The 55,799-nt window shown below is 68.3% G+C and carries 52 protein-coding genes and 1 pseudogene (1 of these 53 running past the window's edge); 31 read left to right on the plus strand and 22 right to left on the minus strand.

The genetic code is table 11. The annotated features are described in order from the left end of the window. Nucleotides 1–340 precede the first annotated feature (340 nt). The 13 genes from ACODRX_RS13570 (at nt 341) to ACODRX_RS13630 (ending at nt 14,916) form a co-directional block, all read left to right on the plus strand. Nucleotides 341–1,249 (plus strand): MurR/RpiR family transcriptional regulator, encoded by a 909-nt coding sequence (locus ACODRX_RS13570; RefSeq protein WP_488872045.1) that lies wholly within the window; start codon nt 341–343, stop codon nt 1,247–1,249. Beyond that, nucleotides 1,246–2,226, plus strand: a complete 981-nt coding sequence (locus tag ACODRX_RS13575; RefSeq protein WP_488872046.1) for an isoaspartyl peptidase/L-asparaginase family protein — start codon at nt 1,246–1,248, stop codon at nt 2,224–2,226. Before ACODRX_RS13570 ends, ACODRX_RS13575 begins: the two co-directional genes overlap by 4 nt. Before the next feature lie 40 nt (nt 2,227–2,266). After that, entirely contained in the window at nt 2,267–4,144 is a 1,878-nt protein-coding gene (locus ACODRX_RS13580; protein ID WP_488872047.1) for a dipeptide ABC transporter ATP-binding protein, read from the plus strand. A 125-nt stretch (nt 4,145–4,269) separates the two neighbouring features. After that, the gene (gsiB, locus tag ACODRX_RS13585; RefSeq protein WP_488872048.1) at nt 4,270–5,829 is read left to right on the plus strand and encodes a glutathione ABC transporter substrate-binding protein GsiB; all 1,560 of its coding nucleotides are present in this window, start codon (nt 4,270–4,272) and stop codon (nt 5,827–5,829) included. 188 nt (nt 5,830–6,017) lie between these two features. Beyond that, on the plus strand, nt 6,018–6,938 hold the full coding sequence (gene gsiC, locus ACODRX_RS13590) for a glutathione ABC transporter permease GsiC (RefSeq protein ID WP_488872049.1): 921 nt from the start codon (nt 6,018–6,020) through the stop codon (nt 6,936–6,938). Nucleotides 6,939–6,948: 10 nt separating this feature from the next. Then, nucleotides 6,949–7,845: a glutathione ABC transporter permease GsiD gene (gsiD, locus tag ACODRX_RS13595; RefSeq protein WP_488872050.1), complete on the plus strand. Its 897-nt coding sequence runs from the start codon at nt 6,949–6,951 to the stop codon at nt 7,843–7,845. Next, entirely contained in the window at nt 7,842–8,870 is a 1,029-nt protein-coding gene (locus ACODRX_RS13600) for a P1 family peptidase (RefSeq protein ID WP_488872051.1), read from the plus strand. Before gsiD ends, ACODRX_RS13600 begins: the two co-directional genes overlap by 4 nt. Before the next feature lie 57 nt (nt 8,871–8,927). Continuing rightward, the gene (locus ACODRX_RS13605; protein ID WP_488872052.1) at nt 8,928–9,746 is read left to right on the plus strand and encodes a M55 family metallopeptidase; all 819 of its coding nucleotides are present in this window, start codon (nt 8,928–8,930) and stop codon (nt 9,744–9,746) included. Beyond that, nucleotides 9,743–10,483 (plus strand): aspartate/glutamate racemase family protein, encoded by a 741-nt coding sequence (locus tag ACODRX_RS13610; RefSeq protein ID WP_488872053.1) that lies wholly within the window; start codon nt 9,743–9,745, stop codon nt 10,481–10,483. Before ACODRX_RS13605 ends, ACODRX_RS13610 begins: the two co-directional genes overlap by 4 nt. Nucleotides 10,484–10,647: 164 nt before the next feature. Beyond that, a complete protein-coding gene (gsiB, locus tag ACODRX_RS13615; protein ID WP_488872054.1) occupies nt 10,648–12,192 on the plus strand; it encodes a glutathione ABC transporter substrate-binding protein GsiB in 1,545 nt (514 codons plus the stop codon). 70 nt (nt 12,193–12,262) lie between these two features. Further along, nucleotides 12,263–13,645 carry a tRNA uridine-5-carboxymethylaminomethyl(34) synthesis GTPase MnmE gene (gene mnmE, locus ACODRX_RS13620; RefSeq protein ID WP_488872055.1) on the plus strand — a complete coding sequence of 461 codons (1,383 nt, stop codon included), beginning with the start codon at nt 12,263–12,265 and terminating at the stop codon, nt 13,643–13,645. Between the two features lie 24 nt (nt 13,646–13,669). Further along, on the plus strand, nt 13,670–13,804 hold the full coding sequence (locus tag ACODRX_RS13625) for a hypothetical protein (RefSeq protein ID WP_488872056.1): 135 nt from the start codon (nt 13,670–13,672) through the stop codon (nt 13,802–13,804). Nucleotides 13,805–13,902: 98 nt separating this feature from the next. Next, entirely contained in the window at nt 13,903–14,916 is a 1,014-nt protein-coding gene (locus ACODRX_RS13630; RefSeq protein WP_488872134.1) for a PDDEXK nuclease domain-containing protein, read from the plus strand. Nucleotides 14,917–15,067: 151 nt separating this feature from the next. Here the strand turns inward: ACODRX_RS13630 and ACODRX_RS13635 are convergent. From ACODRX_RS13635 to ACODRX_RS13650, 4 genes and pseudogenes are all read right to left on the minus strand, one after another. Further along, nucleotides 15,068–15,277, minus strand: a pseudogene (locus ACODRX_RS13635) (hypothetical protein); the annotation flags it as partial. A 24-nt stretch (nt 15,278–15,301) separates the two neighbouring features. Then, nucleotides 15,302–16,447, minus strand: a complete 1,146-nt coding sequence (locus ACODRX_RS13640; protein WP_488872057.1) for a hypothetical protein — start codon at nt 16,445–16,447, stop codon at nt 15,302–15,304. After that, nucleotides 16,444–17,262, minus strand: a complete 819-nt coding sequence (locus ACODRX_RS13645; protein WP_488872058.1) for a Fic family protein — start codon at nt 17,260–17,262, stop codon at nt 16,444–16,446. Before ACODRX_RS13645 ends, ACODRX_RS13640 begins: the two co-directional genes overlap by 4 nt. A gap of 106 nt (nt 17,263–17,368) precedes the next feature. Further along, nucleotides 17,369–17,638 carry a hypothetical protein gene (locus tag ACODRX_RS13650; protein WP_488872059.1) on the minus strand — a complete coding sequence of 90 codons (270 nt, stop codon included), beginning with the start codon at nt 17,636–17,638 and terminating at the stop codon, nt 17,369–17,371. 224 nt (nt 17,639–17,862) lie between these two features. Between ACODRX_RS13650 and ACODRX_RS13655 the strand changes: the two genes are divergently transcribed. Genes ACODRX_RS13655 through ACODRX_RS13675 form a run of 5 tightly spaced genes read left to right on the plus strand, consistent with a single transcriptional unit; the run spans nt 17,863 to nt 24,663 of the window. Next, nucleotides 17,863–19,308, plus strand: coding sequence for an MFS transporter (locus ACODRX_RS13655; RefSeq protein WP_488872060.1), 1,446 nt, complete (start codon nt 17,863–17,865; stop codon nt 19,306–19,308). A gap of 12 nt (nt 19,309–19,320) precedes the next feature. Further along, nucleotides 19,321–20,865, plus strand: a complete 1,545-nt coding sequence (locus tag ACODRX_RS13660) for an FGGY family carbohydrate kinase (RefSeq protein ID WP_488872061.1) — start codon at nt 19,321–19,323, stop codon at nt 20,863–20,865. Further along, on the plus strand, nt 20,862–22,544 hold the full coding sequence (locus tag ACODRX_RS13665; protein ID WP_488872062.1) for a glycerol-3-phosphate dehydrogenase/oxidase: 1,683 nt from the start codon (nt 20,862–20,864) through the stop codon (nt 22,542–22,544). The genes ACODRX_RS13660 and ACODRX_RS13665 overlap by 4 nt, the downstream gene beginning before the upstream one ends. Continuing rightward, nucleotides 22,538–24,079 (plus strand): FAD-binding oxidoreductase, encoded by a 1,542-nt coding sequence (locus ACODRX_RS13670; protein WP_488872063.1) that lies wholly within the window; start codon nt 22,538–22,540, stop codon nt 24,077–24,079. Before ACODRX_RS13665 ends, ACODRX_RS13670 begins: the two co-directional genes overlap by 7 nt. Before the next feature lie 20 nt (nt 24,080–24,099). Then, a complete protein-coding gene (locus ACODRX_RS13675) occupies nt 24,100–24,663 on the plus strand; it encodes a glycerol-3-phosphate responsive antiterminator (protein ID WP_488872064.1) in 564 nt (187 codons plus the stop codon). 18 nt (nt 24,664–24,681) lie between these two features. Here the strand turns inward: ACODRX_RS13675 and ACODRX_RS13680 are convergent, their stop codons facing one another. Further along, complete coding sequence (locus ACODRX_RS13680) at nt 24,682–25,485, minus strand: IclR family transcriptional regulator (protein ID WP_488872065.1); 804 nt, start codon at nt 25,483–25,485, stop codon at nt 24,682–24,684. A gap of 148 nt (nt 25,486–25,633) precedes the next feature. Here ACODRX_RS13680 and ACODRX_RS13685 point away from each other — a divergent pair, with 148 nt between their 5' ends. From ACODRX_RS13685 to ACODRX_RS13705, 5 genes are read left to right on the plus strand one after another with little or no spacing between them, the layout of a single operon-like run. Then, nucleotides 25,634–26,692 carry a cyclase family protein gene (locus ACODRX_RS13685; protein ID WP_488872135.1) on the plus strand — a complete coding sequence of 353 codons (1,059 nt, stop codon included), beginning with the start codon at nt 25,634–25,636 and terminating at the stop codon, nt 26,690–26,692. A gap of 11 nt (nt 26,693–26,703) precedes the next feature. Next, nucleotides 26,704–28,353 (plus strand): AMP-binding protein, encoded by a 1,650-nt coding sequence (locus tag ACODRX_RS13690; RefSeq protein ID WP_488872066.1) that lies wholly within the window; start codon nt 26,704–26,706, stop codon nt 28,351–28,353. Then, nucleotides 28,350–29,519, plus strand: coding sequence for an acyl-CoA dehydrogenase family protein (locus ACODRX_RS13695; RefSeq protein ID WP_488872067.1), 1,170 nt, complete (start codon nt 28,350–28,352; stop codon nt 29,517–29,519). The genes ACODRX_RS13690 and ACODRX_RS13695 overlap by 4 nt, the downstream gene beginning before the upstream one ends. Before the next feature lie 10 nt (nt 29,520–29,529). Continuing rightward, complete coding sequence (locus ACODRX_RS13700) at nt 29,530–30,270, plus strand: SDR family oxidoreductase (RefSeq protein ID WP_488872068.1); 741 nt, start codon at nt 29,530–29,532, stop codon at nt 30,268–30,270. A gap of 53 nt (nt 30,271–30,323) precedes the next feature. Further along, nucleotides 30,324–31,547: an ABC transporter substrate-binding protein gene (locus ACODRX_RS13705; RefSeq protein ID WP_488872069.1), complete on the plus strand. Its 1,224-nt coding sequence runs from the start codon at nt 30,324–30,326 to the stop codon at nt 31,545–31,547. A 13-nt stretch (nt 31,548–31,560) separates the two neighbouring features. Here the strand turns inward: ACODRX_RS13705 and ACODRX_RS13710 are convergent, their stop codons facing one another. Beyond that, nucleotides 31,561–32,406 carry a siderophore-interacting protein gene (locus ACODRX_RS13710; RefSeq protein WP_488872070.1) on the minus strand — a complete coding sequence of 282 codons (846 nt, stop codon included), beginning with the start codon at nt 32,404–32,406 and terminating at the stop codon, nt 31,561–31,563. 180 nt (nt 32,407–32,586) lie between these two features. On the opposite strand from ACODRX_RS13710, the gene ACODRX_RS13715 reads away from it, so the two are divergent. Then, complete coding sequence (locus ACODRX_RS13715) at nt 32,587–33,000, plus strand: VOC family protein (protein ID WP_488872136.1); 414 nt, start codon at nt 32,587–32,589, stop codon at nt 32,998–33,000. A 7-nt stretch (nt 33,001–33,007) separates the two neighbouring features. Here the strand turns inward: ACODRX_RS13715 and ACODRX_RS13720 are convergent, their stop codons facing one another. The 5 genes from ACODRX_RS13720 to ACODRX_RS13740 form a co-directional block, all read right to left on the minus strand. Further along, nucleotides 33,008–34,753 (minus strand): FAD-dependent oxidoreductase, encoded by a 1,746-nt coding sequence (locus ACODRX_RS13720; RefSeq protein WP_488872071.1) that lies wholly within the window; start codon nt 34,751–34,753, stop codon nt 33,008–33,010. Next, nucleotides 34,735–36,264, minus strand: coding sequence for a polyamine aminopropyltransferase (locus ACODRX_RS13725; protein WP_488872072.1), 1,530 nt, complete (start codon nt 36,262–36,264; stop codon nt 34,735–34,737). The genes ACODRX_RS13720 and ACODRX_RS13725 overlap by 19 nt, the downstream gene beginning before the upstream one ends. Before the next feature lie 211 nt (nt 36,265–36,475). Then, nucleotides 36,476–38,158 (minus strand): RNA/DNA-binding domain-containing protein, encoded by a 1,683-nt coding sequence (locus ACODRX_RS13730; RefSeq protein WP_488872073.1) that lies wholly within the window; start codon nt 38,156–38,158, stop codon nt 36,476–36,478. A 10-nt stretch (nt 38,159–38,168) separates the two neighbouring features. Further along, a complete protein-coding gene (locus tag ACODRX_RS13735; protein ID WP_488872074.1) occupies nt 38,169–38,387 on the minus strand; it encodes a DUF350 domain-containing protein in 219 nt (72 codons plus the stop codon). A gap of 31 nt (nt 38,388–38,418) precedes the next feature. Further along, a complete protein-coding gene (locus ACODRX_RS13740; RefSeq protein WP_488872075.1) occupies nt 38,419–39,996 on the minus strand; it encodes a DUF4178 domain-containing protein in 1,578 nt (525 codons plus the stop codon). 100 nt (nt 39,997–40,096) lie between these two features. Here ACODRX_RS13740 and ACODRX_RS13745 point away from each other — a divergent pair, with 100 nt between their 5' ends. Further along, the gene (locus ACODRX_RS13745; RefSeq protein ID WP_488872076.1) at nt 40,097–40,369 is read left to right on the plus strand and encodes a hypothetical protein; all 273 of its coding nucleotides are present in this window, start codon (nt 40,097–40,099) and stop codon (nt 40,367–40,369) included. 94 nt (nt 40,370–40,463) lie between these two features. Here ACODRX_RS13745 and ACODRX_RS13750 read toward each other — a convergent pair whose 3' ends face one another. The 10 genes from ACODRX_RS13750 to ACODRX_RS13795 form a co-directional block, all read right to left on the minus strand. Beyond that, nucleotides 40,464–41,432 carry a 2-hydroxyacid dehydrogenase gene (locus ACODRX_RS13750; RefSeq protein ID WP_488872077.1) on the minus strand — a complete coding sequence of 323 codons (969 nt, stop codon included), beginning with the start codon at nt 41,430–41,432 and terminating at the stop codon, nt 40,464–40,466. A gap of 13 nt (nt 41,433–41,445) precedes the next feature. Beyond that, nucleotides 41,446–42,402, minus strand: coding sequence for a sugar kinase (locus ACODRX_RS13755; RefSeq protein ID WP_488872078.1), 957 nt, complete (start codon nt 42,400–42,402; stop codon nt 41,446–41,448). A gap of 21 nt (nt 42,403–42,423) precedes the next feature. Continuing rightward, nucleotides 42,424–43,206: a sugar phosphate isomerase/epimerase family protein gene (locus ACODRX_RS13760; protein ID WP_488872079.1), complete on the minus strand. Its 783-nt coding sequence runs from the start codon at nt 43,204–43,206 to the stop codon at nt 42,424–42,426. A gap of 1 nt (nt 43,207) precedes the next feature. Further along, entirely contained in the window at nt 43,208–43,966 is a 759-nt protein-coding gene (locus ACODRX_RS13765; protein ID WP_488872080.1) for an amino acid ABC transporter ATP-binding protein, read from the minus strand. Nucleotides 43,967–43,992: 26 nt separating this feature from the next. Continuing rightward, nucleotides 43,993–44,787, minus strand: coding sequence for a transporter substrate-binding domain-containing protein (locus tag ACODRX_RS13770; protein ID WP_488872081.1), 795 nt, complete (start codon nt 44,785–44,787; stop codon nt 43,993–43,995). A 46-nt stretch (nt 44,788–44,833) separates the two neighbouring features. Beyond that, nucleotides 44,834–45,487 carry an amino acid ABC transporter permease gene (locus ACODRX_RS13775; protein ID WP_488872082.1) on the minus strand — a complete coding sequence of 218 codons (654 nt, stop codon included), beginning with the start codon at nt 45,485–45,487 and terminating at the stop codon, nt 44,834–44,836. 31 nt (nt 45,488–45,518) lie between these two features. Then, the gene (locus ACODRX_RS13780) at nt 45,519–46,190 is read right to left on the minus strand and encodes an amino acid ABC transporter permease (protein ID WP_488872083.1); all 672 of its coding nucleotides are present in this window, start codon (nt 46,188–46,190) and stop codon (nt 45,519–45,521) included. Between the two features lie 112 nt (nt 46,191–46,302). After that, the gene (locus ACODRX_RS13785; protein ID WP_488872084.1) at nt 46,303–47,412 is read right to left on the minus strand and encodes a LacI family DNA-binding transcriptional regulator; all 1,110 of its coding nucleotides are present in this window, start codon (nt 47,410–47,412) and stop codon (nt 46,303–46,305) included. A gap of 213 nt (nt 47,413–47,625) precedes the next feature. Then, nucleotides 47,626–48,582: a LysR family transcriptional regulator gene (locus tag ACODRX_RS13790; protein WP_488872085.1), complete on the minus strand. Its 957-nt coding sequence runs from the start codon at nt 48,580–48,582 to the stop codon at nt 47,626–47,628. Nucleotides 48,583–48,706: 124 nt separating this feature from the next. After that, nucleotides 48,707–49,684: a bifunctional helix-turn-helix transcriptional regulator/GNAT family N-acetyltransferase gene (locus ACODRX_RS13795; protein ID WP_488872086.1), complete on the minus strand. Its 978-nt coding sequence runs from the start codon at nt 49,682–49,684 to the stop codon at nt 48,707–48,709. A gap of 156 nt (nt 49,685–49,840) precedes the next feature. On the opposite strand from ACODRX_RS13795, the gene ada reads away from it, so the two are divergent. After that, nucleotides 49,841–50,908 (plus strand): bifunctional DNA-binding transcriptional regulator/O6-methylguanine-DNA methyltransferase Ada, encoded by a 1,068-nt coding sequence (gene ada / locus ACODRX_RS13800; protein ID WP_488872087.1) that lies wholly within the window; start codon nt 49,841–49,843, stop codon nt 50,906–50,908. 60 nt (nt 50,909–50,968) lie between these two features. Then, nucleotides 50,969–51,832, plus strand: coding sequence for a methylglyoxal synthase (locus ACODRX_RS13805; protein ID WP_488872088.1), 864 nt, complete (start codon nt 50,969–50,971; stop codon nt 51,830–51,832). Between the two features lies 1 nt (nt 51,833). Here ACODRX_RS13805 and ACODRX_RS13810 read toward each other — a convergent pair whose 3' ends face one another. Further along, a complete protein-coding gene (locus ACODRX_RS13810) occupies nt 51,834–52,619 on the minus strand; it encodes an IclR family transcriptional regulator domain-containing protein (protein WP_488872089.1) in 786 nt (261 codons plus the stop codon). Nucleotides 52,620–52,831: 212 nt separating this feature from the next. On the opposite strand from ACODRX_RS13810, the gene ACODRX_RS13815 reads away from it, so the two are divergent. The 4 genes in view from ACODRX_RS13815 to ACODRX_RS13830 are tightly spaced (at most 16 nt apart) and all read left to right on the plus strand, a layout consistent with a single transcriptional unit that may run on beyond the window. Further along, on the plus strand, nt 52,832–53,812 hold the full coding sequence (locus ACODRX_RS13815) for a tripartite tricarboxylate transporter substrate binding protein (RefSeq protein ID WP_488872090.1): 981 nt from the start codon (nt 52,832–52,834) through the stop codon (nt 53,810–53,812). A gap of 16 nt (nt 53,813–53,828) precedes the next feature. Continuing rightward, nucleotides 53,829–54,761 (plus strand): SDR family NAD(P)-dependent oxidoreductase, encoded by a 933-nt coding sequence (locus tag ACODRX_RS13820; RefSeq protein WP_488872091.1) that lies wholly within the window; start codon nt 53,829–53,831, stop codon nt 54,759–54,761. A gap of 7 nt (nt 54,762–54,768) precedes the next feature. Beyond that, nucleotides 54,769–55,641, plus strand: coding sequence for a MaoC/PaaZ C-terminal domain-containing protein (locus tag ACODRX_RS13825; RefSeq protein WP_488872092.1), 873 nt, complete (start codon nt 54,769–54,771; stop codon nt 55,639–55,641). Nucleotides 55,642–55,652: 11 nt separating this feature from the next. Next, nucleotides 55,653–55,799: the start of an AMP-binding protein gene (locus tag ACODRX_RS13830; protein ID WP_488872093.1), read on the plus strand. 1,404 nt of this gene lie beyond the right edge of the window; the window shows 147 of its 1,551 coding nt (coding positions 1–147); its start codon is at nt 55,653–55,655; the stop codon falls past the right edge of the window.

A 55,799-nucleotide genomic window follows, 5' to 3' on the forward strand; every position in this document is an offset into this window, starting at 1 on the left:
CTTCTACAACCGCAATACCCCCCGCGCCTCATAGGCCGGGGGGTTTTGTCTTTGGAGCCTCCAAAGCGGCCTCTTGACCGTGATTGACGCTCATTGACCACTGTTGGCCGCAGTGGCCCGCAGCTTCCAGTGTTGTTGCCACTTTTGCGGCCAGCCATGCTTGGCTCTGCGCCCAGAGCATTCCCGTTTCTTCTTCTGCCTGCTTCTTCCATCGAGGGTGTCATGCCGCGTCGCCCTGGTGATTACCCCAATCTGAAACCGGTCCCTCCCTCTTGAATGATGGAAAATTTTCTTTAAGATGTGAGTTTGCAAATTTTTTATCAAAAGCAGACTCCCTCCCATGTCCACGCTGCCGAATGCCGCCCCTGAAACGGTTTCGATCGCTACGCGCATTGGCCGCGCCCGGCCTGCGCTGACGCGCTCGCACCAGCAGATGGCCGACTATGTGCTGGCCCGGCCGCTGCAGGCCGCGACCATGCCCATCGATGAGCTGGCGGCGGCGGTGGGCGTGTCCGTCGCCACGGCGAATCGCTTTGCCCGCGCGATCGGCCTGGATGGATACCCGATGCTGCGTGCGGAACTGGTGCGGGGCTTCGAGGCCATGCTGGCCCCGGTGGAGAAGCTGCGCGTGCGGCTGGAAAAGCCCGGCTCGGCGCACGATGCCTTCGTGGCGGTGCTGGAAGAGAGCCAGCGCAATATCGCCGCCACGCGCGAGGCATTGCAGCCGGCGGCCTGCGTGGAAGCGGTGGGCGCCATCCTGGCCGCCCGGCGGGTATATGTGGCGGGTTTTGGCTCCAGCGGCTGGCTGGCTGGCTTGCTGCAGCACGGCCTGGTGGCGCATTGCGACAATGTGCATCTGCTGGCCAGCGCCGGCGGCGCCTCGCATGGTGCGCGCCAGCTGTCGCGCATGGGTGCGAACGACTTGTTCATTGGCATCAGCTTTCCGCGCTACCTCAGCGAGACGGCCCGGCTGGCACATGCCGCCGCCGAGCGCGGCGCACGCGTGCTGGCCTTGACGGATGGACCCCAGTCGCCGCTGGCGGAGGCCGCGCACATCAGCTTGTTTGCCCAGACCGAGAGCCACTACGCCTCGAATTCCGAAGCCACCGTGCTGGCCTTGATCGAGGCCCTGACCAGCGCTGTTGCACTGCAGGCGAATGCCTCGGTGCAGAGCGCGGCGTCCGTCACCGAGGCCGTGCTGCCCTGGCTGCACGGCGGCGGCCAGACCCCTATCTCCCGAACACCATGAGTCCTTCCTTTTCTCCCGTGATCGCCATCCACGGCGGCGCGGGCACTTTGAGCCGCGCCCATATCAGCCCCGAGCAGGAGCGGGCCTACCACGCCGCGCTGCAGGCGGTGCTGCGTGCCGGCCAGGCGGTGCTGGCGCAGGGCGGCTCGGCCATGGAGGCGGTTTGCGTGGCGGTGCAGGGGCTGGAGGACTGCCCGCTCTTCAATGCCGGCCATGGCGCGGTCTTCACCGCCGATGCCACGCACGAGCTCGATGCAGCGGTGATGGATGGCGCCACGCTGGCCGCCGGTGCGGTGGCGGGTGTGGCGCGGCTGCGCAATCCGGTGCTGGCGGCGCGCGCGGTGATGCGCGACGGCCAGCATGTGCTGATGATCGGCGGCGGCGCCGAGCGGCTGGCCGGCGCCGCCGGGCTGCCCCTGGTGGAGCCGGGCTACTTTTCCACCGCGGCGCGGCGGGCGCAGCTGCAGGCCGCCCAGGCCCGCGCCGTGGGCGCGGTGCTGGACCATGACGGCGCGGCCGCACTCGCGAGCCACTCGGGCGGCAGCCCGCTGCACGAGGGCCGCAAGATGGGCACGGTGGGCGCGGTGGCGCTGGATGCGCATGGCCACCTTGCCGCGGCCACCTCCACCGGCGGGCTGACGAACAAGCGCCCGGGCCGGGTGGGCGATACGCCGCTGATCGGCGCGGGCACCTATGCCGACGACCGCACGGCCGCGGTGTCTTGCACCGGGCATGGCGAGAGTTTCATCCGCGTGGCCGCGGCGCACGATGTATGCGCGCGCATGGCCTACGGCGGCCTGTCGCTGCAGGCCGCGGCCGAGGCGGTGGTGCACGGCGCGCTGCCGGCGATTGGCGGCAGCGGCGGCCTGATTGCGGTGGATCGCGGCGGGAATGTCTGCCTGCCGTTCAACACCGAGGGCATGTACCGGGGCGTGGCCTGCGTGGGGCAGGCGCCCGAATCCTTTATCTACCGCTGAGCGGTGCCGGCCCTGGCATCAGCCTTGCTTGAGTTTGTCCATGACCATGACATCCACTTCTCTCCTGGCGCTGGCTGAGCAGCGCGTGCTGCAAGTGAGCGATCTGACGATCCGCTTCGCCACCTCCGAGCGCACGGTGGAGGCGGTGCGCAACCTGTCCTTCCATGTCGAGCGGGGCGAGACGCTGGCCATCGTCGGCGAATCCGGCTCGGGCAAGTCCGTCACCTCGCTGGCGCTGATGCGCCTGGTGGAGCATGGCGGCGGCAAGATCGTGAGCGGCTCGGCGCTGCTGCGCCGCCGCGATCGTGGCCAGGGTTCTCAGGTACTGGATGTGGCGCAGGCCTCGCAGGCGCAGATGCGCAGCGTGCGCGGCGCCGACGTGGCGATGATCTTCCAGGAGCCGATGACCTCGCTGAACCCGGTGTTCACCGCGGGCGACCAGATTGCCGAGTCCATCCGCGTGCACCAGGGCATGGACCGCGCGGCGGCGCGCGCCGAGGCGCTGCGCATGCTGGAGCTGGTGCGCATTCCCGAGGCGCGGAACGTGCTCGACCGCTTTCCGCACCAGCTCTCGGGTGGCATGCGCCAGCGCGTGATGATTGCGATGGCGCTGTCGTGCAAGCCGCAGCTCTTGATTGCCGACGAGCCGACCACCGCGCTGGATGTGACCATCCAGGCGCAGATCCTGCAGCTCATCCGCCAGCTGCAGGAGGAGATGCATATGGGGGTGATCTTCATCACCCACGACATGGGCGTGGTGGCGGAGGTGGCCGACCGCGTGCTGGTGATGTACCGCGGCGACAAGGTGGAGGAGGGTGCTTCCGACCAGGTGTTCGCCGCGCCGCAGCATGCCTATACGCGCGCGCTGCTGTCGGCCGTGCCCAAGCTGGGCGCGATGCGGGGCAGCGACCTGCCGCGCCAGTTTGACCTGTTGCGCGCCGACGGCAGCACCCTGGCTGGCCAGTCGTCGCCGCTGGATACCCGGCCCGCCGGCGCCCAGCCGATACTGCGCGTCAAGAACCTGGTCACGCGCTTCGATCTGCGCTCGGGCCTGTTCAACAAGGTCACGCGCCGCGTGCATGCGGTGGAGCAGGTCAGCTTCGATCTCTACCCCGGCGAGACGCTGGCGCTGGTGGGCGAGTCGGGCTGCGGCAAGTCCACCACCGGTCGCTCGCTGCTGCGCCTGGTCGAGAGCCAGAGCGGCGCGATCGAGTTCGGCGGCCGCAATATCCTCGAATTGCCGAAGAGCCAGGTGCAGTCGCTGCGCCGCGATATCCAGTTCATCTTCCAGGACCCGTTCGCGTCGCTGGATCCGCGCCTCACGGTGGGCTTCTCGATCATGGAGCCGCTTTTGGTGCACAAGGTCGGCACGCCCGCCGAGGCCCAGGCCCGCGTGGAATGGCTGCTCGAAAAGGTGGGCCTGCCGCGCGAGCATGCGCAGCGCTATCCGCACGAGTTCTCGGGCGGCCAGCGCCAGCGCATCGCGATCGCGCGCGCGCTGGCGCTCAATCCCAAGGTGGTGGTGGCCGATGAGTCGGTGTCGGCGCTGGATGTGTCCATCCAGGCGCAGATCGTCAACCTCATGCTCGACTTGCAGCGCGAGCTGGGCGTGGCCTTTCTCTTCATCTCGCACGATATGGCGGTGGTCGAGCGCATCAGCCACCGCGTGGCGGTGATGTACCTGGGCCGCATCGTCGAGATCGGCCCGCGCCGCGCGGTCTTCGAGAACCCGCAGCACCCCTACACCAGGAAGCTGATGGCCGCGGTGCCGATCGCCGATCCGGTGCGCCGCCACCTCAAGCGCGCGCTGCTCGAAGGCGAGATTCCCAGCCCCATCCGCGCGGTGGGCGACGAGCCGGTGGTGCCGCCGCTGGTGCAGGTCGGCCCGGGCCATTTCGTGGCGCCAGCCGATGCATGAATAAAGATAGCTAATAGCGCTTTCCAGTAAACGTTTTCAATATAAAAACTATTTGAAAGTATGGATATTAAAGCGCTAGCAGCTATTGTTTTGATCAAACTGTTTTTCCAACCCGGAGTTCACCCATGAAGAAAACCGCTTCTGTCCGCCGCTCTGCCCAGGCCCTGCTGGCCTTGCTCGCCATCGCCGCGTCCGCTGCCTCGGGTAGCGCGCTGGCCGCCGGCAACGCGGTGCTGGCCATCTACCAGCAGCCCGAGACGCTGGACCCCTACAACACCAACACCACCATCACCACGGCGGTGACCAAGAGCTTCTACGAAGGCCTGTTCGCGTTCGACAAGGACATGAAGGTCAAGAACGTGCTGGCCGAGGGCTACGAAGTCTCGAAGGACGGCCTGAGCTACACCTTCAAGCTGCGCCAGGGCGTCAAGTTCCACGACGGCACAGACTTCAACGCCGCGGCGGCCAAGGCCAACCTCGACCGCGTGATGGACCCGGCCAACCGCCTGCTGCGCGCCAACCAGTTCAACCGCGTCGCCAAGGTCGAGGCGCTGAACCCGCAGACGCTGCGCATCACGCTCAAGGAGCCTTTCGGCCCCTTCATCAACGCGCTGGCCCACGCATCGGCCGCGATGATCTCGCCCGCGGCGCTGAAGAAGTGGGGCAGCAAGGACATCGCCTTCCACCCCGTGGGCACCGGCCCGTTCGAGTTCGTCGAATGGAAGCAGACCGAGGCCATCGTGGGCAAGAAGTTCGCCGGCTACTGGAAGAAGGGCTATCCCAAGGTCGACCAGGTTACCTGGAAGCCGGTGACCGAGAACAACACCCGCGCCGCGATGCTGCAGACCGGCGAGGCTGACTTTGCCTTCACGCTGCCCTACGAGCAGATCGCCACGCTCAAGAAGAGCGACAAGGTGGAGGTGGTGTCCGCGCCGTCCATCATCCAGCGCTTCCTGACCTTCAACATGCTGCAAAAGCCCTTCGACAACCCCAAGGTGCGCGAGGCGATCGGCTATGCCATCAACAAGGATGCGCTGGCCAAGGTGGCTTTCAGCGGCCATGCCTTCGCGGCCCAGGGCTTTGTGCCCCAGGGCGTGGAATACGCGCTGAAGATGCAGCCCATCCCCTACAACGTGGCCAAGGCCAAGGAGCTGCTCAAGGAGGCCGGCTACCCCAGCGGCTTCGAGTCGGTGCTGTGGAGCGGCTACAACAACACCACCAGCCAGAAGGTGATCCAGTTCCTGCAGCAGCAGCTGGCGCAGGTGGGCATCAAGGTCTCGGTAGAGGCGCTGGAGCCCGGCAAGCGCGTGGAGCTGGTCGATTCCTGGCCCGATCCCAAGACCGCGAAGGCGCGCCTGTACTACATCGGCTGGTCGTCTTCGACCGGCGAGGCCGACTGGGCGCTGCGCCCGCTGTTCTCCACCGAGTCTTGGTCGCCCAAGCTGGCGAACTATGCCTTCTACAGCAACCCGGTGTTTGACGATGCCGTGGCCAAGGCGCTGCTGACCACCAACGGCGCCGAGCGCGCGGCGCTGTACAAGACCGCGCAGGAGCAGCTCGCCAAGGACCTGCCGCGCATTCCGCTGGTGACCGAGGACGTGCTCTACGCCCACGCCAAGCGCCTGTCCGGCGTCTACGTGATGCCCGACGGCAACATCAACAGCGACGAGATCGCGCTGAAGTGAAGCACACCCCCCTGAGCGGCTTCGCCGCTTCCCCCCGCTCTCGCATTGCGGTGCAATGCGGGCAGGGGGACGCAGCCCTCGCTGCGGGGCGGCCCTTGCTCGGCTGCCTGCGCAGGGCCGCGCAGGCTTTCTGTGCAGTGCCATGCAATACCTGAAATGAAGCAACAGGGCGAGAGCCCTCTGACGCCATGCTGAACTACTTTCTCAAACGCCTGCTGGGGCTGCTGCCCACGCTGCTGATCGTGGCGGTGCTGGTGTTCCTGTTCGTCCACATGCTGCCCGGCGATCCGGCGCGGCTGGCGGCGGGCCAGGACGCCGACGAGGCCACGGTGCAGCTGGTGCGCCAGGAGCTGGGCCTGGACAAGCCGCTGCCCGAGCAGTTCGTGCACTTCTTCTCGCGCATGGTGCAGGGCGACTTCGGCGTCTCGATGCGCACGCGCCGCCCGGTGTCGCTGGAGATTGGCGAGCGCTTCATGCCCACGCTGGCGCTTACCATCACCAGCATGGCCTGGTCGGTCATCTTCGGCATGGGCATAGGCATTGCCTCGGCCGTCTACCGCAATCAATGGCCCGACCGGCTGGGCATGACGCTGGCGGTCTCGGGCATCTCGTTCCCCGCGTTTGCGCTGGGCATGATGCTGATGCAGATCTTCTCGGTCAACCTGGGCTGGCTGCCCACGGTGGGCGCCGATTCGTGGCGCCACTACATCCTGCCTTCGCTCACGCTGGGCGCGGCCGTGGCCGCGGTGATGGCGCGTTTCACCCGCGCCTCCTTCGTCGAGGTGGTGCAGGAAGACTTCGTGCGCACCGCGCGCGCCAAGGGCCTGAACGAGCGCGTGGTGGTGCTCAAGCACTGCCTGCGCAATGCGCTGATCCCGGTGGTCACCATGATGGGCCTGCAGTTCGGCTTTCTGCTGGGCGGCTCCATCGTGGTCGAGGCGGTGTTCAACTGGCCGGGCCTGGGGCGGCTGTTGGTCGATGCGGTGACCATGCGCGACTACCCGGTGATCCAGACGCTGGTGCTGCTGTTCTCGCTGGAGTTCATCCTCATCAACCTGGTGGTGGACATGCTCTACGGCTTCATCAACCCCACGATCCGCTACAAGTGAGGCCCGCCCCATGACGACTTCCGTGACCTCTTCCGCAGCCGCCGCGCCCGGGCCGGTGCGCACGCCCTGGCGCGAGTTCTGGCGCAAGTTCAAGAAGCAGCACGTGGCCATGGCCGCCCTGGTCTTCGTGCTGCTGCTGGTGCTGGTGGCCGTGCTGGCGCCCTGGCTCGCGCCCTTCGACGCCGAGAACTACTTCGACTACGACCGCCTGAACGAAGGCCCCTCGGCGCTGCACTGGTTCGGCGTGGACCCGCTCGGGCGCGACATCTTCAGCCGCATCCTGATGGGCGCGCGCATCTCGCTGGCTGCGGGTTTTCTGTCGGTGGCCATAGGCTGCGTGATCGGCACCGCGCTGGGCCTGCTGGCCGGCTACTACGAAGGCTGGTGGGACCGCATCGTGATGCGCATCTCGGACGTGCTGTTCGCCTTTCCCGGCATTTTGCTGGCGCTGGGCGTGGTGGCCATCCTGGGCAGCAGCATGACCAACGTGGTCGTGGCGGTGTCGGTGTTCAGCGTGCCGGCCTTCGCGCGCCTGGTGCGCGGCAATACGCTGGTGCTCAAGCACATGACCTACATCGAGTCGGCGCAAAGCATAGGCGCGAGCGACTGGACCATCATCACCCGCCACATCCTGCCGGGCACGATCTCGTCCATCGTGGTGTACTTCACCATGCGCGTGGGCACCTCGATCATCACCGCGGCCAGCCTGTCGTTCCTCGGCATGGGCGCGCAGCCGCCCACGCCCGAATGGGGCGCGATGCTGAACGAGGCGCGCGCCGACATGGTCAACGCGCCGCACGTGGCGCTGTTCCCCAGCCTGGCCATCTTCTTCACCGTGCTGGCCTTCAACCTGCTGGGCGACGGCCTGCGCGATGCGCTCGACCCCAAGATAGACCGGCAGACATGACGCTGCAGCTCGCCCGCATCGGCCGCCTGCAAAGCGGCCCGCGCAATGCGATCACCGACGTCGCCGGCGTTACCGTGGGCCACGCGACGCTGGCAGACGGCGGCGTGCAGACCGGTGTCACCGTGATCCAGCCGCATGCGCGCGACCCGTTTCGCCACAAGGCGCCGGCGGCGGCGGCCGTCATCAACGGCTTTGGCAAAAGCGTGGGGCTGGTGCAGCTGGCCGAGCTGGGCCAGCTGGAGACGCCGATCGCGCTGACCAACACCTTCTCGGTCGGCGCCGTGGCCCAGGCCCAGATCGCGCAATGCGTGCGCGCCAACCCCGAGACCGGGCGCGCGCTGCCCACGGTGAACCCGCTGGTGCTGGAGTGCAACGACGGCTATCTCAACGACATCCAGCGCATGGCGGTGAGCGCGCAGCACTACGAGCAGGCCTGCGCCAGCGCGGGCGCCGAGGTGGCGCAGGGCGCGGTGGGCGCGGGGCGCGGCATGTCGAGCTTTCAGCTCAAGGGCGGCGTGGGCACGGCATCGCGCCATGTCCCGCTGGCCGGGCATGGCTGCACCGTGGGCGCGCTGGTGCTGGCCAACTATGGCGTGCAGGCCAACCTGGTCTGGGGCGGCGAACGCCTCGGCGAAAGGCTGGCGGCGCAGCCGCAAGCAGCGGTCGAAAAAGGCTCCATCATCATGGTGCTGGCCACCGATGCGCCGCTGGATGCGCGCCAGCTGGGCCGGCTGGCGCTGCGCGCGGCCGCGGGCCTGGCGCGCACCGGTTCGGTCTACGGCCACGGCAGCGGCGACATCGCGCTGGCCTTCTCCACCGCCTACACGCTGCCGCAGTCGCCCGACGAACCCATGCCCGCGGTGGCGATGGTGCACGAGGCCCATCTCGACGGCCTGTTCCAGGCCGCGGCCGACAGCGTGGAGCAGGCCATCGTCCATGCGCTGTGGCATGCCGAGCCGGTGACCGGCCGCGACGGCCACCGCCGCGCGTCGCTGTGCGAAGTGGTTCTCAAAAACAATAGCTGATAGCGCTTGCCGGATAAGCGCTGGAAGCCGATTTGGCTTGATGTTCGAAAGCATTCCATGAAAATCCTCATCTCCGTAGACATCGAAGGCGTGGCCGGCGTCTACCACGCCGAGCAGGTACGGGCCGGCAACCCCGAGTTCGAGCGCGCCCGCCGCCTGATGGCCGCCGAGGCCAATGCCGCCATCGCCGGCGCCTTCGACGGCGGTGCCGCCGAGGTCTATGTGAACGACTCGCACGGCGGCTTTCGCAACATGCCGCCCGATCTGCTCGACGCGCGCGCCCAGGTCATCCAGGGCAAGCCGCGCTACCTGAGCATGGTGGCCGGCGTGGAGCTGGGCCTGGATGGCGTGTGCATGATCGGCTACCACTCGCGCGCCCAGGGGCGCGGCATCCTGGCGCACACCATCAACAGCTTTGCCTTCGCGCGCATCAGCCTCAACGGCCAGGAGCTGGGCGAGATGGGCCTGTACGGCGCGCTGGCCGGCGCCTATGGCGCGCCGGTGATCGCCGCATCGGGCGACGACGTATTCATCGCCGAGCACCAGCCCCTGTTTGCGCAGACCCGCTTCGTGCAGGTCAAGCGCGCCACGGGCTTTTCCAGCGGCATCAGCCTGTCGCCCAAGCGCGCCTGCGCCGCGATCCGCGAAACGGTGGCGCAGGCCGTGCCGCAGGCCAAGGGCGTGGCGCCTTTTTGCATCGCCGGCCCCATCACCGTCGAGCTGGTGGCGCAGACCCCGGCGCTGGCCGAGCTGTTCTGCCAGTGGCCCACACTGGAGCGCACCGATGGCGATGCGCTGCGCTTCAGCGCGCCCGACACCGAGTCGGCGCTGCGTATGATCAACTGCCTCTCGGCAATGTCCAGCATGCTTCGATGAACGAGAACACCACACCCCAGCCCGTCGGCATCCTCGCCGGCATGGGCCCCGCCGCCGGCGTCGATTTCGTACGCCTTTTCGTGGCCGCCTGCGAAGACTGGCTGCGCAGCCATGACCGGCCGGTCAGCGACCAGGCCTATCCCGAGCACTGGATGGCCCAGCTGCCGGTGCCCGACCGCACCCGCGCGCTGGCCGATCCCGCCGCGCCCCAGCCGCTAGAGCCCATGGCGCGCGGCCTGGCCCAATTGGCCGGCCTGGGCGCCCGCGCCGCGGCGATTCCCTGCAACACCGCCCACGCCTGGCATGCCGAGCTGCAGCAGCGCGTGCCGCAGATCGAGCTGCTGCACATGCCGGCGGAGACCGCCGCCGAGCTGCGCCGCCAGGGCCGCAGCCGCGTGGCGCTGCTGGCCACGCAGGGCACTTACCGCCAAGGGCTGTACGAGCGGGCCTTGGCCGATGCGGGCATCGAGTGCATGCTGCCGGGCGAGCCCGCGCGCGAATCACTGATGCAGGGCATCTACGATGGCGTGAAGGCCGGCAACCTGGCGCTGGCGCAGCAGCGCTTTGCCGCCGTGGGCGCGCAGCTGCGCGCCGCGCATGGCGACATCCCGCTGGTCATGGCCTGCACCGAGATCCCGCTGGCGCTGCCGCAGGCGAGCCAGGCCCAGGGCTGGGCGCTGGTGGACCCCAGCGCCATCCTCGCCGCCGCGCTGGCGCGCAAGGCCTACGGCGAGTGAGCGCCCAGGCAGGCGCGTGGGCCTGATTTCGGCCCTGCCGTCGTGATTTGCGATCTGCGCCGATAATCCCGGGTAGTGGTTTCCAGCAAAATTCCTGGCAGCGCTTTGTATACAGGCGTTGATAGCTACTGAATGAATAGCAACTTTTTCAGAAAGCCCTGCCCATGTACCATCGCCGCCGCCATTCCCTCGTTGCCGCTGCCGCAGCCCTGCTGGCGGGCACCGCTGCCGTCTCGGCCCATGCCGCCAAGGACGTGGTGGTGGCCATCCAGTACAACCTCACCACCACCGACCCCTACGACGCCAACGACACGCTGTCGCAGGCGGTGGCCAAATCGTTCTACCAGGGCCTGTTCGACTTCGACAAAGAGCTGAACATCACCCCGGTGCTGGCGCAAAGCTACACGGTGAGCAAGGACGGGCTGGCCTACACCGTCAAGCTGCGCAGCGGCATCAAGTTCCAGGACGGCACCGACTTCAACGCCCAGGCGGTCAAGGCCAACTTCGACCGCGTGACCAACCCCGACAACCGGCTCAAGCGCTACAGCCTCTACAAGAACATCGCCAGCACCGAGGCGGTGGACGAATCCACCGTGCGCTTCACGCTCAAGGAGCCCTTCTCGCCGTTCATCAGCACGCTGGCGCATCCCTCGGCCGTGATCATCTCGCCGGCGGCGCTGGCCAAGTACGGCAAGGACATCGCGCGCAATCCCGTGGGCACCGGCCCGTTCAAGCTGGTCGAGTGGAAAGCCACCGACTACCTCAAGGTCGCCAAGTGGGACGGCTACTGGAAAAAAGGCTACCCCAAGGTGGACAGCATCACCTGGCGGCCGGTGGTGGACAACAACACCCGCGCGGCCATGATGCAGACCAACGAGGCGCATTTTGCCTACCCCATGCCGCCCGAAGCCGTGGCGGCGCTGCGCACCAAGCCCAGCCTGGAGGTGACGGCCACGCCCTCCATCGTGCTGCGCTACATGTCGATGAACGTGCAGCACAAGCCGTTCGACAACCCCAAGGTGCGCCAGGCCATCAACTACGCCATCGACCGCAACGCGCTGGTCAAGGTGGCCTTCAACGGCTTTGCGGTGCCCGCCGACGGCATCGTGCCGCAGGGCGTGCAGTACGCCACCCGGCAGACGCCCTGGCCCTACAACCCCGGCATTGCGCGCGAGCTGCTCAAGCAGGCGGGCTATCCCAACGGCTTCGAGAGCACGCTCTGGTCGGCATTCAACGACACCACCTCGCAAAAGGCGATCCAGTTCATCCAGCAGCAGCTGGCGCAGGTCGGCATCAAGGTGCAGGTGCAGGCGCTGGAATCGGGCCAGCGCGTGGAGCGGGTGGAAAACGCCCCCGATCCGGCCACCGCGCCGGTGCGCATGTTCTACGTGGGCTGGTCCTCATCCACCGGCGAGGCCGACTGGGCGCTGCGCCCGCTGCTGGCGTCCGAATCCTTTCCGCCCAAGCAGTTCAACACCGCCTACTACAAGAACGCCGAGGTGGACAGCGACATCGCCAAGGCCCTGGCCGTCACCGACCCTGCGGCCAAGGCGCGCTTGTATGCCGACGCGCAGCAGCGCGCCTGGAAGGATGCGCCCTGGGCGCCGCTGGCTACCCTCAAGCTGATCTCGGTGCGGGCGCGCAACCTCTCCGGCTTCTACGTGATGCCCGACCAGAGCTTCAACTTCGATGACATCGACCTGAAATAGCGCGCAGGGCCGCCGGCGCAGGGCGGGCCATAATCCCAGGCTTGTGTTTCCGACCTGAAAGCCCCCGCCCATGCTCGCCCGCCACCACGACCCCATCGTTGCCATTGCCACCGCGCCGGGGCGCGGCGCCGTCGGCATCGTGCGCGTGTCGGGCAAGGGTATCGCGCCGCTGGTGGCCGAGCTGTGCGGCAAGCCGCTCAAGCCCCGCGAGGCCACCTACCTGCCGTTTCGCGCGGCCGATGGGCAGGCCATCGACCAGGGGCTCGCGCTGTACTTTCCCGCGCCGCACAGCTACACCGGCGAAGACGTGCTGGAGCTGCAGGCCCATGGCGGCCCCGTGGTGCTGCAGCTGCTGCTGGCGCGCTGCCTGGAGGCCGCGCAGGCCACGCTGCCCGGCCTGCGCCTGGCCGAGCCCGGCGAGTTCACCGAACGCGCGTTTCTCAACGACAAGATCGACCTGGCCCAGGCCGAGGCCATCGCCGATTTGATCGACGCCAGCACCGAGGCCGCGGCGCGCAGCGCCAGCCGCTCGCTCACCGGTGCGTTCTCGCAAGAGATCCACCGCCTGCGCGATGCGCTGGTGCACCTGCGCATGCTGGTCGAGGCCACGCTGGATTTCCCCGAGGAGGAGATCGACTTCCTGCAGAAAGCCGACGCCTACGGCCAACTCGCCCGGCTGCGCCAGATGCTGGCCCAGGTGATGCAGCGCACGCGCCAGGGCGCGCTGCTGCGCGAAGGCATCAAGGTCGTCATCGCCGGCCAGCCCAATGCCGGCAAAAGCTCGCTGCTCAACGCGCTGGCCGGGGCGGAGCTGGCCATCGTCACGCCGATCGCCGGCACCACGCGCGACAAGGTGCAGCAGACCATACAGATCGAAGGCGTGCCGCTGCACGTGATCGACACCGCCGGCCTGCGCGAGAGCAGTGACGAGGTGGAGCGCATCGGCATCGCCCGCGCCTGGGAGGAAATCGCCAGCGCCGACGCGGTGCTCTTCCTGCACGACCTCACGCGCCAGCACATGCCCGAGCATGTGGCTGGCGACCGCGAAATCGCCGCCACCCTGGCGCAGAAGCTGCCGGCCAGCGTGCCGGTGATCGACGTCTGGAACAAGGCCGATGCGGCCGGCGACCGCACGGCCGAGGCCGGCTTGCGCCTGTCCGCCAAGACCGGCGACGGCCTCGATGCGCTGCGCCAGCGCCTGCTGCAGGTGGCCGGCTGGCAATCTGCCGCCGAAGGCACCTACATCGCCCGCGCCCGCCACGTGCAGGCCCTGCAGCAGGTGGACGAGCACTTCGAGCTGGCCGACGCCCAGCTCAACACCGACAGCCCCGCGCTCGACCTGCTCGCCGAAGAGCTGCGCCTGGCGCAGCAGGCGCTCAGCGCCATCACCGGCGAGTTCACCTCGGACGATCTGCTGGGGGTGATTTTCAGCAGTTTTTGTATTGGGAAGTGATGCGGTGTCTATCTAGCCAGGCGTATGTTTGTCAAGGAACTCAAGCCGCTGGCCAGCAGCAACTACCGGGGACGCGACACCCTGGCCAAGCCCTTGGCCAGCAATACGCTGAACCACGCCGTCGGCAGCCCAGTGCCATCGGCCAAACTGGTGTTGTGAGTCCCGCGGGGGCGTTGAGCCTTTCCCTTTGTCGCTTGCATTTTTGATCGCTGATGATTATCAGCCATTGATATACTTGTGAATCAAGGTGTCATTGGATTCGCGATCGTGACTCCACGGTTTCGGGCCTGATCGAGGAAGCCCGCCGCGCCCTGGCACGGCAGGCGAGCAGCACCACGGTCTACCTGTTCTGGCGCATCGGGCAGCAGGTCAACGGCGAAAGCTTGAACCACCAGCGCGCGGAGTACGGGCAGAAGATTGTGTCGTCGTTGGCGACACAATTGGCGGCCAGCTATGGGCGCAGCTTCGAGGCGCGCAACCTGCGCCGCATGATGCAGTTCGCCGAGCAGTTCCCGGACTTTGGGATTGTGTCGCCGCTGGCGACACAATTGAGCTGGTCGCACGTTGTCGAGGTGCTGCCGCTGAAAACGACGGAAGCCCGCCTTTTCTACCTCGGCGAGGCAGCCACCCGCCAGCTCGGCAAGCGCGAACTGCGCCAACTCATCGCCCGCAAGGGGTTCGAGCGCCAGGAGATCGCCAACAGCCAGTTGACGGAAGGCGTCGCCATTCCGCTCGACACCTTCAAAGACCCCTATCTGCTGGATGTGCTTGGGCTGCACGACGGCTTTCTGGAGGCAGACCTGGAAACTGCCGTGCTGCGGGAACTGGAGAGTTTCATTCTGGAGCTGGGCGGGGGGTTCACCTTTGTCGAGCGCCAGAAGCGCATGATCATCGACGGCGAGGATTTTCACCTTGATCTGCTGTTCTTCCATCGCAAGCTGAGGCGGCTGGTGGCGGTGGAATTGAAGATCGGCAAGTTCGAGGCCGCGCACAAGGGGCAGATGGAGCTTTACCTCGGCTGGCTCAACCGCTATGAGCGGCAGGAAGGCGAAAACACGCCGATTGGCCTGATTCTCTGCTCCGGGAAAAACCGCGAGCAGATCGAGCTGTTGCAACTGGATCAGGACAACATCATGGTGGCTGAATACTGGACGGTGTTTCCCGAGCGGCCCGTGTTCGAGCGAAAAATCCACGCCTTGCTGGAAAGCGCACGGGAACAGGTCGCGCGGCGCAAGGGCTTGGTGCCGAACAAGAAGATAGGAGGTGAATGATGCCGACCGACACCAGCAAAATTCAGTGTCCAAGGCGTGGTTGACGGCCTTGATTGCTGAACTGGTTGACTCGCTGCCGTGCAGCCTGTGTCTCCTGCGAGCCCAAGTTCGGATGACAGCCCATCCGACTTCATGTCCGAAGTCGATGAACTCATACGCATTGCGCGTGACCAACATCCCAGCCTGATGGCCGAGCAGGCGCGCGCAAGGGTCCCTGCGCATAGCGGTGCCGTAGCCATTGCATGTGGCTACGGCCAGCCGCCTTGCACTGGCCGCCTGACAGCAGTGGATAGAGGCCGATAGTATGTCGCCCTGCCAAGTGATCGAACAGAACCTGATCGGCCAACGGCAATAGTTGTCGCTGCCGGCAGCCATCGCCTGCGCTTTATCCTGACCACAAGCCCGCGTCGGTCAGACGACGCAGCAGTGCTGCTCGCTTGGCATGAGGGACAAGGAAGCGCCGCAACTGGCGCTCGAAAGCGTCCGGGCCTGCAACCAACGCATACCCTTCGGCAAGCATCTTCAGCAGACTGACCGTTTTTTCGTAGCCGGATGCACTTCCGCGGGATGCTTGTGCGCTCGCTGCTTGCCAGTATTTGTCCGGCGTGTCCATGACATGGCGTAATTCGGCCTCGCGCTTCTGGCGATGTTCCGCCTCACGCTTTGCATGCGCCTCGGCTTCGCGAGCCCGCCTGCGCTCACCCGCCGATTGCGCCAGCTCGCGCAGATCTGCCACTCGACGTCGGGGAACATCCGAAGATGCCGGGCGCTGTGCCTTGAGCCATGCAGCATAGTGAGACTTCACCTGGCGTTCTGCCTCCTGGCCCCGGTCCAATGCAATTGTCTTGAGCACCGCCTGTATCTCCGCTATCTGCCAGGTATCCAGCCAAGTGGAAATTTGCAGCGTCTCATCGTGCGGCGAAGTGGCCATGGCACTGCCCATGCTGGCGGCTTCAAGCAGGTCCGGATCGATTTCCAGAAACTCGACCAAGGCCTGCTGCGCTGGCGAGAGGTCGGCCAACCCACAAGGTACTTTCGGCTCCAGCACGTCATCGTGCAAGGCATCACCAGCAGCCAACCAGCCCAGGTACAGTGGCCGCAAATCGCCACGCATCAACTCCTCGCGCAAGGGAGTCAACCTGCGCATCCAACCGCTGCCGTCGTCTTCGGCAAAGCGATCATAGTCTTCGCTTTCCTCCAGTATCCAACTCACGATCCAGTGCGAATCGCTGGATTCAACCGACAGTGCAGCCGAATGGACGAAAGCATCCAGCTCGGTCTTGCGGAAAACGGCCTTCGGCAGTCGCAGCGACACATGACAACTGCACCAATTGGCCGAATAGACGAATGCATCGAAATAGCGGCGCATCCATTCGGCCGGATTGGCCTTGAGATCGCCCCATTCATAGTGATTGGAGAAGCCGCCGGGTGTGATGACGGCGCGGGTGGAGACAGCGCGAAGTTCGGCCATCTCGATGCGGGTCAATGGTCTGTCGATGGCTGCGAATTCGTAGTACTGGTATTCACTCATGATGCTGATGTTCGATGGGTCTTTCTGGATTCGGCAGGCCGCTCAGCGCAACTTGTACCACGTCCCACGCCCGCCCCCTGCTGAACCAGATGCCCCTGCTCCACCAGCGCCCGGAAGTGTTGCTTGAGCGTGTTACGGTTGCCGCCGGTCAGGCGGATGGCTTCGGCCATGGTGATCCTGCCATGCCCGCGCGTAAATTCGACAATCTGCAATGCCAAATCCGGCAGCTTGGCCAGCACCAGCTTCTCGCGCTCGACCTTGCGTTCCAGGCGACGTACTTGCTGGAATAGTGCGCGCAGGAAGAACACCAGCCAAGGCTGCCAGTTCGGTGCATCGGTGCGGATACTGCCTTGTGTCTGGCGCAGTGCGAGGTAGTAGGCTTCCTGGTTCTGCTCGATCACGCTTTCCAGCGAGCTGTAGGGCACGTACGCATAGCCAGCCTGCAGCAATAGCAAGGTGGTCAGCACCCGACTCAGGCGGCCGTTGCCATCCTGGAACGGGTGAATCTCCAGAAACACCACGACCCAAATGCCAACCAGCAGCAGTGGGTGCAGGCGACCCGTTTCTCGTTCCTCGTTGAACCAGGCCACCAATTCGGTCATCAGGCGCGGCGTATCGAAAGGCGTCGCGGTCTCGAACACCACACCCAGCGGCTTGCCGTTTTCATCGAATGCCGCGACGCTGTTGGTGGTGGTTTTGTAGTTGCCGCGATGCCAGGCATCTTTGTCGCTATGGGTCAGCAAATCGCGATGCAGTTGCCGGATGTGGTTCTCGGTCAGTGCGATGTCCTGCCTGGGCGAAAACACCAGTTCCATGACTTCGGCATAGCCAGCCACTTCCTGTTCGTCGCGAGTCTCGAACGATCTGATCTGCAGATTGGAGAGCAGGCGCTCGACTTCACGGTCCGACAGCCTGCTACCCTCAATCCGTGTCGAGGAACCAATACTCTCGATGGTGGCAAGCCGACAGCCGATCAGGCGCCAGCGTGCCCAGGGCGCGCCAAGCGCACTTGAATTCGTCGATGCCTGCGATCAGGCCGAGGATTTCCAGGGTGATCTGGAGAGAGTTCGGCGGCAATGCCTTTGCGCTGATGCGCAAGGCAGAACGCTTTCTGATCGAGCCGCTAGCGCAATCAAGCGCGCCGTCCGGGCGCTGTGCGAATCGGAGCAGCTGCAACGCATCGGCTCCCATAAGGGCGGCTATTGGCTGGTGCTCGACGGCACTGTGAACAGGAAGCAGCCGCCGCGCTGATGGCTTGCCTCTCCACCAGCAGCTAGTGGTTTATCCGGGGCCCACCCCGGTCTCACTTCTTTAGAATCCACGGCGCAGGTTCAGATTTGAAGACCATCTGTGAGATGGCTTCGTCGCGCCTGTACGGTTTGCATCAGCCTCTTGCAGAGCATCAGGAGACAACAGTGCAAACCAGTTTCTACAAGATTCGCGGCGTCGAGGATGTTCTGTCCTTTATCGATGGGCGCCAGGGCATCACGGGGCGGGCCGGCATCATCTGGTGGCTGGCCTTGGGCGGCCTCTTTCTCGATGCCTTCTCCAATTCCGCTTTGAGCGTGGGCCTGGGCCCCATGACCCGCGACCAGCAGTTGACGCCGGCCGATGTGGCCTGGATGACTTCGCTGGCCTCGTGGGTCTCGATTGCCTTCAACCCCATCGGCGGCTGGATGGCCGATCGCTGGGGGCGCGTGCGACCGCTGGTCATTGCCAAGGTGCTGGCCGTTGCCGGCGCGCTGCTGGTGACCTTCGCGCCCAGCTACGCAACCATCCTGTTCGGGCGCTTCTTCGTGGGCGCTGCCTATGGCATCGACTTTGCCATTGCGATGGCGGTGCTGGCGGAGTTCACGCCCGCCCGGCTCAAGAGCCGGCTCAACGTGTGGCAGGGCATATGGTACATGGCGGTGTGCACCAACCTGGTGTTGGCGCTGTGGTTCAACTCCTGGGGCGTGGGGGATTCGCTGTGGCGCTATTCGGTCGCCGCCACGGCGGTCTTCGGCATCACCATCCTGGTGTTGCAGCTGGCGCTGCTGGTGGAAAGCCCGACCTGGCTGGCGCGCAAGGAGCGCCTGGACGAAGCCGCGCATGCCATGACCCGCATCTACGGCCAGAAGTTTGTGGCGGCCCCGCTGGCCGAGCGCCTGCCGGTGATGAACCAGGCACGGCGCGGGCTGGCCAATGTGCTGCTCATCTTCCGCGGCATCTACCTGCCGCGCACCATTCTCGCCGCCACGGTGCAGATCGGGCAGTCCATCCAGTATTTCGCGGTGGGCTGGTACCTGCCGCTGATCAGCGCGTCGCTGTTCGGCAAGGATTTCCAGCAGGCCACGCTGGGCGCCCTGGTGTTCAATGTATTCGGCATCGTGGGCGGCTTTCTGTCGCCGGCCATCGGCCGGGTGCTCGGGCTGCGGCGGGCCTCGGCCATCGGCTTCGCGCTGGTGTTCCTGATGCTGCTGGTGCTGGGCCTGTTCAACGGCAAGATGCCGGTCTGGGCGGCGGTGGCTGCGCCCTCGCTGTTCATTCTTTTCCACTCCGGGGGGCCGGGGGCCAATGGCAAGAGCCTGTCGACGCTGTCGTTCCGCAGCGAGCTGCGGGCCGGCGCCAACGGGGTCGTCGGCGCGCTGGGCGCCATGGGGGCGGCGCTGGGCCTGCTGGTGTTTCCGCTGTTCCGCCAGCAGTACGGGCTGGAGACCACCTTCCTCATCCTGTCCGTGGTGCCGCTGGTGGCCAGCATCATCTGTTTCTCGATCCGCTGGGATCCCACGCGCACCAGCGTCAACCCCGACAACGAGCCCGATGCGCCGCAGTTCCAGGACGAGGCGGCCCGGGGTGTTGCCGCGCGGCAAGCTGCCTGAGCGAGGAAGAGCATGAGACATGGCGAGGATGTGATTCTGTGCATCGATGAGGGCACGTCGGGCACCCGGGCCGCGGTGGTCGGCAAGGATGGCGTGGTTTCGCAGCAGGCCTATGTGCCGCTCGATGTGAGCTGCCCGCGGCCCGGGGTCGTGGAGCAGGACGCGGATGTGCTGCTGGAAAAAACCATTGCCGTCTGCCGCGAGGCCATAGCCTGCGCCCTGGCCCGCGGGCAGCGGGTGGCGGCGCTGGCGGTGGCCAACCAGCGCTGCTCGGCGGTGCTGTGGGATACGCGCACCGGCAAGGCGCTGGCGCCGGTGATGGTGTGGCAGGATTCGCGCCACCGCGAAGAGCTGGCGCGGCTGGCGCTGGACTGGGATGCCCGGCTGGTCGAGCTGGCCGGCCGCCCCGCCGGCGTGCGCTCGCCCTACCTGTGGGCGGTGCACCAGATCCGCGAGCATGCGCCCATTGCCGAGGCGCTGCGGCACGGGCGGCTGGCATTCGGCACCATCGACACCTGGCTGCTGTGGCATCTGTCGGACGCCCGGCCGCTGGTGACCACGCCGACCAATGTGACTTCGGGCAATGCCTATGTGCTGCGCGAGCACCGCTATTTCGATGCCTGGCTCGATGCGCTGGAGTTTCCGAGGGAGCTGCTGCCGCAGCTCAAGGAGGATGCCGATGCCTTCGGCACCACCCGGCAGGAGGTGCTGGGCATCCGGGTGCCGATCCTGGCCTGCGCCGGCGACCAGCATGCCGCGGCCATAGGCCTGGGCTGCCTGGAGCGCGGGCAGGCGATGTGCGTGCATGGCACGGGCAGCTTCGTGGATGTGCTCACCGGGCGGGTGCTGGTGGGCCACGATGGCGCGCACGAAAGCTCGCTGACCATGACGGCCCGCAGAACCCATGGCGTATCGCGCTTCGCGATAGAGACCTATGTGCCCACCACGGGCTCCGCCTTGAACTGGATTTGCGACAAGCTGCGCTGGTTCGAGCATCCCAGGCAGATCAGCGAGCTGGCCATGGATGCGGTTGCCGCGCCGGAGCTGGTCTTCATCCCCGCGCTCACCGGGCTGCGGATTCCCGCGATGGAGCCCGCGGCCCGGGCGGCGCTGACCGGCATATCGATGGCCACCACGCGCGAGCAGCTGGCGCGCGCCATCCTGGAGGGCATCGCCCATTCCGTGGCCTCGTGCGTCGAGGCCAACCAGGCCGCCTCCCAGACCCGGGTGGCCGAGCTGCTGGTGGGCGGCGGCCTGGCGGGAAGCTCGGCGCTGATGCAGATCCAGGCCAATCTGATGGGCATGCCGGTGGTCCGGCTGGCCGACACCGACAAGGCGAGCCTGCGCGGCATTGCCTTCCTGGCGGGCAGCGCGGGGCTGTTGTGGGACTCGCTCGAACAAGCCTGCGCGACGCTCGCCACCGAGGCGGTGTTCGAGCCGCGCATGGGCGCGGACGAGCGCGCCCACCGCCGGGCCGTCTGGTGCGCCAGGGTCGACGACGAGATGGCGCATGCGCGCCGGTTCACACGCAATGAGCAAAGGGAGAAAGCGCCATGATGGGCCTGCTGTCGAGTGCGTACGGAAAAGACAGTGCGAGCATGGCGCTGGCCGAGCCGCTGCGGCTGGCGCGCGCAGAGCAGCTCGCCCGGCTGGGCGATGAGCAGTTCGACATCCTGGTCGTCGGCGGCGGCGTCACCGGCGCCTATGTCGCCCTGGACGCCAGCCTGCGCGGCTACCGCGTGGCCCTGGTGGAGAAGGACGATTTCGCCTCGGGCACTTCGTCCAAGTCTTCCAAGATGGTGCATGGCGGCCTGCGCTACATCGAGCAGGGCAACCTGGGGCTGGTGCGGCATTCGCTGCTGGAGCGCCAGCGGCTGCGCAGGAACGCCCGGCACCTGGTGCACCGCCTGCCCTTCCTGTTTCCGGTGATGGAGCGCGAGGGCGTGTTCGACCAGCGGCTCGCCAAGGCCTTCAACAGCCTGCTGTGGTCGTACGACCTGGCGGGCGGCTGGCGCGAGGGCATCCTGCACCAGAAGCTGAGCAAGGCCGAGGTGCTGTCGCACTGCCCCAGCTTTCGCGAAGACTACCTGGTGGGCGGCTTCATGTATTTCGATGCCCGCGTGGACGACGCCCGGCTGACCCTGGCGGTGGCGCGCACCGCCGCCTTCCATGGCGCGGCCGTCGCCAACCATTGCAAGGCGGTGGCCGTGACCCGCGATGCGCATGGCAAGGCCGATGGCGCGGTGCTGCAGGCGCAGGGGCGCGAGATCCGGGTGCGCGCCCGCGCCGTCGTCATGGCCACCGGGGTCTGGCTGCGCGACTGGGATGGCCGCAGGCAGGGGCAGGAGCAAACGCTGCATGTGCGGCCCGCCAAGGGCGTGCATGTGGCGATACCGTGGCTGAAGATCCGCAACGACTGCACGGTCACCATTCCGGTGCCGGGGCGCAGCCGGCGGGCCACCATCACGCGCTGGGGCAATGTCTCCTACCTCGGCACCACCGACGAAGACTACGAGGGCAGCCTGGACGAGGTGCACTGCACCCGCAGGGAGCTGGACTTCCTGCTGGAGGGGGCGCGCTCGGCGCTCAAGACCGAGCTGCAGCCCGAAGACGTGGTCGGCAGCATCGCCGGCTGCCGGCCGCTGGTGGGGCCGCCCGGCGGCAAGACGGTGGAGATGAAGCGCAACCACGAGATCCAGGTGGCGGACGACGGCCTGGTGACCATCGTCGGCGGCAAGCTCACCACCTCGCGCCACATGGCCGAGCAGACGGTGGATACGGTCCAGAAACTGCTGGGCCGGCGCGCGCGCTGCGCCACCCGGTCGGCCTACCTGCTGGGCGCGGCCGGCTACGACGCGCAGGCCATCACCGCCACCGGCGGGCTGTCAGCCCACCTGGGCGAGCGCTACGGCACCGAGGCCCGGTTCGTGAGCGACATCATGCAGGCCAGCCCGGCGCTGCTCCAACCCATCGTGCCGGGGCTGCCCTACACCGAGGCCGAGGTGGTGTATGCCGTGCGCCATGAAATGGCCTGCACCGTGGCGGACGTGCTTGAGCGGCGCATGCGCGCGCGGCTGATGGCGCGCGATGCCTCGGCCCAGGCTGCTGCGCGGGTGGGCGAGATCCTGCAGGCCGAGCTGGACCTGCCCGCGGCCGAGATCGGCCGCCAGGTCGAGGAATACCGCCACTCCGTGGCCCGTGAAAAACAGATTCTTACAGGAGCAATCGAATGCTGAGCAAGGAAGCCATCAAGCGCGGCTACAACCGCCGCAACTATGTCGTCGGCGCACACACCCCGCCCGGGTATGCCGCCACGGTGGCCAGGGCCGACGGCCCGGCCGACCTGCAGCGCGATGCCATACCCGTGGCGCCCGCGCAGGTGGCCGCGCTGGAGAAGGTTGCCGACCGGGTGCAGACCGCGCGCGAGGATGTGATCGCCGGCACGCGCGACTGGTGGGCGCGCTCCATGGTCGCCGAGACCGCGGGCCGCCCGGCCACGCCCGAGGCGGTGATCGTCCACGTCTCCACGGTGGAGCAGGTGCAGGCGGTGATGCGTATCGCGCACCGGCATGCGATTCCCGTCACCGTGGCGGGCGGGCGCAGCAATGTCACCGGCGCGGCCCTGCCGGTGCGCGGCGGTATCGTGCTGGACGTGTGCCGGCTCAACCGGCTGATCGATTTCGACGCAGAGAGCCAGATCGTGCAGGTCGAGGCCGGCATGTTCGGCGACGTGTTCGAGGAGACCATCCAGGGCCGCTACGGCATGACCATGGGCCACTGGCCGTCGTCGTTCGGCATCAGCACCGTGGGCGGCTGGGTGGCCTGCCGCGGGGCGGGGCAGCTGTCCACGCGCTACGGCAAGATCGAGGACATGGTGTTCAGCATGGACGTGGTGCTCGCCGACGGCCGGCTGGTCACCGTGGGCGGCTATGCCAGGGCGGCCATGGGGCCCGACCTGCTGCAGCTGTTCGTCGGCTCCGAGGGCACGCTGGGCATCATCGTTCGCATCCGCTTCAAGCTGCACCGCCTGCCCGACTATGGCAAGGCCATCGCCTACGAGTTCGGCAGCTTCGCCCAGGGGCTGGAGGCCTGCCGCCAGATCATGCAGCAGGGCGCCAATCCGGCCGCGCTGCGGCTCTACGACGCGCTGGAAAGCGGCGTGCAGTTCAACCGCCCGCACACCCATGTGCTGATGATCGCCGACGAAGGCGCGCCCGAGATGGTGGACGCGGTGATGGCCATCTGCGCGCGGGTGTGCCGCCAGCAGGGCACCGAGCTCGACGGCGCGGCCATCCTGGAGCGCTGGCTCGACACCCGCTACCTCACCGGCAAGAGCGCCGAGGGCTTCAAGAAAAGCCCCGGTTTCGTCGCCGATACGCTGGAGATGTGCGGCCCCTGGAAAGACCTGCCCGCGATCTACGACGAAGTGGTCGCGGCCATCGCCGCCGTGCCCGGCACGCTGGCCGGCTCGGCCCACCAGTCGCATGCCTATGTGGATGGCGCCTGCCTGTATTTCTCGCTGCGCGGCGAGGTCGAGGTGGAGCAGCGCGCGCGGTGGTACCGCGCCGCCTGGGATGCGGCCAATGCGGTGCTGCTTCGCTACAATGCCACGCTCAGCCACCACCATGGCGTGGGGCTGCTGCGCGCGCCCTACATGGCCGACGCGCTGGGCACGGCGTTTGCGCTGCTGCAGGCGGTCAAGCAGACGCTGGATCCGAAAAATATCCTCAACCCCGGCAAGCTCGGTCTCTCTGACGCGGTGGCTTGCTGACATCCTGATGCGTTGACAGCATGGACTGCTCACTGGGCGCAAGGCTTGCGCGGCAACCCGTCATCGCCACGCTGTACGGCGCGGAGCAGATGGGCGCGTTCCTCGCCAGCCGGGCCGAGGTGGCGATCGTGGCCAACATCGAGCTCAGGAAGCTGCGCCTGGTGGTGTCCACGATCACCAAGGCCGGCAGGATGGCCATCGTCAACATCGACAGCTGCGACGGCATCTCGCAGGACAAGGGCGGCATCGACTACCTGGCCGACCTGGGCGCGACCAGCCTGCTGTCGACCCGGATGGCCACCATCCAGCGGGCCAACCGCGCCGGGCTGCTCACCATGCTCAAGGTGTTCGTCACCGACCGCTCCACCTGGCCGCGCAGCGTCAAGGCCATAGAGCAGAGCGATCCCAACCTGGTGCAGATCATGCCGGCCCCGATGCTGGCGCACATCAGCGCGGCCGAGAAGCGCTGCATGCCGCCCATCGTGGCCTCGGGCTTCGTGTGCAGCCAGGAGCAGGTGCAGCAGGCGCTGCGCGCGGGCGCGATCGCGGTGTCGAGCAGCGACACCGAGCTGTGGTCCTCTTGAGGGTGGCGGCGGGAGGTATCAGGCCGCGCCGGCCAGCGGCCGGATGCCCACCCGGCAAAGCTCCTGCTGCAGCACATCGAGCACCTGCGCCTTGTGCCCGGGCGTCATCCGGGCGTGGTGGGTGGCCACGCTCATCGCCGCCACATGCTCGGTCTGGAAGGCGATGGCCAGGCCCACGCCGGCGGCGCCCGTGGTCAGCAGGTTCAGGCTCTCGGCATGCTGGAGCCGGCGTGCCTGCCGCACCATGTCCTGCAGCCGCTGCTGGCTGATGCCGGCGGCTTCATAGTCCAGGCGGCGGCGCTGGTAGATCTGGTCGAGCTCCTTGTCGCGCAGCGTGGCGGCCAGCGCCAGGCTGGCCGTGCCCTGGCCCAGCAGCCGGATCTGGCCCGTCATCAGGCTGTGCGCATGCAGCGGGTGGCTGCCGGGCTCCACATGCAGGCAGTGCGCGAAATCGCCGATACGGATGATCAGGAACACCGTGTCGCCGGTGCGCCGGGCAATGTTCACCATCGCGGGATGGCAGGCCTCGAACACCGGTGCCTTGGCCATGGCGGCCATGCCGGTCAGCATGGCCTCGACGCCGAGGCGGTAGCGCCCGCTGTGCTCGTCCTTCGCGGCGAAGCCGGTCTGCACCAGCACCATCAGCAGCCGCCGGGCGGTGGAGCGGTCGAGCCCCGACAGGTCTGACAGCTCGCGGATCGACAGGCCCTGCACATGGTGGCGGGCGATGTGCTGCAGCACCGCCACCAGGCGCGCCGGGCTCTTCGCTCCGGGAAACCCCGAGTTCATATCGTGAACATCGCCGCCGTTTGCCTTTGTCATCCTGCCGTTCTGCCGCCGATAGTGGGTGCCGCGATAGTGGGCGCCGCCCGAGAACCCGGCGCGGTTTGCCGAAATGCCGCACAGGATAGCGGCTCGCCGCCTCGCCCGCCACCAGGAGACAGAGATGAATGCATACCGACCGGTGCACATGCCGCACGTTCCGCCCATCGTGGGCAGCCGCCAGGGCCCCCGCTGGACCAGGCGCCCGCCCCTGTCGAACTGGGGCGATTTCGGCCCCGACGACCAACTCGGCCGGCTCAACTACCTCACCGCCGAGAAGGTGAAGGAGGCGGCGCTGGAGATCCAGACCGGCCAGCGCTTTTGTCTCAGCCTGCCGCTGGATGTGCCCGGCGGCAATGCCCTGAATCCGCGGCGCCACCCGCCGGTGATCAAGCCCTCGCGGCGCCCGCTCGGGCCGGGCATGAACTTCGCGCTGTCGCGCGAGAATCCGAACTACACCGACGTGGTGAGCGACGACTATGCGCAGATCTACCTGCAGTATTCGACGCAGTGGGATGCGCTGTCGCACGTGGGCAGCCACTTCGATGTGGATGGCGACGGTATCGACGAGCTGGTGTACTACAACGGCTTCCAGGCGGGCGTGGACATTCTTGCGCCGCAGGACCTGCCCGAGCTCGACGGCCAGTCGCGCGCCCGGGCGCTGGGCGTGGAGCGCCTGGCCGAGCAGGCCATCCAGGGGCGGGGCGTGCTGCTCGATTTGCGCCGGCATTTCGGCGACGGCCACACGCTGGTGTCGGGCCGCATGCTCAAGCAGGTGATGGAGCAGGACGGCATCCGCGTGGGCAAAGGCGACATTGTCGCGCTGTACACCGGCTTCAGCGAGCTGCTGCTGGCCTGCAACCGGCAGCCGCCGGCCGACATGCCGCAAACCGTGGGCGCGGTGCTCGACGGCCGCGACCCGGAGCTGCACCAGTGGATCATCGACAGCCAGATCACCAGCCTGGTGGCCGACAACTATGGCGTGGAGGCCGTGCCCGGCCGGCCGGTGGATGGCGCCTGTGCCTTCCTGCCGCTGCACGAGCTGTGCCTGTTCAAGCTCGGCATGCCGTTCGGCGAGCTGTGGTACCTGCACGAGCTGGCGCAGTGGCTGCGCGCTGCCGGGCGCCACCGCTTCATGCTCACCGCGCCGGCGCTGCGCCTGCCGGGTGCGGTGGGCTCGCCCGTGACGCCGGTGGCCACGGTATGAGGGGCGCAGCCATGGATACCGCCCCCGCCACCTTGGCCGGGATGCTGGCGCAGGCGCCGCAGCAGGCCGTGGCCGTCAGCTTCGCTGGCACGCAGCTGAGCTATGCCCAGCTGCGCGAGCAGGTGGGCCGCGTGGCTGCGAGCCTGCAGCGCCTGGGCCTGCGCGAAGGCGATGTGCTGGGCATCTGGCTGCCCAATACGCCGCGCTGGCTGGTGCTGCACCTGGCCTGCGCCTCGCTGGGCGTTGCCAGCCTGAGCCTCAACCTGAAGCTGGGCGTGCAGGAGCTGGTGGGCTTCATCGACCGCGCGCGCTGCAAGGCCTTGGCATTTGATGGCGCGCTTGCCCTGCCGGCGCAGGGCGCCCAGCTGCTGCCGCAGGTCTGGCAGCAGCATGCCGGCTCCATCGGGCTGCTGGTCGATGCCTCGCGCGATGCGGGGGCGGGTGCTGGCGTCGGCGCCGCGCTGGCGGCCCGGCCCATGCCGCGCTTCGCCCGGTGGGACGATCTGCTCCATGCCGTGGCCGGCGCTGCAGCTGATGCAACTGATGCAGCCGCTGCAGCCGATGCATTGGCGCCGGCCCGCCGGCCGTGCATCATCCTGTCGTCGTCGGGCACCACCAGCACCCCCAAGCTGATCGTGCACAGCCAGTCCAACGTGGCGCTGCATGCCCGGGACGCGGCGCATGGCTTTGGCGTCGAGCGCGGCTGCGGCACCTTGCTGGCGCTGCCCCTGTGCGGCGCCTTCGGCTACACCGCCGCCATGATGACCCTGGCCGCCGGCGCCCGGCTGGTGCTGCACGAGGTGTTCGATCCGGTGGCCGCCGCCCATGCCCTGGAGCGCGAGCCCATCACCCACATGTTCGGCACCAACGACATGGTGGACAAGCTGATCGCGCCGCTGGCCCCCGGCTGGCGGCCGCAGGCGCTGCGCTTTTTCGGCCACGCCAACTTCGTGCCCGGCCTGGACGGCCTGCCGGCCCGCGCCCAGGCGCTGGGCATTCCGATGGTGGGGTGCTTTGGCATGAGCGAGATCCTGGCGCTGTTCGCGCACCAGGACCCGGCCGCGCCGCTGCCGCGCCGGGCCCAGTCCGGCGGCTTCGCGGTGAGCCCGGCGGTGCAGGTGCGGGCGCGGGTGCCGGAGACGGGCGCGCTGGCCGCGCCGATGGAGCCGGGCGAGCTGGAGTTCCGCGGCCCCTACATGCTGCAGGAGTACCTGGGCAATCCCGAGGCCACGGCCCAGGCCTTCACCGCGGACGGCTTTCTGCGCTCGGGCGATCTCGGCTACCTCAATGGCGACGGCGGCTTCACCCACGTCGCCCGCCTGGGCGACGTGCTGCGCCTGGGCGGCTTTCTGGTCAACCCGGCCGAGATCGAAGAAGCGGTGCTGCAGCACACCGGCGCCGAGGCCTGCCAGGTGGTGGCGGTGAATGCCGCGGGCAGCTCGCGCCCGGTGGCATTCGTGGTGCCGGCCCAGGGGCGGGCGATAGACGCCGAGGCGGTGAAGGCGCGGCTGCAGCGGCAGATCGCGCGCTACAAGGTGCCCATCCGCATCTTCAGCGTCGAAAATTTCCCCTACACCATGGGGCCCAACGGCAGCAAGGTCAAGCGCAACGAGCTGCGCGAGACCGCCCAGTCCTGGCTGGTGCGGGAGGGCGTGCAATGAAAGCCGAATGGACCCTGCCGGACACCCCGTTCTTTGGCGGCGCCCATGCCGAGGTGGTGCAGGCGCTGAACCTGTGGGTGGCGCGCCAGCGCCATGTGCTGCACACCGAGCCGCCGGGCGGCCTGCACCAGCAGTGCGCCTACTGGCTGCGCTCGCTGGCCGAGGCTGGCCTGCTGCGCCATGCCGTTCCTGCCAATTACCCGGAGCAGGCGCCGGCGGTGGATCTGCGCAGCATCTGCCTGGTGCGCGAATGCCTGGGCTACTACGCGCCGCTGGCCGATTTCGTGTTCAGCATGCAAGGCATAGGCGCGGCGGCGCTGTGGCAACGCGGCCGGGCCGCGCTGTGCGCGCCCTATGTGCAGGCCTGTGCGCAGGGCCGCAAGGTGGCGGCCTTTGCGCTCACCGAGCCCGAGGGCGGCTCGGACGTGGCCGCCACCCGCACCAGCGCCACGGCGGACGGCGACAGCTATGTGCTGGAAGGCGCGAAGTCGTATATCTCCAATGGCGGCATTGCCGACTTCTATGTGGTGATCGCCCGCACCGAGCCCGGCCACGGCGCGGGCGGCCTGTCGGCCTTCCTGGTCGATGCGGACACCCCCGGCCTGCACATCCACCGGCAGATCGACATCCTGGCGCCGCACCCGCTGGCCGAGATCCATCTGCGCGCCTGCCGCATTCCCGCCAGCCGGCTCATTGGCGAGCGGGGCGAGGGTTTCAAGGCCGCCATGGCGGTGCTGGACATCTTCCGCAGCTCGGTGGGCGCGGCGGCGATCGGCATCGGCCAGCGCGCGCTGGACGAGACGGTGGCCCGCGTCACCACCCGGCAGCTGTACGGCAGGCCGATGGCCGAGATGGACACGGTGCGCCACAAGGTGGCGGACATGGCCGTCCAGCTGGAGGCGGCGCGCCTGCTGGTGCACAAGGCGGCCTGGACGCGCGACGTGCGCGGGCGCCGCATCACCACCGAGGCCGCGATGGCCAAGCTGCAGGGCACCGAGGCCGCCTTCCAGGTGGTGGACGCGGCGGTGCAGCTGTGGGGCGGGCTCGGCATCACCTGCGGCTCGGTGGTGGAACGCCTGTACCGCGAGATCCGCCCCATGCGGATCTACGAAGGTGCCAGCGAGGTGCAAAAGACCATCGTGGGCCGCCAGATTCTCAAAGCCTGAAAGGAAGACCATGACGATATCCATTCCAGCCGGTGCCCGGGTGCTGGTGACCGGCGCCAGCCGGGGCATAGGCCGGGCCACCATGCGCTATCTGGCCGAGGCGGGCTACGAGGTGACGGGCCTGGCGCGCAGCGCCCCGGCGGAGCTCGGCCCGCGCGAGCATTTCGCGCCCTGCGACCTGGCCGACCCGGATGCCACCCGCGCGGCGCTGCAGCAGCTGCTGCGCGCAGGCCCTTTCTACGGCCTGGTCAACAACGCGGCGCTGGCCCACACCACCAGCATCGCCGACACCAGCGTGGCGGACATGCACCAGGCCTTGGCGCTGAACGTGAATGCGGCCCTGGTCTGCATGCAGGCCCTGATGCCCGGCATGGTGCAGGCACGCGCCGGCCGGGTGGTCAACATCTCGTCGCGGGCCGCGCTGGGCAAGCCCAACCGCACGGCCTACAGCGCCACCAAGGCCGCGCTGATCGGCATGAGCCGCACCTGGGCGCTGGAGCTGGCGCCGCACAACATCACGGTCAACGCGATTGCGCCGGGGCCGGTGGCGACCGAGCTCTTCCAGCAGGCCAGCCCGCCCGAGGCGGCGCAGACCCAGGCCCTGCTGGCCTCGGTGCCGCTGCAGCGCGTGTCCGAGCCGCTGGAGATGGCGTTCGCCATCGGCTTTCTGCTGCACCCGCTGGCCGGCTACATCACCGGCCAGACACTGCACATCGACGGCGGCCTGACCATCAGCGCCACGCGGCTTTAGACCGTGAAAACGTTCTTAGGCCTATCGATCACAACCACAGCCAGGAGACAGGCATGAGCACAGTATTTCGAAAAATCATTCGGGCATTGCCGGCCGCCGCGGCGCTGGCATGCGCCGCCGCCAGCGGTATCGCCCAGGCGCAGGAGGCGGTGCGCATCGGCATCATCGCGGACCAGTCCGGCGTGTACTCCGCCATCACCGGCAAGGGCAGCATCGTCGCGGCCCAGATGGCCATCGACGAGCTGGGCGGCCAGGTGCTGGGCCGCAAGATCGAGCTGCTCAGCTTCGACCACCAGAGCAAGGCCGACGCGGCGGCGGCCAAGGCGCGCGAATGGTACGACCGCGGCATCGACGCGATACAGGACGTGGGCGGCTCGGCCGCGGCGCTGGCGGTGCTCAACATCGCCCGGGAGAAGGGCAAGGTGCTGGTGATGAGCGGCCCGGCCAGCGACCGCATCACCGGCGACCTGTGCGCGCCCACCGTGGCGCACTGGGCCTACAACTCGTATTCGCTGGCCAACACCGTCGGCAAGGCGGCGGCACAGCGGGTGGGCAAGAACTGGTTCTTCATCAGCGCCGACTACTCGGGCGGGCAGGATGTGGTGCGCGCCACCACCGCGGCGATCGCCACCGAGGGCGGCAAGGTGGTTGGCGAGGCCAAGCATCCGCTCAATGCCGCGGATTTTTCATCGGCGGTGGTGCAGGCGCAGACTAGCCAGGCCGAGGTCATCGGCCTGGCGAACTTCGGCAACGACCTGGTCAACTCCATCAAGGCGGCGCGCGAGTTCGGCATCAAGCCGGACAGCCGGCAAAAGCTCGCCAGCCTGCTCATGTACATCAACGACGTGCATTCGCTGGGCCTGAAGACCGCGCAGGGCATGCTGCTGTCGGAGGCCTTCTACTGGGACATGAACGACGAGACCCGGGCCTTCTCGAAAAAATACTTCGCCAGGCACAAGGCCATGCCGAACATGAGCCAGATGGGCGCCTATTCGTCCGTGCGGCACTACCTGAAGGCGGTGGCGGCGGCGGGCACCACCGAGGCCAAGGCGGTGATGGCCAAGATGCGCGAGCTGCCGGTGCACGATGTGTTCACCAGCAACGGCCGGCTGCGCGAGGACGGCATGATGGTGCACGACATGTACCTGTTCCAGGTGAAGTCGCCGGCCGAGTCCAAGTACCCCTGGGACTACTACAAGCTCGTTGGCACCGTGCCGGCGGACAAGGCCTTCCTGCCGCTGGCCGAGTCGCCCTGCCCGCTGCTCAGGAAGCCATGAGGCGGCGGGCGCCTCAGCCCTCGATCACCTCGTGCGCGGCCACGCTGCCCCGGCGCCAGTAGGCGGCGGCCTTGGTCCACTGCGGGGCGGCGCCGTGGCGGCTGACGGCGGCCGCGCGCAAGGCCTTGGCCACCGCGGATTCGGCCGCGATCCAGACCTGGTAGTCGCCGGCGGGCGCATCCACCTGCGCCAGCGCCTGCAGCAGCCCTTCGGCCTGGCCGCCGGGGCCGCCGTTGCGGTGCACCCAGCGCAGCTGTAGCGTGGCGGCGCTTGCCAGCGGCTGCTCGTCGGCGGCGCTGTCCACCTCGACGATGGCGATGGCGTGGCTGCCGGCGGGCAGCTCCCGCAGGCGGCGGCCGATGGCGGGCAGCGCGGTCTCGTCGCCGACCAGCAGGTAGCCGTCGAACGCGGTGGGCACCACCATGGAGCCGCGCGGCCCGGCGATGCCCAGCTGCTGCCCGGGCCGGGCCTGCAGCGCCCAGGCGGTGGCGGGGCCGGCTTCGTGCACGGCAAAGTCCAGCTGCAGCGTGCGCGCGGCGGCGTCGAACGAGTGCGGCGTGTAGTCGCGCATGGCCTCGCGCAGCGGGCCGGGCGGCAGGCCCTGCTCGGTCAGTGGCGGGAGCTCGAGCCGGCCGTCGGCGCCGGGAAACAGCAGCTTCACATGGTCGTCGAAGCCCGGGCTGGCAAAGCCCTGCAGCTCGTCGCCCTGCACGGTGATGCGCAGCATATGCGGCGTGAGGCGCTGCACCTGCGCCACCTGCACGCGGCGCACGGTGATGCCGTGGCGCTCGCGGCGCGTGGCGCGGGCTTCGAGCTGGGCGGCGCTGGGTGGGGTGGAGAGGCTCAGTTGCAATGGCATGGCTAGGCGTGGTTCGTCAAAGATCGGTCCATCATATTTAGTGAGAATTATTCTCGTTTGATGGCCTTGGCATACCCATGCCCGGGGCCGGCCATCGCGGCCGGCGTTTGCGGGCAAGCCGAATCTGTGCGCAAGCCGCGCTGCGCCTCTGTTAATCTCTTTTCGATGAACACGATGCAACTGCCCTCCATCTTCCACTTCGCCTTCAACGTGACCGACCTGGAGGCGGCCCGCCGCTTCTATGGCGAGGTGCTCGGCTGCCAGGAAGGGCGCAGCACCGATACCTGGGTGGACTTCGATTTCTTCGGCCACCAGATCTCGCTGCACCTGGGCACGCCGTTCGCCACCGCCGAAACGGGCAAGGTCGGCCAGCACCTGGTGCCCATGCCGCACTTCGGCATCATCCTGCTGCTGCCGCAGTGGCAGGCCCTGGCGCAGCGCCTGCAGCAGGCGGGCACCGACTTCGTGCTGGAGCCTCAGGTGCGCTTCGAGGGCGAGCCCGGCGAGCAATGGACCATGTTTTTCCGCGATCCCTTCGGCAATCCGATCGAGGTCAAGGGTTTTCGCACCGTTGAGGCGATCTACGCCGCCTGAGCCGGCGCTACGCGCCCAAGGCGCGCAGCGCCGCGTGGTGGCCGCGGGTGAAGGCCTCTTCGAACACCGAGTAGCCCGACCAGTCGCCGTGCGCGAAATGCAGCCGCGCGGTGCCGGGTGTGGGCAACAAGGTGGTGTGCTCCCCATTCCATGGCTGCTGGCGTTTGATCGGCGGCTGCTGCAGCCCGATCTGGCTCAGGATCGTCTGTGCCCCGGGCCGGGGAATGGCCATGGCATGGCCGTAGCGCATGATGTCGATGCGCGTGGCCTGCGCGTAGACGTCGGGGTGGGCGCGGGCCAGCGGCGCCAGCGCCGCATCGCGGGCCTCGGGCCAGGCCATGCGGGCCAGGGCCGCTCGCGCCGCGCCTGGGTCGCCATGGGCGCCAGTGGGCGCGCGGTAGCAGCTGAGCACCGTGGGCAGGAGCTGCCGGGCGTTCAGGCGCTGGTGGCCCGCATTCACATAGCCCAGGCCGCCGCTGGCCACATCGTCGAAGAAGACATTGTCCCAGGCCGGCTCGGCGCCGGGGCGGTCGGCCAGCGGCGCGCGGAGGTGCACATTGGCCACCATCCACGGCGCCCAGTCCAGCGCCTCGGCGGCGGCGGCCAGGAAGTGCGGCGGGTTCCGCACCACATGCCGGGCGATGAAGACGGGTAGCGCCACGATGCAGTGCGCGGCCTGCCAGCGTTCGATGGCGCCGGTGGCGGCATCGAGTGCATCGAGCTGCACGCCGTGGCGGTCTTCGGCGATGCCGAGCACGCTGCGGCCGGTGTGCAGCCAGCCGGCCTGCTGTGCCGGCGCTGCCAGCTGCCGCACCAGCCAGCCGTTGCCCTCGGGCCAGGTAAGCACGCTGTCGTGCATGTCGGGGGCGGGCACGCCAGGCGCCTGAAAGCCGTGCCGGCTGGCAAAGTAGTGCAGCCCGGCCCAGGCCGAGACCCGGGCGGCGCCGGCGCCGAAATCGTCCAGGCAGCAGTAGTCCAGGTACCAGCGCAGCAGCGGATCGCCGAGCTGCTGCTGGCGCAGCCAGGTGTCGAGGCTGATGGCGTCCAGCGCCCGGTGCGCGGGCGCCAGGCCGCTGCCGGGCAGCCAGCTGCGCAGCGCAGGCATGCTGAAGCGCTGCGCCGCCATGGCCTGCTCCACCAGCGCCGCAAAGCGCCGGTACTGCGCCAGCGTGCCGGGCTCCACGCCTTGCACGGGCAGCAGGCCCTCGATCCACTCGCCGTGCCGGAACAGGCGCTCTTGCGGGCTGAAGCACAGGTACTCGTCGCGGTACTGCCAGCGGCCCGATGCGCGCTCGCGCACGCCCAGTTCCTCCAGCAGGTCCTGCACCTCGGTGGCGTCGTCGCCCGGCACCGGCAGGTAGTGCGCGCCCAGCGGGCAGGGCAGGCCGGCCACCAGGCCGGCGCGGCTGTTGCCACCCACGCTGTCCTCCAGCTCCAGCACCGCCACATCGTGCACACCGGCGAGCCGCAGCGCCCGGGCGGCCGCCAGCGCGGCGATGCCGCCACCGGCAATCAGCACCTGCGCGCGGCGGGTGGCGGCGGGCGCGGGCAGCGGCAGGCCCTGCCGCAAGGATTTGCGCAGCTGGTCGCGCAGGGCGTGGCCGCGCTCGATATTGGCACCGATGAAGCCGCCCGTGATGTGCGCCACCGACGCGCTGGGCGGCGCCGGCGTGCAGCCGCCCAGGCCCCAGCCGGCGGTCAGCGCGGCGCCGGTGCGCAGCCAGGCGCGGCGGTTCAGTGGATCTGGCCCCATTCGCGCTCGTAGGTGTGCACCAGCACCTGGTTGGACAGGCGGTTGACCTCGGCGGGCACGCGCGCCATGTCGGGCGGAAAGTCGAACAGCAGCGCCAGCGTGGGCGCGCTCAGAAAGCGCAGGTCCGCGGGCAGCGCGGCCGGCATGCTCCAGGGGCGGCGGCTGGCGATCACGAAGCCCCATTCGCCGAAGCTGGGCACATGGGCATGGTAGGGCGTGGCGGTGAGCCCGGCGGCCTCGATGGTGGCCACCACCGTCCAGAAGCTCTCGCGCGCGATCAGCGGCGAGGTGGTCTGCACCACCGCAAAGCCGCTGGCCGACAGGTGCTGGCCGAGCAGCGCGTAGAAGCTGTTGGTGAAGAGCTTGCCCACCGCGAAGTTCGTGGGGTCGGGAAAGTCGACGATGACCACGTCGAACATCTCATCCGTCTGCTGCAGCCACTGGAAGGCGTCGGCGTTGACGATATGCACCTTGGGGTGGTTGAGCGCATCGCCATTGAGCCGGCGCATGCCGGCATCGCGCTGGAACAGCTCGGTCATCTGCGGATCCAGCTCGACCAGGGTGATGGATTCGAGCGACGGGTACTTGAGCACCTCGCGCACCGCCATGCCATCGCCGCCGCCCAGCACCGCCACCCGGCGCGGGTGGCCGAAGCGGCTCATCACCGGGTGCACCAGGGCCTCGTGGTAGCGGTACTCGTCGCTCTGCGCGAACTGCAGGTTGCCGTTGAGGTACAGGCGCGCGCCGCGCTTGCCCTGCGTGAGCACGATGCGCTGGTAGGGCGTGCTGCGCGCGAGCACGATGTTCTCCTGGTAGAAGCGGTCTTCGCTGAGCCGCGTGAGCTGCTCGGCCCCCGCCAGGCCGCCGGCCAGCAGCAAGAGCACCAGCGCGCAGCCGAGCGCATGCCGGCTCCAGTGGCGCAGCTCGCCGCGAAACAGGAACAGCGCCCATACCGCCACCAGCGCATTCATCAGCCCGAAGACCAGGCCGGTGCGCACCAGCCCCAGGTGCGGCACCAGCAGCAGCGGAAACGCCAGCGACACCGCCAGCGCGCCCAGGTAGTCGAAGGTGAGCACCTGCGACACCAGCTCCTTGAGCGCCACGTTGCGCTTCAAGATGCGCATCACCAGCGGTATCTCCAGCCCCACCAGCGTGCCCACCAGCAGCACCATGCCGTACAGCAGCAACTGGAAGCCGCCAGGCACATAGGCGTAGGCGACGGACAGCAGTGCCGGCAGCGCGCCGCCCACCAGCGCCACCATCAGCTCGATGCGCAGGAAATGCGCCGGCAGCTCGCGCTCCAGGTAGCGCGACAGCCACGAGCCTATGCCCATGGCGAACAGGTAGGTGCCGATGACGGTGGAGAACTGCAGCACCGAGTCGCCCAGCAGGTACGAGGCCAGCGCGCCCGCGGCCAGCTCGTACAGCAGCCCGCAGGCGGCCACCACGAACACGCTGGCCAGCATGGCGATCTCCAGCGGGCTGGCGCGGCGCGAGTCGGGCGTGTTCATGGGGCGGCGGTATCGAGCATGGCCTGCCGGTAGGGATCAAGGACAATGGCGGTCATGGCTGGATTGGCTGGAAAATGTGCAAACCTTTGTTACATATCCAATGTAACGCATTGATTTACAACATCTCGTTGGATGGGGTTGGATCCGCGATTGGATGAAAAAGGGCCTGGCCTGCGGTTGTAGCCAACCGATGCCGACAGCATGGGCTGCGTCAAGGCTTGCGACGCCACAGCGCTGCATTGGTGGCACCTCCTGCGTTTTCTATCAGCTGCTCACGCACCATGTCTTGCAGCAGGTTCTTGATATAGATCTTGCGGCTGTGGTCTGAGGCAATGGATGCGGGCAGCTTGGGCAGCAGCATGGCGTTGATTGTGGCCCGGCGCTGCGGACCCAAGGCTAGTAGCTCCAGCACCAGAGCTTTGTAGTGCCTGGCGTCCAGTCCCTTGTGGTCGAGGTACTCTATCTCCTGCCCCGTGGCCACGGCCAATCGGGCTGAGATGTACAGCTTGGGGCTGCGCCCTTCGATCAAGCCCGCCCGCCGCAGCTCGGCGACCTGCATGGTGTCCAGCTTGCGCTGCTTTTGCACGCGGTCCAGCCACAGCACATGCTCGATGGGCAGCTGCGTGCGCTCCATCAGCCAGCGGCTGTAGTTTTCATCGATCTCCTGCCCATACACATTGAATACGGTGCGCAGCAGGGTCGAGCCCTCATAGTCCGGCAGCGGCAGAAAGCGCCGCCGCTGCGCCTGCACCATGTCGTGGATGCCGAAGCCCACCTTGTCGATCATGCCGATCTCGGCCATCGCCTTGGCCAGGCGTTCGTTGCGGTAGCGCTCGGGCGTGCGCAGGCCGCTGGCGTAGTCGTCGGGCTGTCCATCGAAAAAACCGCCCAGATTGGTCATGCGTACCAGGCCGCCAGTTTCCTCCACCACTACGCGGCCGCCTTGCGCGTAGTCCTGGTGTGCCAGGCAGTTGTGCAGCCCTTCCAGTAATACCGTATTGGTGTCATAGCGCGGCAGGGTAACGGCCAACAGCTCGTTTGCAGGAAACAGCTTGATGTTGGGGTTGCGTATGCACTGCGCCACCTTGGTGGTGGTCAGCAGGAACGGCGGATGGAAGTGTTCGGCCGCCCGCTCGGTGGCCAGCTTCCAGGTGATTTCCACGGGGTGCGGCGACAGCAGCGCGGTCGCACTCTCGCGCTGGCCCAGCAGTAGCAGGCAGGCGCGGGTGATGTGGCCATGGATGGTGAGGCCGATCTTGTCCAGCAGCTTCTCCACGGTCCATCGCGGTATCTGCGTGGCCCAATCCTCGCGCTGGTGCCTTTCAAAGAACTTTTCGCGGGCCTTGGCAATGGCGGCGTCATCCAGGTCGGCGAACGTTGCGCCCGGCACCAGGCCGGCGCTCCAGTCTTCGCCCGCCAGATGCTCGGCCAAAATGGCGCGGCGACGGTCTGCGCGCAGTTCCACCAGGCTGTCGCCGTCGCGCTGCCAGGCCTTGTCATGCGCCAGTACCGGCTCTCGCGGCGCATGGCGGGGTATGTGCACGAGCCACACCGTGGCGCCGGTATCGCGCGCACGCAGCTGTTGCACATGCAGACCCATGGAGGGCAAGCCCGGCGTTTTGCCCAGTATGCGATGCACCACGTTTTCCAGCGTGTAGTCGGCAAAGTCCTGGATGCCTGTGGGCGCCAGCGATCCATCCTGCACTCCTATCAGCACACAGCCGCCCTCCATGTTGGCGAACGCGCTGACATAGGACACCAGGTCCTCGCCTTTGCGGCCGGAGATGCAGGACTTCAGCGAATGCCATGCCTTCCATTCGTGGCGCTCGTTCTCCCGGGGGAAATGGGCGCGCAGCCAGTGCTGGAGCTGCGTGGCGGTCTCGAATTCGTTCATGGGGCCCGGTTCACCCGATCGCCGCCGCCACGATGATGCTGATGCCCAGGCACATCGCCGCCACCACCACGCCGAGCGCCAGGTTCTGCTTCTCGACGATCTCGGCCCACATGTCCACCGGCGTGATCTTGTCCACGATCAGAAAGCAGACCCAGAACACCAGCACGCCGATCAGCGCGAACAGGACCGAGCCCACGATCGCCCCGGGGCGCAACCATTCGATATCCATATGCAACTCCTTTCTTGCTTGTCCGTCGTCTCTACTTGTGGCTACCGCCCGAGCTGTAGCCGCCCCATGATCCGCCCGATGAGCGGTAGCCGCCGCTGCTGCACTTGCTCACGTAGTTCGGGTCGTTGGCATAGGCCAGGCGCTCGGCATTGGCGTCGCAGCCCTTGGGCCACAGCCAGAAGACCAGGATGGCCAGGATCAGCAGGCCTATCCACAGCGGCTTGCTGCCGAGCCGGCCCTTGAGCGCATCGAGCGCCGAACCGTTCCTGAACCGGTCCACCTGCTCCTGCATGCCGAACGCGGCGGCTACCGCCTCGGGCGGCAGCCTGCGGCCCTGCGACCAGGTGACCTCGCGGCCCCGGTCTTCCTCGCGCGAGAGCAGCTGGTCCAGGTTCTGGCCCGCGGCGAAGTCGATATTGTCGGTGCGCTGGCCGCGCTCCACCGGCCAGTAGAACTCGCCCTGTACATAGGTGGTTTCGGCGCGGTAGGCCGATTGCTGCGTGTATTTCTTCTTCTGGTAGGTGGCGCTCGCCCGGCCCGTCTGGTAGTTGGGCGCGCCGGTGATCACCTTCACCAGGCTCCAGCCGTCGCTGGCGCTCACCAGGAACTGGAAGCCCTGGCTCTTGTGGAACAGCAGGTACTCGTCCCAGCTGAAGGATTCGTCGTCGCCCGCCTCCACGCCGGTGCGGCGCTGGAAACCCACCACCTGCCACGAGGCGCCGCCGAACTTGCCGATGCGGCCCAGCGCGATCAGCGGCTGCACCGAGGGGCCCTGCAGCGCCGCGCGCAGCTCGCCGCCTATGCCGGCGCTCACATCGATGAGGCTGCCGCAGCTCGGGCAGGTGAGGCTTTGGGTAGCCTGCAGCTTGATCTCGACGCGCGCCGCGCACTGCGGGCAGTTGAAGTGGCGGCCCTTCTCCTTCTTGGCCGAGGTTTTGTCGAGCCCGGCGATCTTCAGCCCGGCCAGCGCCACCGGCCGGCCGCGGTAGATGGCCGGCGCGGCCGCGCTGTAGTCGATGGACAGCACTTCGCCTTGCTCGCTGCGCAGCTCCACCACAGTGAAGGGCGTGCCCAGCTCGGGCTGGTGCGCCATCTGGCCTTCGGCCGCCACCAGCTGTGCCTGCACCACACTGGCCACGGTGTAGGGCTGGGCGTTGATGGCGATGCCCTGGCCCGGCTGCCAGCGCCCGGCCGGCGGCACGTTGTGCGTGGCCTGCCGGTATTCGCGGCTGAGCACGAATTGCCCGTTGTCCTCGCTCAGCACGGCGATCTCGCCATCGGCCAGCAGCGCCTGCCATTCGTTCCAGATGCCGGTGTCGCCCTTGAACTGCAGGCGCCCCACCAGCGTGAAGCCCTGCGGGCCGCTGCCGCCTTCGGCGGGGATCTGGCCCGTCTGGCCGAGCTTGAGCGGGCTGTAGTTCTCGAAGATCTCGGCCATGCGGCCCAGGCGCTTGAGCACCTCGCCGTCGCGCGCGATGGAGCTGTGGCAGTACGGGCATACCGCGTAGGCCGACTGCGCGCTGGCGAACTCCACCGGCGCGCCGCAGCCGGGGCAGGCGGCTGTGTAGCTGCGCTGCGTCTGCGAAGGCGGCGGGGGCGGCGTGGTCATGGCGGATGGGTGGCGGCGAAGAAAAGCTGCGCCATCATACCGGCGCACCATGCGCGCCAGCGCCTATGATGCTGAGCCATACCCAACAACAGGAGTCGCGATGTACAGCAAGTGGATCGGAGCCCTGGCGGCAGCGCTGGCGCTGGCCGGCTGCGAGGCCGTGGTGCCGGGCGCCATGAACGCGGTGCTGACCGATGAGGCCATCGGGCAGAAGACGGCGCAGTATTTCGGCACCACCGACAACCTGGTGCAGGTCTATGGCTTTCAGCGCGGCAGCGTCAGCACCTCGTATGGCGCTAGCTACAACGGCGCGCGCTACCAGTGCAGCATCCACAGCAATGTGGTGCGTTGCGAGCCGCTGGCGGGCTCTTGAAAAGGTGAGCGGCTAGCGCCCTGCAGTCAACGATTTCAAATGGTTTTATATTGCAATCGTCGGTAAATAAAGCGCTGGCAGCTCTTGTTTTTGATCAGGCCCGGGACAGATCGAACGCGCCCGCCGGCCGCTCGCCGCGCAGCGCGCCGAGCAGGTTGCCTACCGCCATCTCGGCCATGGCGCGGCGCGTCTCGTGCGTGGCCGAGCCGGCATGCGGCAGCGGCGTGACGCGCGGGTGCGTGCGCAGCGGCGAGGCCAGCGGCAGCGGCTCGGGCTCGAAAACGTCGAGCCCGGCGCCGCGCAGCTGGCCGCTGTCCAGCGCGCGCAGCAGCGCCGGCTCGTCGACGATACCGCCGCGCGAGCCGTTGATGAAGAAGGCGCCCGGGCGCATCTGCGCCAGCGTGGCGTCGTTGATCAGGTGCTGGGTTGCGGGCGTCAGCGGCAGCGTGCTGACCACGATGTCGGCGCCGGCCAAGGCTGCCTGCAGCGGCACCTGGCGCGCCAGGCCCCGCAGTTCGGGCAGCTCGACCGGACGGGTGTTGGTGTAGAGCACCTGCATGCCGAAGCCCAGCGCCGCGCGCCGCGCCACGGCCTGGCCGATGCGCCCGAAGCCGAGGATGGCGATGCTCTTGTGGTGTACGTCCCAGCCGAACAGATCTTCGCCGATGTTCTGCGTCCAGCGGCCTTCGCGCACCAGCGCGGCCAGCTCCAGCACGCGGCGGCTGGTGGCCAGCACCAGCGTGAAGATGGTGTCGGCGGTGGTCTCGGTCAGCACGCCGGGCGTGTGGCACAGCGCAATGCCGCGCGCCTTCAGCGCTGCCAGCGGGTAGTTGTCCACACCCACCGAGATGCTGGAGATGAGCTTGAGGCGCGGCGCCTGATCGAGCAGCTCGGCGGTGATGGGGTAGCTTGAGCCGATCAGCGCTTCGGCCGTGGGCAGCGCGGCCAGGAAGGCGGCGTGCTGTTCGCTCTTGCGCGGGTTGGCCACGCTCACGTCGTGCTCGGCGCGCAGCCGGGCGAGCAGGTCTGCGGGCAGTTCGCGGAATACCAGTACCTTCGACATGGGGCGCTCCGGGTCAGTAGCCTGCCGCCTGCAGTTCGGCGCGGGTGGGCAGGCCCTCGGAGTCGCCCAGCACCTGCACCTGGCGGGCGCCGATCCAGCAGGCGCGCCGCACGGCCTCGGGCACGGCCAGGCCGTCGAGCATGCCGCTGATCACACCGACGGCGAAGGCGTCGCCCGCGCCCACGGTGTCGACCACCTTCTCGACCGGGCAGCCCGGCACATGGCCGCAGCCCAGTGTGGCATGGTCGTAGTAGGCGCCCTCGGCGCCGAGCTTGACGACGACCAGGCTCGCGCCCAGGTCGCGGTAGAAGCGCGCGATGGCCTCGGGGCTCTTGTGGCCGGTGAGCAGCTCGCCTTCGGACACGCCCGGCAGCACCCAGTCGGCGCCGGCGGCCAGCGCATTGAGTTCGCGGCGCATGGTGGCCTCGTCCTGCCACAGCGCGGGGCGCAGGTTGGGGTCGAACGAGATGGTGCTGCCGCTGGCGCGGGCGATTTGCAGCGTGCGCCTGGCGGTGGCCAGCGTGGTGGCGGAGATCGCCGGAAACACGCCGGTGGCATGCAGGTGGCGGGCGCGGGTGAGCCAGGGCTCGTCGATGTCGGCGGGCGCCATCAGGCTGGCGGCCGAGCCCTTGCGGTGCGATTCGACGAAGGGGTCGCTGCCGTCATCCACGCGGCTCTTGAACTGCAGGCCGGTGCGCTGCGCGGCATCGAGCACCACATGCTCGCAGTTCACGCCTTCGCGCTGCATCTGGTTGACGAGGTAGCGGCCCATGGAGTCGGCGCCCAGGCGGCTGGCCCAGTGCACGTCGAAGCCCAGGCGCGACAGGCCGGTGGCCACGTTGATGTCGGCGCCGGCGATGCGCTTGGTGAAGGCCTCGGCCAACTCCAGCGGGCCGGGGCGGTCGGCGATCAGGAGCAGCATGGCTTCGCCGAAGACGGCGACATCGAAGGTTTTGGCGGCAGTGGTCATGGTGCGGGGCAAAGAAAGGTGTTAGGCCAGCAGGGCGGTGGCGGCGCGCAGGGCCTGCAGCTCGCGGCGGGTGACGGCTTGCAGGTCGTCACCGATCAGCGGGTATTCGATGGCGCGCGGCACGCCGGCCGGCAGCGCGCGCAGCGTGGCGCGCCAGGGCAGGGCGGACTCGGCCAGCGGCACGGCCACCCATTTGGCGGGCAGGCGCTGCACGCCCTTGGCATGCACGTAGCCCACGCGCGGGGCGAAGAGCTGGGCGGCCTGCAGCGCGCACTCTCCCTGGTAGGCCCAGTTGCCCATGTCGAAGGTCATGGGCAGCGCCAGGCCGGCGGCGTCGGCGCCGGCAAAAAAGCGCTGCAGCGCCTGCAGCGTGCCGGCGCCCACGGTCTGGTCATTCTCGATCAGCAGCGTGATGCCCGTGCCGGCCAGCGCCTGGCGGATGGCCTCAAAACCCCCAGACTGCGCGGCAAAGCCGCCGATCGACATCTTCAGCCAGCGCGCGCCCAGGGCGCGGCTGGCTGCGATGGCATGCCCCAGCGTGGCCTGGGCCAGCGTGCCGTCTGCCGCATACAGCGGCTGGGGGCAGGAATAGACCAGCGCCATGCCGGACTCTTGAGCCCAGGCGGCCAGCTCGGGCAGCTCGCGCGCGGCATCGCGCAGCAGCTCCTCGCGCACCTCCACGCCGTCGGCGCCGGCGGCTTGCGACAGGCGGGCGAACCAGAGCTGGCCGTGGCGCAGCACCTCGGCGGCGCCGAACGAGGTCAGCGAGATCAGGGCCTTGGAGTCGGCTTGGGAGAGAGGCATGTCAGTGATTACTGAGGATCTGGCCCAGGAAGGCCTGGGTCTTGGGGTGCTGCGGGTTGCCGAAGAACTCGCCCGGCGGGCCCTGCTCGATGATCTTGCCGTCGGCCATGAAGATCACGCGGTCGGCCACGCTGCGTGCGAAGCCCATCTCGTGGGTCACGCAGAGCATGGTCATGCCGTCCTCGGCCAGGCCGATCATGGTGTCCAGCACCTCCTTGACCATCTCGGGGTCCAGCGCCGAGGTGGGCTCGTCGAACAGCATGATCTTGGGCGACATGCACAGCGCGCGCGCAATCGCCACGCGCTGCTGCTGGCCGCCCGAGAGCTGGCTCGGGTACTTGTGCGCCTGGTCGGGGATGCGCACGCGGGTGAGGTACTTCATCGCCCGCTCCTCGGCCTCTGCCTTGCCGAGGCCGCGCGAGCGCATCGGCGCCAGCGTGCAGTTCTGCAGGATGCTCAGGTGCGGAAACAGGTTGAACTGCTGGAACACCATGCCCACTTCCTGGCGCACGCTGTCCACGTTGTGGCCGCCGGCGGTGAGGTCGATGCCGTCGACGGTGATCCTGCCCTTTTGCACCGCCTCCAGGCGGTTGATGCAGCGGATCATCGTGGACTTGCCCGAGCCCGAGGGCCCGCAGATCACGATGCGCTCGCCGGCGCGCACCTCCAGGTTGATGTCGGTCAGCACCTGGAAGCTGCCATACCATTTCTCTACGCCCTGCAGGCGGATGATGGGCTCTTGCGCGGTGGTGGTGGTCATGCGGGCTCCAGCGGGAAAAACAGCGATCAGTCCAGTTTCGGCAGGGGGGCGCCCAGCCACTTCTGGTAGAGCTTGCCCAGCTCGCCGTTGGCGGTGTTCCTGGCGATGAAGTCGTTGACGGCCTTGGCCACTTCGTCCTCGCCGGGGCGCAGCGCCACCGCCATGTTCTGCTGCAGCAGCTGGAACTTGGTCTCGAACTGGCCGGCCGGGGCGCGCTTGGCGATCTGCGCGGCCACGGTCACCGAGCAGCCGATCGCGTCCACCTGGCCCGACAGCAGCGCCTGCATGGCCGAGGCGTCGTCGTCGAAGCGGCGGATCTGCGTGCCCTCGGGCGCGGCCTTGGTCACCGCCACGTCCTGGGTCGAGGCGCGGGCCACGCCCACGCGCAGGCCCTTGAGGTCGGCCGCGGTCTTGATGGGGGTCTTGGCCGTGCCGTACAGCACGATGGAGGCGGCCGAGTAGGGCTTGGAGAACAGCACCTGCTTGGCGCGCTCGGGCGTGATGGCCAGCGAGGCGATCAGCATGTCCACCTTGCCGGTGAGCAGGAAGGGGATGCGGTTGGGACCGGTCACGGGCACGATGTCGGCGGCGACGCCCAGGTCCTTGGCGAGCAGCTTGGCCACGTCGGCGTCGTAGCCGTCGGGCTGGTTGCTGCTGTTCAGGATGCCGTAGGGCGGAAAGTCCACCAGCATGCCGATGCTGAGCTTGCCTTTTTTCTTGAGCTCGGCCAGCGTCTGGGCCGAGGCGATGCCGGGCAGCAGGCTGCTGGCGGCCAGGGCGGCCAGCCCGAGGGTGAAGTGGCGGCGTTGGGTGTTCGACATGCGTGTCTCCTATTGGTGGATGGACGGAAAACGAGGCGAGGGAAACTCAGCGGGCCAGGGCCTTGGCATGGCGCTTTTCAAGGCGCCCGGCCCACAGCGACAGCGGCCAGCAGAGAATGAAATAGATGGCGCCGACCACGCTGAACACGATCAGCGGCTGGAAGGTGGCGTTGTTGATGATCTGGCCGGCGCGCGTGATCTCGGTGAAGCCGATGATCGCCGCCAGCGAGGTGCCCTTGATGATCTGCACCAGGTAGCCCACGGTGGGCGGCACCGCGATCTTCAGCGCCTGCGGCAGCACCACCGAGCGCATGCGCCAGTAGTACGACAGCGACAGCGCCTCGGCGGCCTCCCACTGGCCGCGCGGCACGGCCTGGATGCAGCCGCGCCAGATCTCGCCGAGGAAGGCGCCGCTGTTGAGGATGAGCGCGGCGGCGGCGGCGATCCAGGGGTTGATCTCGAAACCCAGGATGGGCGCGCCGAAGAACACCAGGAACAGCTGCAGCAAGAGCGGCGTGCCCTGGAAGAGCTGCGTGAACACGGTGGCGATGCGCGCCAGCGCCGCGTTGCCGCCGGTGCGTGCCAGCGCCACCAGCAGGCCGACGATGGCGCCGCCGGCGAAGGCGATGACGGACAGCGCGAGCGTCCACTTCGCCGCTTCCACGATGAACCACAACTCGGGCCAGCCAAAAGTACGCATGGGGTGTTTCTCCGGAATGCTCTGCGCTAATTCAGCGGCGGTCGGGGTAGTTCAGGCAGAGCTGGTAGACCAGCTTGAACAGCGCATTGAAGGCCAGCGACAGCAGCAGGTAGATCGCGGCGACGACGATGTAGATCTCGAAGCTGCGGAAGGTCTCGGACTGGATGTTGGCGGCCACCGAGGTCAGGTCGTCGGCCGAGATCACCGAGACCACCGCCGAGCTGAGCATCAGCAGGATGAACTGGCTGGTCAGCGCCGGGTAGATGGTCTTGAGCGCGGGCTTGAGGACGATGAAGCGGAAGATCTCCCAGCGCTTGAGGTTCAGCGCCAGCCCGGCCTCGATCTGGCCCTTGGGGATGGCTTCGATGCCGGCGCGGATGATCTCGGTGGCATAAGCGCCCAGGTTCACCACCATGGCCACCAGCGCGGCGGTGTGCGGCGTCCAGCGCAGGCCGATGGCCGGCAGCGCGAAGAAGAAGAAAAACAGCTGCACCAGGAAGGGCGTGTTGCGGATCAGCTCGATATAGGCGTTGATCGCGCAGCGCAGCCAACCGGGCCCCGAGGTCTTGCCCCAGGCGCAGGCGATGGCCACCACCAGCCCCAGCACCGTGGCCGTCAGCGAAAGCTGGATCGTGATCCAGGTGCCGTGCAAGAGCTGGGGCCAGGCCGCCAACACTTGATCAAACTGGAATTGGTAGGTCATGGATGCGACTGAAACCGGTTTCAATGACGCAAAGTGTAAGACTTTGGGTTACCAGGGTGTTACTGGTATTTACCCTAGATTTGGCTGCTGTCGAAAAATGAGTTCAGGAAAATCAAGGTGTTAGCGGCAGCGACGAACCACGGGCGATGAGCCTGCCTGGTAACGCCAGCTTGCGCGCCGGCGCTTGCAGGCCTTGCAGCCGCTCGATCAGGCAGTGGGCGGCGGCCCGGCCCAGCGCGTCGGTGGGCTGGGCGATGGTGGTGAGGCCGGGTCCGATCAGCGCCGCCCAGTCGGTCTCGTCGATGCCGACGAAGCCCAGCTCGCGCCCCAGCGCCAGCCCGGCGTGCTGGGCCGCGGTGGCCACGCGCAGCGTGGCGATGGCATTGCTGGTCAGCACCGCGGGGGCTGCGTCGCGCGCGCGGGCATCGGCCACCAGCCGGGCCAGGCGCTCGGCCAGGCGGGCGATGTCGGCGGGCTCGTTGCCGGGGCTTTCGCAATAGTTGCCGCGCCAGGCTGCGGTGGTGCCCGGGTGTTCGGCCGCACCCTCGGCCGCCCGGGCCGCGGCCTCGAAGCTGGCGCGGCGCTCGGCGCGCGAGCTCACGCCCTCGGTCGGCTCGCTCACCAGCAGCAGCTCGCGAAAACCGTTGGCCGCCAGGTGCGCCAGCGCCAGGTGCACGATGGCGGCGTTGTCCACGCTCACGAAATCGGCGTCCAGTCCGGACTGCAGGCGGTCCACCAGCACAATGGGCTTGCCGTGCTCGGTGGCCGGCTGCCACAGCTGCACATTGGTGTCCACGCGGTTCAGGATCAGGCCATCGAGCTGGTAGGCCTGCACCGCCTGCAAGACCTCGCGCTCGCGCCCCGGCTCGTTGCCCAGGTTGAACAGCACCAGCAGGTAGCCGGCGGCCTGGCAGGCCTTCTCGGCGCCCTGCAGCACGGCCACCGAGAAGGGATTGGTCACATCCGCCACCACCAGGCCTATCAGCCGCGAGCGCCCGTGCTTGAGCGCCTGGGCCATGGGGCTGGGGCTGTAGCGCAGCTCGGCGATGGCGGCGCGCACGCGCTCGGCGATGTCGGGCGTGAGCAGCTCGGTGCGGCCGTTGAGCAAGCGCGACACCGTGGCCTTGGACACCCCGGCATGCGCCGCCACATCGGCGATGGTGGCGCGCGCCGGCACGGTGCGGCGGGGAACGGGGGCGGAAGCGGAAGGCGGCACGGGCAAACCAGGGTGGACAAGGGCGACAGCGTAACCCAAGCGGGCGCCGCGGCGGCGAAATCCGCCTGGCGGGCTCAGTTTTCGCCGCCGCCGAAATCAATATTCAGCTTGTGGATAACTTTGTGGGAAAACCGATCTTTTGCGTCTGCAACACAGGAGCGGCCAGCTATAGAGGAACAATCCACAGCCGCTGCGCCAGATCTGTGTATAAATCGCCAGTCATGGAGCGGAATGTGCGTTTTGTAGGCAGTCGATGAAGGCCTGCGCCACCCGGCTGGGCGCGGGCGACAGGCGCCACAGCGCCACGAACTGGCAGTGGTAATGGAACAGCTCGGGCCGCACCGCCTGCATCTGGCCCTGCAGCACGAAGCTGTGCGCATAGTGGTCGGGCAAAAAGCCCAGGAAGCAGCCCGACAGGATCAGCGTGGCGATCGACTCCTGGTCGAACCCGGTGGCCTGGCGGGCCAGCCGCACCTGGTGGCTCAGCTCCATGTTGGGCGAGTGGTAGCCCAGGCCGGCGAAGGGGTAGTGGCGCAGGGCCTCCCAGTCGAGCCCGGCATGCTCGCCGCCGAACAGCGCATGGCCGGGCGCGCAGTACAGCAGCATGTTCTCGCCGAACAGGTCGCGGTAGACCAGGCTGGCCGAGCTGCGGTGCGCCGGGATGATGCCGACATGGAAGCGCCCGTCCATCAGCCCGCGCTCGATCGCGTTGATCGAGCTCACATGCAGCTGCAGCTTTACATCGGGCGCCTGCAGGTGGAACAACCGCAGCGCCTGGTGGATGCGGGCCTCGGGATTGCCCGCGGTCTTGTCGAAGACCGCGATCTCCAGGTTGCCGCCCATGCGGGCATGGATATCGTCGATGCGGCTGCGAAACAGGTCCACGCCGCCCAGCAGCTGCAAGGTGGCCTCGTACACCTGGTGTCCCTCGGGCGTGAGCGCGAAGCCCGCGCGCCCGCGCCGGCACAGCACCAGGCCCAGGCGGGTCTCCAGATCCTTCATGTGGCGGCTGAGCGTGGAGGTGCCGATGTTCAGCTCCAGCTCGGCCGCCGCCATGCCGCCGCATTCCACCACGCTCTTGAAGACCTGCAGCAGCCGCAGGTCCATGTCGCTGAGCTGGCCCAGCAGCGCGCGGGCGCGCGCGGCACGGTGGGTGGAGGGCGGCGGGGTGGACATGGGCGCCAAGCTTAGCGGGTTTTGTGATTATCGGAATTGATAGCTGCTAGCGCTTGGTATATCTTGTTTTCAATATAAAAGTGTTTTTGATTTGGCTTGTATCAAGCGCTGACAGCTATGAAATTCATTGTTCTGCCGGCCGGCGCCGCAGAAAGCGCTGCTCGGTCACGCGGGCGCCCCACTGCTCGCCTTCGGCCTCGTCGGTGAGCACGAAGCCCGCCGATTCGTACAGGTGGCGCGCCGCATCCAGGCCGCGGAAGGTCCAGAGGTAGGTCGCGTCGAAATGCGCGTCCACGAAGCGCATCGCCTGCGCCAGCAGCGCGCGGCCCATGCCAGTGCCGCGCAGCGATGCATCGACGATGAACCAGCGCAGGTGGGCCAGGCGCTCGGCGCCGTCCTCGTCTGCATCGATGGCCAGCGACGCCAGCGTACGGCCACCCGCCACGCACAGCCACAAGCCCTTGCGCGGGTGCGGCAGCGAGCCGGCGAAGGCCGCCAGCTCGGTGGCCACCTTCTGCTCGAAATACGGGCCGAAGCCCGCATGTTGCGCGTAGAAGCGCGCATGCAGCGCGGCCACGTCGCCAATGCAGCCCGGCACATAGCCCTGGGCGATGGCGGCACCGGGCGGCGGCGTGCCGCGTTGCCCGGCGGGGCCGGCGGGCGCCAGGGCGCCGGCATACAGCGCCAGCGAGCGCAGCAGCGCCTGCTGCTCGGCGGGCACCAGGCGCTGCAGGGCGTCCGAGACCTGGTCGGTGGCGAAGCGGTCGATCTTCTGGCGCAGCGCCTGGCCCGCGGCGCTCAGGTGCAGCGCGCTGGAGCGGGCATCGCCGGGCGCTGGGCGCCGCTCCAGCAGGCCCAGCGCCTGCAGCTTGGCCAGCTGCCGGCTGGTGTTGGATTTGTCCAGCCGCAGGATGCCGGCCAGCTCGCGCGCCAGGATGCCGGGCGCGGCGCCCACCTCCAGGATGGCGTGCACCGCCGAAGGCGCCAGGCCGCTGTCCGCCAGCGTGGTGCGCATGAAGCCCAGCTCGCGCACCAGCTGCCGCGATAGCGCGCGCAGCTCCTGCACCGTCTGGTCGCGGGTTGGGATGGCGGTGGTGTCCATCAGGTGCTCCGGTGGCGGGTTGGTAGTTGCGGTTCGCAACTCCATAATACTTGCGGATCGCAACCAATACCAGGCCCAATTGCAGCGCAAGAACAAGGGTGCTTGCGCTGCAATGTTTTTCTAAGCTGGCACCATTGCCAACTTCAAGGATGCGCCATGAGCACCGATCTTCCTGCCTTCGCCAGCGACGAACAGCGCTGGGCCGCGCTGCGGGCGCGCGACCCGGCGGCCGACGGGCATTTCGTCTATGCCGTCAGCACCACCGGCGTGTATGCCGCGCCCAGCGCCGCCGCGCGCCTGCCCCGGCGCGAGAACGTGGTCTTCTTCGCCAGCGCCGAGCAGGCGCGGGCCGCCGGCTACCGGCCCAGCCGCCGCGCCGCCAGCGATCGCCACGCGGTGGCCGCGCAGCATGCGGCGCTGGTGGCGGCGGCCTGCCGCCAGATCGAGGCCGCCGACGAGCCGCCCAGCCTCGACGCGCTGGCCGGGCAGGCCGGCATGAGCCCGTTCCACTTCCACCGCGTGTTCAAGGCCGAGACCGGGCTCACACCCAAGGCCTATGCCTCGGCCCAGCGCGCGCAGCGGCTGCGCGCGGCGCTGGCCGGCGAGGCCGCCACCGTCACCGATGCCATCTACGACGCCGGCTTCAACTCCAGCAGCCGCTTCTATGCCACCTCGCACGAGCGGCTGGGCATGGCGGCCAGCGCCTGGCGCCAGGGCGGGCGGGGCGCGCGCATCCGCTTCGCCGTGGGGCAGAGCCAGCTTGGCGCCATCCTGGTGGCGCAAAGCGCGCGCGGCATCTGCGCGATCCTCCTGGGCGACGACCCCGAGGCGCTGCTGCGCGAGCTGCAGGACCAGTTCCCGCAGGCCGAGCTGGTGGGCGCCGATGCCGCCTTCGAGCAGCTGGTGGCCCAGGTGGTAGGCTTTGTCGAGCAGCCGGCGCTGGGGCTGGCGCTGCCGCTCGACGTGCGCGGCACCGCCTTTCAGGAGCGGGTATGGCAGGCGCTGCGCGAGATCCCGGCCGGCAGCACCGTCAGCTATGCCGAGATCGCCGAGCGCATCGGCCAGCCCCGCGCGGTGCGCGCCGTGGCCCAGGCCTGCGGCGCCAACCGGCTGGCCGTGGCCATCCCCTGCCACCGCGTGGTGCGCCGCGACGGCGACATCTCGGGCTACCGCTGGGGCGTGGAGCGCAAACAGCAGCTGCTGCAGCGGGAGCGGGCGGCCTGAGCTGAGGCAGAATCCGCCGTGGACCCTTGTCCTCCCCCGCCTCTGATCCGAAAGACCGCCATGCTTCTGGGACTTGCCGCCAACCGCCTGCACCACCAAACCGAGGACGGCGCGCTGTTCGCGCTGCTGCGCGCCTGCGAGCACGGCATGCGCGAGCTGCAGCTGGGCCTGCACGTGGTGGGCCGCACGTATGACGCCATCGCCGCCGCGCGGATGCTGCAGGGCTATGCCGGCCTGGTGCGCTATCCCTATGGCCGCGACGGCGGGCTGATGAAGCTGGTGGCCGAGGTGGTGGGCATGGGCGAGGGGCGCACGCTCGACGGTGCGATCTACCTGATCGACCCGGTGGACCCGTCGTCCATCTTTCCCGAGGCGCTGGCGCTCAAGCGCCAGTGCGTGATCCATGGCAAGCCCTTTCTCTCCACCGTGGCCAGCGCGCGCGACTGGATCGAGATGGAGCGCATCCATGCCGGCATGCCGCGCGACCGCGGCGCCGATGGCCTGCACGACTACGAAAACCAGACGCTGGCGCTGATCGCCCACGACGCGATGAAACCCACGATGCTGGAGTTTGCCGGCCGCAATTTCGAGCTGCTGTCGCGCTTCAAAAGGCGCGTGGGCACCGGCACCACCGGCGGCAAGCTCAACGAGCTGGCCTGGAGCCGGGGCTGGCCCGCGGGCCAGCCCTGGGTGGAGCGCTACCACAGCGGCCCGCTGGGCGGCGACGCGCAGATCGCCGACCTGGTGCTCGAAGGCCGCTGCCACCGCGCCATCTTCTTCGAGGACCCGCACGTGGCGCGCCAGCACGAGGCCGACATCCAGCTGCTGGAGCGCGCGGTGACCACCGTCACCCTGGGCGTGGTCTGCACCACCTCGCCGGGCGTGGCCCAGCGCTGGTGCGATGCGGCGCTGAAGCGCGCCTGATCTAAGCCTGCACCCGTAGAAATCCCGGCGCCAGCCCGGCGAGCTGCATCGAGGCGCTGCGCAGCGCGGGCAGCACGTCCTGCACCGCCTGCTCGCGGCTGAAGTCCGAGCGCAGCAGGTTGGCGCTGATGGCGGCAACCACCCGGTTGTTTTCGTCGTAGATGGGCACGGCCAGCCCGGCCACATGCGGGTCGAACTCGCCCTCGACCCAGGCGAAGCCGTCGTTGCGGATGCGTTCGAGCGCGCCGAGCAGGCCCTGCTCGGTGGCCAGCGTGGCCGCGGTCAGCGGCTTGAGCTCGTGCGCGGCGAGGTAGCGCGCCAGCACCTCGGGCTCGCTGTAGGCCAGCAGCACCCGCCCCGGCGCGGTGGCATAGGCCGGCAGCCGGCTGCCCATGCCCAGCCGCAGCGACATGATCTTGGTGGACGGGATGCGCAGCACGAACACCGCCTCGCTGCCGTCGAACACCGCCAGCGCGCAGGACTCCTGCAGCTGCGCGCACAGGTTCTCCAGCACCCGTTGCGCATGGCCCCAGAACGGCAGCGAGGTGAGGTAGGTCGTGCCCAGGTTCAGCACCTTCGGCGTCAGGTGAAAGCTCTTGTCCGGCGCCAGCAGGGCATAGCCCAGCTCGCACAGCGTGAGCAGGATGCGCCGCACCACGGTGCGTGGCAGACCCGAGGCGGCGGCCACGCTGGCCACGGTGTGGGGGCCGCTTTTGCCCAGCGCCTCGATGACGGACAGGCCGCGCGCGAATGAGCGCACGAAGCTTTCGTTTTCCGGATTGGTCATGGTCTTCTTTCTGCGCCCTTTCTGGACCGCCGCCCGCATGGGTCCGGTGGTCCGGTCGCTCCAGGCGAAGGGCCCCTTAACGATACCCAAAGTACCGCCGCCCGCCCGCGATATTGACGGCCCGCGGAAAATGGCCTTAAATAACCGTCAGACGGATATATAAATCCGCTAGACGGACATTATAGCCATAAAGTCATTGGAAGGAGACAGATATGAAGCGACGTCCATTCGCCCTGGCCCTGGCGACGGTGCTTGCCGCCACGCTGCCCTGCGGCCTGCTGGCCCAAACCGCCGAGCTGCCCGCGGGCAAGCCCTACCGGATCATTGCGCCGAGCTCGCCGGGCGGCATCCTCGACCTCACCAGCCGGCTGCTGGCCAAGTCGCTGGGCGAGAAGATCGGCCAGCCGGTGATCGTGGAAAACCACCCGGGCGCCGGTGGCGCGCTGGGCATCCAGGCGATGCTGCGGGCCGAGCCGGACGGGCGCACCCTGGTGATGGGCAGCCTGGGCCCGAATGCCGCCAACTACGAGTTGCAAGCCAAGCTGCCCTATGCCTACAAGGACATGGCGGCGGTGATCCATGTGCTGTCCATGCCCGACGTGGTGGTGGTCAACCCCAAGCTGCCGGTGAAGTCGGTGGCCGAGCTCAAGCAGTACGCACAGGCGCGCCCGCAGGGCCTGTCCATGGCGGTGTCCACCAGCGGCTCGTCCGGGCACCTGGCCGGCGCGCTGCTGAACCAGCGCACCGGCATCCATGCGGTGGACGTGATCTACAAGGGCGCCGCACCGGCCTTGACCGACCTGATCGCCGGCCAGGTGGACTACATGGTGGACAACCTGATCACCGCGCTGCCGCTGATCCGCGGCGCCAAGATCCGCCCCATCGCGGTCACCACCCGCGAGCGCAGCGCCGAGCTGCCGGACGTGCCCACGCTGATGGAGCTGGGCTACCCGGATTTCGACGTGTCGGTGTGGCTGGGGCTGTTCGTCTCGTCCAAGACGCCGCCGGCGGTGGTGCGGGCGCTGAATGCCGAACTCAACAAGGTGCTGGCCGAGCCCGAGGTGCGCAAGACCATCGCCCAGCAGGGCGGCACGGCTGTCGGCGGCAGCCCCGAGGACTTCGAGCGCTTCGTGCAGGCCGAGAAGGACCGCTGGACCCAGGTGATCCGGGTCGGAAAGATCAAGACCGAATGAGCCCCCAGGGGCGCGCATGCAACAGCAGACACAGGGAGAGTGGGCGATGAAAGACAAGGTGGTGGTGGTGACCGGGGCCGGCAATGGCATTGGCAGGGCAACGGCACTGTTGCTGGGCGCGCTGGGCGCCAGGGTGGTGGTGAACGACCTGGGCGCCAGCGGCAGCGGCGAGGGGCAGGATGCCGGGCCGGCCCAGCAGGTGGCGCAGGAGATCGCGGCGGCTGGTGGCGAGGCGGTGGCGGATACCCATTCGGTGGCCACGCGCGAGGGCGCGGCCGCCATCGTGCAGACCGCGGTGGACCGCTACGGCCGCATCGACGGCGTGGTGAACAACGCCGGCATCCTGCGCGACCGCATCTTCCACAAGATGAACGAGGACGAATGGCGCGCGGTGCTGGATGTGCACCTGAACGGCTCGTTCTACGTGAGCCGCGCGGCCGCGCCCTTCTTCAAGGACCAGCAGGGCGGCGCTTTGGTGCACATGACCTCGACTTCGGGCCTGATCGGCAATTTCGGCCAGGCCAACTACGCGGCGGCCAAGCTCGGGATCGCGGCGCTGTCCAAGAGCATCGCGCTCGACATGGCGCGCTTCAACGTGCGCTCCAACTGCATCGCGCCCTTTGCCTGGAGCCGCCTGATCGGCACCCTGCCCAGCGAGACCGAGGCCGAAAAGCAGCGCCTGGCGCGCATGCAGTCGATGAAGCCCGAGCAGGTGGCGGCGGTGGCCGCCTTCCTGGTCGGCGACGGCTCGCGCGAGATCAACGGCCAGATCCTGGCGGTGCGCGGCAACGAGGTGATGGTGATGAGCCAGCCCCGGCCGGTGGCATCGGTGCACTGCGCGGCCGGCTGGGACCAGGACAGCCTGCAGTCGCATGCGCTGCCGGCCTTGAAGCGCGCCTTCACGCCGCTGGAGCGTTCGCCCGAGGTGTTCTGCTGGGACCCGGTGTGAGGCAGCCATGATCCACTACGACACCGTCAAGCATTGGCCTTTCGGCGAGGACATCTCGGCCTATGGCGTGGACGACTGCATCCGCTACGCGCTCAGCCTGGGCATGGCCGCTGACCCTTTCGACGAGGATGAGCTGCGCTTCGTGCTCGAAGACGGCATTCGCGTGCTGCCTACCTTGCTGGCCACGGTGGGCGCGCCAGGCGCATGGGCGAGCGACCCGGCGACCGGCATCGACTGGCTGCAGATTCTGCACGGCGAGCACCGCATGCGCTTTTTCGGCGCCTTGCCGGCCAGCGCCCGGGTGCGCAGCAGGACACGGGTGAGCGGCATTGTCGACAAGGGCGCGGGCAAGGGCGCGCTGGTGACTACGGTGCGCGAGGTGTCCGATGCCGACTCGGGCCGGCCGCTGGCCCATGTCGAGCATGTATCGTTTTGCCGCGCCGATGGCGGCTACTCGGCAGGCGGCGCGCCCAGCGATGCGGCGCTGGAGCCGTTGCCCGCCGCGCCGGCGCGCGCGCCGGATGCGCAGATCGAGATGCCCACGCAGCGCAACGCGGCGCTGCTGTACCGCTTGAACGGCGACCGCAACCCGGTGCACGCGGTGCCAGCCGCATGGCGCCAGGCGGGGTTCGAGCAGCCCATCCTGCACGGCCTGTGCAGCTATGGCATGGCGGCGCGCGGCCTGGTGAAGCTGGCCTGCGGCAATGATCCGGCCCGGCTGGAGAGCATGGCGGCGCGCTTTTCCGCGCCGGTGTACCCGGGCGAGACCCTGGTGCTGAGCCTGTGGCGCGATGGCGCGCGTGTGCAATTCGAGGTGCATGCCAGGGAGCGCGGCCTGAAGGTGCTGAGCCACGGCATGGCCACGGTGGCCGTGGCCTGAAAGGAGAACGCATGTCCGATATCGAGACCTTCGCCCGCGACAACCCCGACGGCGTGGCCTACCGCATGGTGCCGTCCGAGCAGGTGGTGACCTGGCGCGAGCTGGAGCAGCGCTCGCGCCAGTGCGCGGCGGCGCTGCGGGCGGCAGGGCTTGAGCAG

The organism is Comamonas sp. FG99 (genome assembly GCF_057808605.1).

Excerpts from the sequence above, each read along its gene's own strand:
- ACODRX_RS13570 (WP_488872045.1), top strand. The coding sequence starts at position 341 with ATGTCCACGCTGCCGAATGCCGCCCCTGAAACGGTTTCGATCGCTACG.
- ACODRX_RS13575 (WP_488872046.1), top strand. The coding sequence starts at position 1,246 with ATGAGTCCTTCCTTTTCTCCCGTGATCGCCATCCACGGCGGCGCGGGC.
- ACODRX_RS13580 (WP_488872047.1), top strand. The coding sequence starts at position 2,267 with ATGACCATGACATCCACTTCTCTCCTGGCGCTGGCTGAGCAGCGCGTG.
- gsiB (WP_488872048.1), top strand. The coding sequence starts at position 4,270 with ATGAAGAAAACCGCTTCTGTCCGCCGCTCTGCCCAGGCCCTGCTGGCC.
- gsiC (WP_488872049.1), top strand. The coding sequence starts at position 6,018 with ATGCTGAACTACTTTCTCAAACGCCTGCTGGGGCTGCTGCCCACGCTG.
- gsiD (WP_488872050.1), top strand. The coding sequence starts at position 6,949 with ATGACGACTTCCGTGACCTCTTCCGCAGCCGCCGCGCCCGGGCCGGTG.
- ACODRX_RS13600 (WP_488872051.1), top strand. The coding sequence starts at position 7,842 with ATGACGCTGCAGCTCGCCCGCATCGGCCGCCTGCAAAGCGGCCCGCGC.
- ACODRX_RS13605 (WP_488872052.1), top strand. The coding sequence starts at position 8,928 with ATGAAAATCCTCATCTCCGTAGACATCGAAGGCGTGGCCGGCGTCTAC.
- ACODRX_RS13610 (WP_488872053.1), top strand. The coding sequence starts at position 9,743 with ATGAACGAGAACACCACACCCCAGCCCGTCGGCATCCTCGCCGGCATG.
- gsiB (WP_488872054.1), top strand. The coding sequence starts at position 10,648 with ATGTACCATCGCCGCCGCCATTCCCTCGTTGCCGCTGCCGCAGCCCTG.
- mnmE (WP_488872055.1), top strand. The coding sequence starts at position 12,263 with ATGCTCGCCCGCCACCACGACCCCATCGTTGCCATTGCCACCGCGCCG.
- ACODRX_RS13625 (WP_488872056.1), top strand. The coding sequence starts at position 13,670 with ATGTTTGTCAAGGAACTCAAGCCGCTGGCCAGCAGCAACTACCGGGGA.
- ACODRX_RS13640 (WP_488872057.1), bottom strand. The coding sequence starts at position 16,447 with ATGAGTGAATACCAGTACTACGAATTCGCAGCCATCGACAGACCATTG.
- ACODRX_RS13645 (WP_488872058.1), bottom strand. The coding sequence starts at position 17,262 with ATGGAACTGGTGTTTTCGCCCAGGCAGGACATCGCACTGACCGAGAAC.
- ACODRX_RS13650 (WP_488872059.1), bottom strand. The coding sequence starts at position 17,638 with ATGGGAGCCGATGCGTTGCAGCTGCTCCGATTCGCACAGCGCCCGGAC.
- ACODRX_RS13660 (WP_488872061.1), top strand. The coding sequence starts at position 19,321 with ATGAGACATGGCGAGGATGTGATTCTGTGCATCGATGAGGGCACGTCG.
- ACODRX_RS13665 (WP_488872062.1), top strand. The coding sequence starts at position 20,862 with ATGATGGGCCTGCTGTCGAGTGCGTACGGAAAAGACAGTGCGAGCATG.
- ACODRX_RS13670 (WP_488872063.1), top strand. The coding sequence starts at position 22,538 with ATGCTGAGCAAGGAAGCCATCAAGCGCGGCTACAACCGCCGCAACTAT.
- ACODRX_RS13675 (WP_488872064.1), top strand. The coding sequence starts at position 24,100 with ATGGACTGCTCACTGGGCGCAAGGCTTGCGCGGCAACCCGTCATCGCC.
- ACODRX_RS13680 (WP_488872065.1), bottom strand. The coding sequence starts at position 25,485 with ATGACAAAGGCAAACGGCGGCGATGTTCACGATATGAACTCGGGGTTT.
- ACODRX_RS13685 (WP_488872135.1), top strand. The coding sequence starts at position 25,634 with ATGCCGCACGTTCCGCCCATCGTGGGCAGCCGCCAGGGCCCCCGCTGG.
- ACODRX_RS13690 (WP_488872066.1), top strand. The coding sequence starts at position 26,704 with ATGGATACCGCCCCCGCCACCTTGGCCGGGATGCTGGCGCAGGCGCCG.
- ACODRX_RS13695 (WP_488872067.1), top strand. The coding sequence starts at position 28,350 with ATGAAAGCCGAATGGACCCTGCCGGACACCCCGTTCTTTGGCGGCGCC.
- ACODRX_RS13700 (WP_488872068.1), top strand. The coding sequence starts at position 29,530 with ATGACGATATCCATTCCAGCCGGTGCCCGGGTGCTGGTGACCGGCGCC.
- ACODRX_RS13705 (WP_488872069.1), top strand. The coding sequence starts at position 30,324 with ATGAGCACAGTATTTCGAAAAATCATTCGGGCATTGCCGGCCGCCGCG.
- ACODRX_RS13710 (WP_488872070.1), bottom strand. The coding sequence starts at position 32,406 with ATGCCATTGCAACTGAGCCTCTCCACCCCACCCAGCGCCGCCCAGCTC.
- ACODRX_RS13720 (WP_488872071.1), bottom strand. The coding sequence starts at position 34,753 with ATGGGGCCAGATCCACTGAACCGCCGCGCCTGGCTGCGCACCGGCGCC.
- ACODRX_RS13725 (WP_488872072.1), bottom strand. The coding sequence starts at position 36,264 with ATGAACACGCCCGACTCGCGCCGCGCCAGCCCGCTGGAGATCGCCATG.
- ACODRX_RS13730 (WP_488872073.1), bottom strand. The coding sequence starts at position 38,158 with ATGAACGAATTCGAGACCGCCACGCAGCTCCAGCACTGGCTGCGCGCC.
- ACODRX_RS13735 (WP_488872074.1), bottom strand. The coding sequence starts at position 38,387 with ATGGATATCGAATGGTTGCGCCCCGGGGCGATCGTGGGCTCGGTCCTG.
- ACODRX_RS13740 (WP_488872075.1), bottom strand. The coding sequence starts at position 39,996 with ATGACCACGCCGCCCCCGCCGCCTTCGCAGACGCAGCGCAGCTACACA.
- ACODRX_RS13745 (WP_488872076.1), top strand. The coding sequence starts at position 40,097 with ATGTACAGCAAGTGGATCGGAGCCCTGGCGGCAGCGCTGGCGCTGGCC.
- ACODRX_RS13750 (WP_488872077.1), bottom strand. The coding sequence starts at position 41,432 with ATGTCGAAGGTACTGGTATTCCGCGAACTGCCCGCAGACCTGCTCGCC.
- ACODRX_RS13755 (WP_488872078.1), bottom strand. The coding sequence starts at position 42,402 with ATGACCACTGCCGCCAAAACCTTCGATGTCGCCGTCTTCGGCGAAGCC.
- ACODRX_RS13760 (WP_488872079.1), bottom strand. The coding sequence starts at position 43,206 with ATGCCTCTCTCCCAAGCCGACTCCAAGGCCCTGATCTCGCTGACCTCG.
- ACODRX_RS13765 (WP_488872080.1), bottom strand. The coding sequence starts at position 43,966 with ATGACCACCACCACCGCGCAAGAGCCCATCATCCGCCTGCAGGGCGTA.
- ACODRX_RS13770 (WP_488872081.1), bottom strand. The coding sequence starts at position 44,787 with ATGTCGAACACCCAACGCCGCCACTTCACCCTCGGGCTGGCCGCCCTG.
- ACODRX_RS13775 (WP_488872082.1), bottom strand. The coding sequence starts at position 45,487 with ATGCGTACTTTTGGCTGGCCCGAGTTGTGGTTCATCGTGGAAGCGGCG.
- ACODRX_RS13780 (WP_488872083.1), bottom strand. The coding sequence starts at position 46,190 with ATGACCTACCAATTCCAGTTTGATCAAGTGTTGGCGGCCTGGCCCCAG.
- ACODRX_RS13790 (WP_488872085.1), bottom strand. The coding sequence starts at position 48,582 with ATGTCCACCCCGCCGCCCTCCACCCACCGTGCCGCGCGCGCCCGCGCG.
- ACODRX_RS13795 (WP_488872086.1), bottom strand. The coding sequence starts at position 49,684 with ATGGACACCACCGCCATCCCAACCCGCGACCAGACGGTGCAGGAGCTG.
- ada (WP_488872087.1), top strand. The coding sequence starts at position 49,841 with ATGAGCACCGATCTTCCTGCCTTCGCCAGCGACGAACAGCGCTGGGCC.
- ACODRX_RS13805 (WP_488872088.1), top strand. The coding sequence starts at position 50,969 with ATGCTTCTGGGACTTGCCGCCAACCGCCTGCACCACCAAACCGAGGAC.
- ACODRX_RS13810 (WP_488872089.1), bottom strand. The coding sequence starts at position 52,619 with ATGACCAATCCGGAAAACGAAAGCTTCGTGCGCTCATTCGCGCGCGGC.
- ACODRX_RS13815 (WP_488872090.1), top strand. The coding sequence starts at position 52,832 with ATGAAGCGACGTCCATTCGCCCTGGCCCTGGCGACGGTGCTTGCCGCC.
- ACODRX_RS13820 (WP_488872091.1), top strand. The coding sequence starts at position 53,829 with ATGCAACAGCAGACACAGGGAGAGTGGGCGATGAAAGACAAGGTGGTG.
- ACODRX_RS13825 (WP_488872092.1), top strand. The coding sequence starts at position 54,769 with ATGATCCACTACGACACCGTCAAGCATTGGCCTTTCGGCGAGGACATC.